Raw genomic sequence first — 56617 nt, forward strand, 5'->3', positions numbered from 1 at the left:
ATCGCTGATCGCCAATGAGCGGGGCAGCAACGCCGGGGGAGACCACGCGGCGTGCGCCTGATCCCGGTGGCATTGGCCCTGTTCTGGGGCCTGAACTGGCCGGCGGTGAAGATCATTCTGTCGATCTTCCCGCCGTTCACCTTGCGTGTGCTGGGACTGGGCAGCGGCGCGCTGCTGCTGTTGCTGCTGGCGGGCGCCAAGCGGCTGCCGCTCTTGCCGCCGCGCAGCGCGTGGCCCGGCATTGCGGTGGGCGGCGTCTTGGCGGTGGCCGTATTCAATCTGGCCGTGGCCTGGGCGCAGCTCAGCACCAGCACGTCGCGCGCGGCAGTGCTGACTTTCACCATGCCGATGATGTCCGCGCTGTTGGCGTGGCTGGTGCTGGGCGAACGCCTGGACCGCCGCCGCGGCCTGGCGCTGCTGCTGGGCGCGTGCGGCGTCGCGGTGCTGGCTTGGCCGGTGCTGCAGGCGGTGTTCGGCGGCAATGACGTGGCCGCCGCCAAGGGGCTGGTCTTTCCGCTCGTGGCGGCGTTCGGGTGGGCAGCCGGCACGGTGTATCTGAAGCGCTGGCCCGTCGCGGGCGACCGCATCGTGATCACCGCGTGGCAGCTCGTCGTCGGCGCCGGTTGCGCCCTGGCCGGCGCGTTGATCGCCGGCGAATCCTTTCCCACGCACGGCTGGACCGCCAGTGTCGCGGGGGCGCTCTCGTTTCACATCATCCTGGGCACTGCGGTCGCGTACTGGCTGTGGTTCGTGCTGAGCGAGCGTGTCAGCGCCACCGTCGCCGCGCTGACCACGCTGATGGTGCCGGTCGTGGGCGTGCTGGGCGCGATGGCGCTGGTGGGCGACCGGCCGGCCCCGGCGGACTGGTGGGGGTTTGCGTTCGTGATGGCCGGGGCGGGGCTGATCGTGTTGAACCTGGGTCAGCGGCGCGCCTGACCTGGATCAGCGGCGCATCTGACCCAAGTCAGCGACGCGCCCGAGGCTAAGCGGCTGCGGGCGAGGGCATCCAGCATCCGTGCAGCCCGGCGGGCACGCGGCGCGGCAGGCGCACCTGCGCGACCGGCCCGGCAGCCAGGTCGCGCGCGTCCAGCACGATGAACCGGCCGCCCGCGTCGTCTTCAGCGTGCACGAAGCTCAGGATGTAGCCGTCCGCTTCACCCGCGCCGGCCGGATCGGCGGCAAACACCGGTTCGCACGCGGTCTGCCCGGCGGGCAGGCGGTACACGGTCTTCGCACCCGTCTCGACGTCATAGCGTGCAAATGCCTCGAAGGCGCCCGGCTGCGGCGTTTCGCCCGGACGCGGATCCCGCAGGCCGGCATAACAGAACCGTGTGCGCCGCCCCAGCCACGCGTCGTTGACCCGGCCGAACTCGCAGGGCTGGTCGTCCAGCGTCTGGTCGTCCACGCGTCCGCTGGCCATGTCGATGCGCAGCCGGTGCATTTCCAGCCGCTTGCGCGACGTGGGCCCGTAGCCATCGTGCCAGGGCAGCACCGCCTCGATCACGTTGCCGTCCACGTAGGCATTGGCGACGTGCCAATTGAAGAAGGGGGCGGCCTCGATCCACCGGATCTGCGCCGCGTCGGTGCAGTCGCGCGGCACCAGCAGCACCTGCGTGCCGCGCTGCGGCTCCCACCCGGGCGCCGCCGGTCCGCGGCTGAAGTCGAACACCAGCGGGCAGACAAACGCCACCACGTGGGTGGCGGTCAGGCCGATGTCGTGAACCAGCGCCGGCCAGGGCGATGCAAATGCGACCTGGCGGTCCACCCGCCCCGTGCTGTCCAGCCGCACGTATTCAAGCGTGCCCGCCATGAGGTCGTAATTGATCGCCAGCATTTCCCCGGTCAGCGGGTCGACCTTGGGATGCGCGGAGAAGGCGCCGGCGAGCTTGCCCTGGAAAGTGTTGGCGCCGACCGTGCCCAGTGCGTCGTCCAGTTCGTACGGGCAGCCGCCTTCGTACAGCGCGTGGATGCGGCCGGCGTGCCGCAATACGTTGGTGTTGGCCAGGTTCGCGTAGGGTGGCGGACCGAACGTCGGGTTGTAGATGCGATGGCCGGCGTCCCGTTCTTCCTGCAGTTCGGCAGTCAGCACCCAGCGGTTGCGGTAGCGCGCGCGGCCGCCGTCCAGGTAGAGCGCGTGGATCATGCCCGTGCCGTCGAAGGGATAAGAATAGCCCGGGCCGGGCTCGAATTGCGGATTGGGGCCGTTGCGCATGAAGACGCCGGACAGGCCGGGGGGCAGGGCGCCTTCAATGGGCAGGTCCGCGTCGTCGCGTTCGTCGAAGACCGGCGCGAACGCGCGGGTCAGGGCGGGGTTGTCGCTGTGCCAGGGTTGCATGTGACCTCCAGGCAGAGGCCGCGCACCGGGCTGGATGACACCGCGAAGCCGGTGGCGGCAAAAGTCCGTTATATCCGCCCGGGCCGCCGGGAAAAAGCCGAGTTAACCATGATGCGAATTGCGCCGCGCCTGACGCTTGCGCAGCCGTTCCCGCACCATTTCGGCCCCGCTGACCAGCGTGATTCCCGCCAGCACCATCACCGCGCCGATCACGAAGCCCGCATCCAGCGGTTCATCCAGGATCAGCACGCCGAAGCTCACGCCGAACAGCGGCGTCATGAACGACAGGATCGACAGTCGGGACGCCAGATACCGGCGCAGCAGCCAGAACCAGGCCAGATAGCTGGTCAGCGCGACGACGACCGACTGGAACACGACGCTGAGCACGGCGGCCTGGGTATAGCGGATGCCATGATGGCCGGTGGCGACTGCAAAGGCCAAGAGGCCTATCGAGGCCACGGCCATCTGATAGAAAAGCGTCTTGGCCGGGGCGGCTTCGGACAACGACGTCTTGCGGATCGCCACCGTCGTCGCGCCCCACAGCAGCCCGGCCAGCAATCCCATCGCGTCGCCCAGCAGCATGTTGCGCGCGCCGTCGTGCGCCAACGGCTGGCCGCCCTTGACCAGGAACGCCACCGCGATACCGCAGAAGGCCAGCGCGACGCCCGCCCATTGCAGCGGCTTCAGACGCTCTTCGGGTAGCAGCCAGTGCAGGCCCAGCGCCGCGAAGATCGGCGCGGTGTATAGAAACACCGACATGTGCGAGGCCGTGGTGTAGACCAGCCCTTGCGCGACGAACAGGAATTCGCCCGCAAACAGCAGCCCCACGATCAATCCAGGCAGGAACGTGCCGTCGGTGAACGCGCGCAGCCCTTCGGCGCGCCACACCACGACGGCCAGCACCAGGGCCGCAAAGGTGGAGCGCAGCCCGATCTGCATGATGGGCGCGATGTCGTCCGCGACCAGCTTGATGGCGATCTGCTGGAAGCCCCAGCACACGCACAGCGCCAGCATGGCGCCGGTGGCCAGCGTGTCCAGCGGCAGGCGCAGCGGCTTGGCGGCGGTGATGCTCACGGCAGTTCGGCGGGATAGCTGTCCAGCGCCAGGCCGATTTGCTGGCGCAGGTCCCATTCGGCCAGCGAGGCTTGCACCGGGCCATAAAAGGCGCCGTCGCGGGCGACGAACATGGCGGGCAGGTGGAAGACCTCGTAGCGCTCGACCAGGCCGCGGTTGTCGCCGGCGTCGATCCAGCAGATGCGCTCGACCGGCAGTTCCACGCCCGGAAGCTGCTCGCGCGCCACGCGACAGGTGCCGCAGGTGCGGCTGTGAAAGACGATGAGGGACAGGCCGCGCGCGTCCAGCAGAAAGCGGTCGGCGGTGCTGTCGTTGAGTTCTATCTGTTCCATCGTGTGTCTCAAGCGCCGCGCAGCACGCGGTCCAGTTCCAGCACCGACTGGTACAGCACGCGCGTGCCGTCCAGCAGTTGCGCGGGTTGGATCCATTCTTCGGGGCAGTGGCTTCGGCCGTTCAGGCAGGGGATGAAGATCATGCCGATAGGGCCGGTGGGGGCCATGTACACGGCGTCGTGGCCGGCGCCGCTGGGCAGCCGCATCGATGCGTAGCCAAGCTGGTCGGCGGCCGCCTTGACCGCGTCCATGACCAGCGGCGAACAGTCCGTGGGCTGCGCGCGGCTGAGCTGCGTGAAGCCGGCAGTCAGGCGCAGCGCCTTCAGGTCGTCGGCCACGCCCGCCATCAGGGTTTCGGGAAAGGCGTCCAGCACGGCGTTGCTGTCGCTGCGCATTTCCAGCGTCATCTCGACCCGGCCCGGCACCGCGTTGGCCGCATTGGGCGTCATGGTCAGCCGGCCGACGGTGGCGACGACGTAATGCGGATTGCCGCTGGCCGCGCTGGCCTGCCGGTTGGCGGCGTCGATGATGCGGGCCGCGCCCACCAGCGCGTCGCGCCGGATGTCCATGGGCGTGGTGCCCGCGTGGTCAGGTTGGCCCTCGACCACGATCTGCACGCGGCGGATGCCGACGATGTTGGTGACGACGCCGATCGGCAACTGGCGGCTTTCCAGCACGGGGCCTTGTTCGATGTGCAGTTCGACGAAGGCGGCGGTTTCGCCCGCGCGGCGCAGCGGGGCGTTGAGTGCGGACGGGTCGCCGCCGATGCGGGCAATACCCTGCGCCAGCGTCTCGCCCTGCGGATTGCGCGCGTCCAGCATGTCGGCGCTGAGCTGGCCGCACAGCGCGCGGCTGCCGACACAGGAAATGCCGTAGTCGCTGGGTTCTTCGGACAGGAAGTCGATGACTTCGAAAGGATGGTCGAGCGTGATGCCGTGTTCCTGCATCGTGTGCGCGACTTCGATGCCGGCCAGTACGCCGATGATGCCGTCGAAGCGGCCGCCGGCCATGACGGTGTCGCAGTGCGAGCCGGTGGAAATCGGTTTGCGCGAGGCATCGCGCCCCTTTCGCGTGCCGACCAGATTGCCGCCCGCGTCCAGGCGCGTGGTCAGGCCCGCGGCTTCGAACTCGCTACGCAGCCAGGCGCGCGCGTCATCGAACAGCGGCGAAAAAGCGCGGCGCGTCCAGGGGACGTCGGGCAGGGTGAATTTGGACAGAGTGTTGACGCGCGACCAAAGGCGTTCGGCGTTCAGCGGGGGAAAAGCGGGCGGTGTGGCTTGCGGCATGAGACTTCCAGAAGATCCGCCCTGGATTATGGCATCAATGGCGCGGCGTCCTTGTCCGCCGCTTACGTCGTGCCGCGCCAGGACGGTTCACGTTTTTCCAGAAAGGCCGTCACGCCCTCGCGCGCTTCCTCGGTGCTACGGATAGCCGCAATGCGTTCGACCGAGTCGGCGATCAGGGTGGCGTCCAGCGGCCGGCCGGCAAAGTCGCGCACCAGCCGCTTGCTGGCCTGCACGGCGCCCGGCCCGTTCGCGCACAGTGTGCGGCAGAGCGCTTCGGCGGCCTCAAGCGCCTGGGCCGCCGGGACCACCTCATGCACCAGCCCCAGCCGCAGCGCGGTGGCGGCGTCGAAGCGTTCGGCGGTCAGGAAATAGCGGTTGGACGCGCGCTCGCCCAGGGCGCGGATCACGTAGGGGCTGATGGTGGCGGGCAGCAGGCCCAGGCGGGTTTCGGACAGGCAGAAGTGTGCGCTGTCCGCCGCAACCGCGATGTCGCACGCGGACACCAGTCCCATGCCGCCCGCGTAGGCGTCGCCGTTCACGCAGGCGACGATGGGTTTCGGGCAGGTCCAGACCGCGTGCAGCATGTCCGCCAGCCGCGTGGCGTCCTTGCGGTTGTCCGCATCGGTCAGCGTGCCCATTTTGCGCATCCAGTTCAGGTCGCCGCCGGCGCAAAATGCCTTGCCCGCGCCCGTCAGCAGCAGGACCCGCACCTGGGGATCATCGACCGCAGCCTGGATCGCGGCCGTCAGCGCGGCGATCAGCGTCTCGTCGAACGCGTTGCGCATGTCCGGCCGGTTCAGCGTCAGGCGGGCGAGGGGGCCTTCTATGGTCAGGTCCAGCGGTTCGGTCAGCGTCATGCGCGGTCTCCGGTGTTGTTGATGATGGCTCAACAGGTGTTCCGATCAATTCGGTTGATTCTATGGGCAAAAGCGTGGCGTTGCGATGCTTGTTTTCAGTAGATTGAGTTATCCTCAACAAAAAATTTTCGGAGACAGACATGAATCAGCCTGCGGGGAGTGGCGCCGCCGATCAGCGTTACGCATCGGTATTCCGGCCGGGATTGTTTGACGGCAAGACGATCATGGTCACCGGCGGCGGCAGCGGCTTGGGCCGTTGCACCGCGCATGAGCTGGCGGCACTCGGCGCGCGCCTGGCGCTGGTCGGACGCAACCCGGACAAACTGCGCACGGCGGCCGAGGAAATCGTCCGCGTCTATCCCGAGGCCGCCGATCGAATCAGTCAGCACCCCTGCGACATCCGGGACGAAGCCGGCGTACGCGGCGCCGTCACCGACGCGCTGACCGCGCACGGCAGTATCGACGGCGTCTTCAATTGCGCGGGCGGCCAGTTTCCCGCGCCGTTGGACCGCATCAGCCTCAATGGCTGGAACGCCGTCGTGCAGAACAATCTGCACGGCACCTTTCTTGTGTCGCGCGAGGTCTATACGCAGCACATGCGCCAGCACGGCGGCGCCATCGTCAACATGCTGGCCGACATCTGGGGCGGCATGCCGGGGATGGGACACTCGGGCGCGGCGCGCGCGGGGGTGTGGAACCTGACGGAGACCGCCGCCTGCGAATGGGCGTATGCCGGCGTGCGCGTGAACGCCGTGGCGCCGGGCTGGATTGCATCCAGCGGCATGGACAGCTACGACGAGCACTACCGTGGCGTGCTGCGCGAGCTGAAAACCAAGGTGCCGCTACAGCGCTTCGGCACCGAAGCCGAATTGGCCGCCGCCGTCGTCTTTCTGCTGTCGCCCGCGGCCGCGTTCATCAATGGCACCGTGATCCGGGTGGACGGCGGCGTGCCGAACGCGCGCCATTCATGGAACCTGCAGCCGGCCGAGCGCGGCGAGACCTACAACGGCTTTCCTCAGTACGTGCCACCGTCGCTGTTTTCGGAAGACTGAAGACGATGCAGCGCGTTCTGGACTTCGCCCCGGAACTGCGCCAGCGCCAGCGCGTCCTGGCGCGGCGGCTGCAGCGCCTGCCACAGAAAACCGACCAGCTGGTCGGCCGTGGCGGCCACATCGACATTGACCTCCGCACCGCGCCGCATCGCGTCCCACAGCACGTGCTCCATCGGCCCGTACACCGCCGAACGCAGCAGCCGCAGCGGCATGTCCTGGCGGATGTCGCCGTCGGCCTGGCCTTGCGCCAGGATGCGCATCAGCGGCGCGGTGTAGCGGCGCTGCAGGTCGGCGTAGATGTCGCCGAAGTCGTCGTTGCGCGCGCGGCCTTCGGAAAGTATGAAGGCGCACAGGCCCGGACCTTCGGCCAGCAGATGGCGCAGATGCGTGTGGACCAGGTAATGCAGTCGGGCGCGCGCCCCGTGGATATGCGGCAGGTGGTCCTCCACCCGCGCGATGATTTCGTCGTACCAGTCGCTGATGACGCGCACGCAGAGTTCGCGCTTGCCGCCGAAGTAGGTGAAGACGGTGGCTTCCGAGACGCCCAGCCGCTGCGCGATCTCGGTGGTGGTGGCCGCGTGAAAGCCCGCTTCGGAGAACACCTGGCGCGCGACCCGCAGGATGTCGCGGATGCGTTGTTCGGACTTGGCGCTGGCCGGCGGGCGGCGCATCGGGACGGCTGGGCTTTTTTCCATGCAGGCTACAGGCGAAAAAGGGGCGGGCGGCCTGTCTGGCCGTCCGCGCGAGGGCCTATTATTGAGCGACGGTCAACTTCGTGGCAAGGCGGGGGGCAACCCGCCGCCGCAGCGGGCCTTTCATGGCAACAACCATAACGATCAAGAGACAACCATGCTGCACAGAGCAGATTCCTACGCGCAAGTCGTGTCCGCCTTCCAGTGGCAGGTGCCCGCGGCCTACAACATCGGCGTCGACGTGTGCGACAAATGGGCCGACGGCAGCGGCCGGCTGGCCCTGATCTATGAAAAGAGCGACGGGGCGCAAACGCGCTATACGTTCGATCAGATCAAGGCGCAGTCCAACCAGTTCGCCAACAGCCTGGCGCGCTACGGCATCCGGCGCGGCGACCGCGTCGCCATCTACCTGCCGCAGGCGCCGGAGACCGCAGTCGCCCACGTCGCCGCCTACAAGATGGGCGCGGTGGCGGTGCCGCTGTTCACGCTGTTTGGCGTGGACGCCATCCAGTTCCGGCTGGCCAACAGCGGGGCGTCGGCCCTCGTCACGGACGCGGAAGGCTGCCGCAAGCTGCTGGAAATCCGCGACAGCCTGCCTGATCTGAAAGTGATCTATTGCATCGATGGCGACGCCGGGGCTGCGAGGGGCACGGTAGGCGCGCTGCCGTTCCACCAAAGCCTGGCGCTCGAATCCGACGCCTTCGACCCGGTCGCGACCGCCGCCGACGACCCGGCCGTCATCATTTACACGTCCGGCACCACCGGCAAGCCCAAGGGCGCGCTGCATGCGCACCGCGTGCTGCTCGGCCACCTGCCGGGCGTGGAGATGTCGCACGAGTTCTTTCCCGAGAACGCCGTGCTGATGTGGACGCCCGCTGACTGGGCCTGGATCGGCGGGCTGCTGGACGTGCTGCTGCCGTCGTGGCACCACGGTGTGCCGGTGCTGGCGCGGCGGTTCGAAAAATTCGATGGCGCCTCGGCGCTGGAACTGATGGCGCGCCACGGCGTGACGCACACCTTCCTGCCGCCGACCGCGCTGAAGATGATGCGCGGCTGCGACTGGCCGGACCACGCCGGGCCGCGCGCGCTGCGCTCGGTGGCCAGCGGCGGCGAATCGCTGGGCGCCGAACTCATCGACTGGGGCCGCCGCGTGCTGGGCGTGACCATCAACGAGTTCTACGGCCAGACCGAATGCAACATGATCGTGTCCTCGTGCTCGTCGCTGTTCGACCCCTGCATCGTCGCAATCGGCCGCGCCGCGCCCGGGCATCGGGTCGCTATTGTGGATGACAGGGGGGCCGAAGTGGCCGATGGACAGGAGGGCAACATCGGCGTACTGCGCCCGGATCCCGTCATGTTCCTGGGGTACTGGAAAAACCCGGAGGCCACGGCGGAAAAATTTGCCGGCGATTACCTCCTGACCGGCGACATCGGCGTGCGCGATGCGGAAGGTTTCATCCGCTTCGTGGGCCGCAACGACGACGTCATCACCAGCGCCGGCTACCGGATCGGCCCGGGACCCATCGAAGACTGCCTTATCGGTCACCCGGCGGTGCGCATGGCGGCGGTGGTGGGCATGCCGGATGCTGAGCGTACGGAAATCGTGGTGGCGTTCGTGGTGCTGAACGAGGGTGTGGTGGGCGACGAAGCGCTGGTCAAGGCGCTGCAGGCGCATGTCCGCACCCGGCTGGCCGCCCACGAATATCCGCGCGCGATCCGCTTTGTAACCAGTTTGCCCACGACCGCGACCGGCAAGATCATCCGCAGGGAGTTGCGTGCCGGATACCCCGCATAAGCGGACTCACCCGGTGACAATCTCGCCCATGTGGATGGGTTGACTGGCTGCCCGGCGCTGCAAGTATGATTGCGCAAACTGGATACGGCCCCTCTCAATTGGGGCCGTATCACCTTTAGCCAAAGTATGGAGATAGCCCCAATGAATAAGCCTTTGGACGGGGGATTGGCAGCCTTGAACGTGCCCGCGTACGTCAAGCATCGCGGACTGATCGACTGGGTCGCCAGTTTCGTCGCGCTGGCCAAGCCCGATCGCGTGGTGTGGTGCGATGGCTCGCAGGAAGAGTACGACCGCCTGTGCGAGCAGATGGTCCAGGCCGGCACCATGCGCCGGCTCAACCCCGCCAAGCGCCCCAATTCCTATCTCGCGTGGTCCGATCCGTCCGACGTGGCCCGGGTTGAAGACCGCACCTTCATCTGTTCCGACCGCGCCGAAGACGCCGGCCCCACCAACAACTGGGCCGATCCCGCTGAAATGCGCGACACGCTCAACGGTCTGTTCGACGGCGCTATGCACGGCCGCACGCTGTACGTCGTGCCGTTCTCTATGGGCCCGCTGGGCTCGGACATCGCCCACATCGGCGTCGAACTGTCCGACAGCCCGTACGTGGCCGTGAACATGCGCATCATGACGCGCATGGGCAAGCAGGTCTATGACGTGCTGGGCACCGACGGCGATTTCGTGCCGTGCCTGCACTCGGTCGGCAAGCCGCTGGCCGAAGGCGAAGCCGACGTGGCCTGGCCGTGCAACCCCACCAAGTACATCGTCCACTTCCCCAAGACCCGCGAAATCTGGAGCTACGGCTCGGGCTACGGCGGCAATGCGCTGCTGGGTAAGAAGTGCTTCGCGCTGCGCATCGCGTCCACCATGGGCCGCGATCAGGGCTGGCTGGCCGAACACATGCTGATCCTCGGCGTCACCTCGCCCAAGGGCCGCAAGTACCACGTCGCCGCCGCCTTCCCGTCGGCCTGCGGCAAGACCAACTTCGCCATGCTGATCCCGCCGCAAGGCATGGACGGCTGGAAGGTCACCACCATCGGCGACGACATCGCCTGGATCAAACCCGGCCCCGACGGCCGCCTGCACGCCATCAACCCCGAAGCCGGCTATTTCGGCGTGGCCCCGGGCACCAGCGAGCAGACCAACTTCAACGCCATGGCCACGCTCAAGGCCAACGTCATCTTCACCAACGTCGCGCTGACCGACGACGGCGACGTCTGGTGGGAAGGCATGACCAGCACGCCGCCGGCACATCTGGTGGACTGGCAGGGCAAGGACTGGACGCCTGAAATCGCGCGCGAAACCGGCCGCAAGGCCGCGCATCCGAACGCGCGCTTCACCGCGCCGGCCGCGCAGTGCCCGTCCATCGACCCCGAATGGGAAAACCCCAAGGGCGTGGTCATCGACGCCTTCATCTTCGGCGGCCGCCGCTCCACCACCGTGCCGCTCGTCACCGAAGCGCGCAACTGGGTCGAAGGCGTCTACATGGCCGCCACGATGGGCTCGGAAACCACCGCCGCGGCCGCTGGCCAGCAAGGCGTGGTGCGCCGCGACCCGTTCGCCATGCTGCCGTTCTGCGGCTACAACATGAGCGACTACTTCGGCCACTGGTTGAAGCTGGGCAAGCAGCTCGAAGCCGCCGGCGCGACCCTGCCGCGCATCTATTGCGTGAACTGGTTCCGCAAGGGTCCGGACGGCAAGTTCGTCTGGCCCGGCTTTGGCGACAACATGCGCGTGCTGCGCTGGATGCTGGGCCGCATCGACGGTCAATCCAAGGGCGTGGATCAGGTGTTTGGCGTGTCCCCCAGCTACCAGGACATCGACTGGACCGGCCTGGAATTCAGCCCGGACAAGTTCGAGCAGGTCATGTCGGTCGACGAGAACGCCTGGCGCGAGGAACTGGCGCTGCACCATGAGCTCTTCGGTCAGCTGTCGCAAGGCCTGCCCGACGAACTGCGCACCACCAAGACCGAGATCGAGGGCCGTCTGGCGGCTTGATGCTGCTGGGGTCTACCGGTTGATCGAACCCGCCTGCATTGACGCAGGCGGGTTTTTTATTGCCGCCTGCTTGAGTGCGCAGGCGCGTCCGGCGTTCAGGTTGTTCAGGCCGGGGCTTACACCGTCTTGCTCGCCGCGATGCCGTCCAGCGCCTTGGCCACGTCGTCCGGCAACTGCAGCGACGCCGCGGCCAGGTTTTCCTTCAGATGTTTCTGCGAAGACGTGCCGGGAATCAACAGGATGTTCGGCGAGCGGCGCAGCAGCCAAGCCAGCGCGGTCTGCATCGGCGTCGCGCCGATCCGCGCAGCCACGTCGTTCAGGATGGACGACTGCAACGGGCTGAACCCGCCCAGCGGAAAGAAGGGCACGTAGGCGATCCCTTCGCGGGCCAGGTCGTCGATCAGGGCATCGTCGGCCCGGTGGGCGACGTTGTACTGGTTCTGCACGCAGACGATGTCGCAGATGCCGCGGCCCTCCTTCACCTGCGTGGCCGTCACGTTGCTCAACCCGATGTGGCGGATCAGCCCTTGCTGCTGCAGGCCGGCCAGCACGGACAGCGGCGCTTCGATGGACCCTTCCGCCGGGCCATGGACGTCGAACATGGCGCGCAGGTTGACCACGTCCAGCACGTCGCGGCCCAGGTTGCGCAGGTTGTCGTGCACCGCCCGGGTCAACTGCTCGGCAGAGAACGCGGGATTCCACGAGGCATCGTCGCCGCGCACTGCGCCCACCTTCGTCACGATCACCAGATCGTTGGAGTAGGGGGCCAGCGCTTCCCGGATCAGTTGGTTGGTGATGTGCGGGCCGTAGAAATCGCTGGTGTCGATGTGGTTCACGCCGGCGGCAACCGCGTCGCGCAGCACGGCAAGCGCGGCATCACGGTCCTTGGGCGGACCAAAGACGCCCGGGCCGGCGAGCTGCATGGCGCCATAGCCAAGCCGATAGACCTGGCGTGCGCCGAGGGAGTAGGTGCCGCTGTCTGCGAGTTGGGTCATGTTGGGTTCCTTGTTTCGGTGCAGGAGTGGGGATGGGCAAACGATAGAGCTTTCGCCACATGCTGATAAGCCAATACAATCCGCACGGCTTGTACGGAAAAATGCACAATGGCGACTGACCTCGATCACCTCCATGCCTTCGTCGCCGTCGCGCGCGCGCGAGGGTTCCGCGAAGCGGCCCGGACGGCGGGCACCAGCGCGTCGCGCCTGAGCGACACCGTGCGCCGCCTGGAGGCGCAGCTTGGCGTGCGGCTTTTCAACCGAACGACGCGCTCCGTGGCGCTGACCCAGGCCGGCCAGGAACTGCTGGCCCGGCTGGCGCCCGCGCTGACCGAGGTCGAGGCGGCGCTGGACGCCGTCAACGGGTTCCGCGACAAGCCGGCGGGCACGCTGCGGCTCAACGTGCCGCTAAGCGCGGCCAAGCTGGTGCTGCCGTCCATCGTCCCCGACTTTCTGGCGGCCTATCCCGATATCCGACTGGAGGTCGTTGCCGAGGAAAGCTTTGTCGACGTGCTGGCTGCCGGATGCGACGCAGGCATCCGCTACGACGACCGGCTGGAGCAGGATATGATCGCCGTGCCCATCGGCCCGCGCGTGCAGCGCTTTGCAGCCGGCGCCTCGCCCGACTACCTGAACCGGCGCGGGCGGCCCGCGCATCCCGAAGACCTGATGCAGCACGCCTGCCTGCGCGGCCGCTTTCCCAGCGGGGCGATGCCGGCGTGGGATTTCGAGCGGGGCGGAGAGACCGTGCGTATCGATGCGTCCGGACCGTTGGTCGTGCAGATTGGGGGCGCGGTCGATCTCGCTGTCGACGTCGCCATCGCGGGGGCGGGCGTCATGTATCTGTTCGAAGACTGGCTGCGCCCGCACTTTGAAAGCGGGGCGCTGGAGCCCGTGCTGGAGCCGTGGTGGCCGCAGTTTTCGGGGCCATTTCTGTACTACTCGGGCCGTCGCCTGGTGCCGTCGCCGCTGAAGGCGCTGATCGACTTCATCAAGGCGCGGCCGTTTCCTTGAGCGGCGCGCCGCGTCTCGCCGCCCCGCGCCGTTTGATGCACAATCGCCTGATGCACCTGGATCCCGAAGACCTCGCCAAGATCACGTCCCTGACGCTCGCCCATTACGAAGAGAACGCCGATTCCTTCCAGGCCGGCACGCGGGACCACGACGTCAGCCAGAACATCGCCGCCTTGCTGCGGCACATCGACGGTGAACCGCCGTTCGACATCCTCGATCTGGGTTGCGGGCCGGGGCGCGACCTGAAGACTTTCCTCGCGATGGGACACCGGCCCGTGGGCCTGGACGGCACGCCGCGTTTCGTGGAAATGGCGCGTGCGGCAAGCGAGTGCGAGGTCTGGGAGCAGGACTTCCTGCGGCTCCAACTGCCCGCGGCGCGCTTTGACGGCATCTTCGCCAACGCCGTGCTGTTTCACGTGCCGGGGCAGGAACTGCCGCGCGTGCTCAAGGAACTGCGGGCAACGCTGCGGCCGCGCGGCGTGCTGTTCAGTTCCAATCCCCGTGGCGGGAACCAGGAAGGCTGGAATCGCGGGCGCTATGGGGCGTACCACGATCTCGACGGCTGGCGCGCACTGATGGAGGCCGCCGGATTCGACGAGCTTGAGCACTACTACCGGCCCGACGGACTGCCGCGCGAGCAGCAGCCGTGGCTGGCCAGTGTGTGGCGCCGGCGGGATTAGCGGGGCGGAACTGAAAGGCGTCGATGAGCGGCGATCCCGTGGCCAGGCAATCGGGGGCAGACGGCAGAGCGGCCGCCTCCCTCGCGTCGCGTCATTCAGGTGGCCGGTTCAAAACTCGCTCGTAGTGTCTCAGGTCAGCGTCCGAAAAGCAGCAGAAGATGACCTCTTGAATTGACGAATCCCTCGACAGGCTTTTGCGAACGGTATCGACCGCGACCTGCGCCGCCAAATCAATGGGATAGCCATAGATGCCGGTACTGATGCTGGGAAACGCGATCGAAACTACGCCTTTTTCCTCCGCCAGCGCAATGCAGCGTTGATAGCAGCTTGCCAGGAGTGCCGGCTCCCCGTTATTCCCCCCGCGCCAAACCGGGCCCACCGTGTGAATGATGAAGCGCGCGGGCAGCCGATATCCGCCGGTCACCTTCGCGTCGCCCGTCTTGCATCCGCCCAGCAGCCGGCACTCATGCACCAGATCCGGTCCCGCGACACGATGAATCGCGCCATCCACGCCACCACCACCCAGCAATGAGGAATTGGCGGCGTTGATGATCGCGTCCACTTGAAGCTTGGTGATGTCTGAGCGGATGGCTCGCAGTGTGGTGGGCATTTGAATTCTCCTCGTGACGGGAATGCAGCGGCATTATCCCCGCGTCATTCAACTGGTCAGCCGCCGGCACTTCTGCCGCATCGACGTGTCGGACGGTCACTTTATCGCCAAGCCGAGCGTGTCTGACGGCTGTTTTATCGCCGATTCCGAGCGTGTTTGATGGCTACTTTATCGCCATTTCCAGGCGCCCTCGGCCGAACTCCTGGGATCAATACCGGCCGACTACAATGAGCGCCGCCCACGCAGGTCGCTGGGTGTCCATCGCTGACCACCGCCCAGTGGCGCCGGCGCAGGAAATCCGCTTTCCCTCTCGACGTCCCTTTCATGGTTGCCTCCACGCTCGTTGGCATGCTGTGCGCACACCTGCTGTGCTTTTCCGGCATGTTCCTGCTTATCAGCCGTCGCCTGCCAGAAAACAGGATGGGGATGGACGTCTTCGCCGTCGGCAATCTGCTGCTCGCGGCGGCCTACATCCTGCAACTGGTCGAAGGCGGTCCCGCCTGGAGCCTGATGAGCGTCGTCAATCACTGCCTGACCCTGGCCGCGCCAATCGCGTACCTGCTTGGCGCCATGCGATTCTTCGGGCAACAGGTGCGCCTGTGGTTGCCGCTGGCGGTGTTTTGCCTGGTGTATGGGTTACTGCAGTGGCTGGTGCAATGGCAATTCGGACCAGAAGCGCGCTACGCCATGCTCGCGGCATCGGCGACACTGCTTTTCTTCGCCATGACCGTCACGGTGCTCTGCGGCACGCGCACGTTCGCCAAAGACTTGCGCGCAGAGATGATCTTCTTCGCGTGCCTGATCGGCGGAATCTGTGTGCTGAACGCGCTGAAGTTTCTGAAGATTACGGAAGGCGGCCTGGACGCGCTGCATATGGACAGCCGGTTTCAGATGATTTTCTACATCTATATGTCGACGCTGGCCACCATCGTGCCGCCTTCCATTGTCTGGCTCGTGCTGCGCCGGCTGACGGACAGTTTGCGCAATATGGCGGCGCGCGATCCGATGACGGATCTGCTCAATCGCAGGGGACTGTCAGACGCACTGACCCAGTATTTCAACGGCCGTAATGCGGTCCCCGCCTATTTGCTGATGGTGGACGTCGACCATTTCAAGCGGATCAATGACAGCTACGGTCACCAGGCGGGCGATGAGGTGATCTGCCATGTGGCGGGGCTGCTTCGTACCGGTGTACGGCGGGGAGATCTGACCGGCCGCACCGGCGGAGAGGAGTTCGTCGCCGTGCTTCTTGAATCGGAAATGGCGGATGTGATGGTTCTTGCGGAGCGGCTGCGCGCCAGCATCGAAAGCCAGCCAATCCACGTCACCGGCGGCGATGAGCCGCTGCGCTGCACGGTCACGATTGGCGTGTCAGCGCGCTTTCATGGAGCGGATGGTTTGGAGGAGGCGCTCCGGGAGGCGGATGGGGCGCTTTATCGGGGGAAGGCTGGGGGGCGGAATCGGGTGGAAGTGGGCGGTGGTGACGGCGAAAGGGCGATTGCCGGAGTCACGCTGCCTCCCACAATGCCGCTGTCAGACCCAGCAACAGCAGTATCGCCGACGAGATAAACCATCGCACGGTTTTCCGGTATTCATCCTCGGCTTCATCTTCCAAACGCAAGGCGCGGCAAAGCGCAATTATCTGCAGCAGGATCGCGACCAATAAGAACACGCCCGGCAGCACGGATAGCACGCTCCAATCGCCCGGCGCGTCGAAGCCCCAGAAACGCAGGAAACCCAGCGAAAAGCCCAGCAATACGGTGATGGCCGTAATCAATCCAGCCCGAAAGCCCTGGGGCAGGTCGCGTGACCTGTGGCTGCGGGGCCGTACCAAATCCTCGTCTGGCGTTTCCGGTGTCATCGAGATACTCCGCATTGAGTACGCTACGGCCCAACCGGTACCGGTTTATGTGGAAGCGAAAGCGGAACTCCTGCCTTCGCGCGGGGCGAGGTTGAACCGATTATGGCTGATAACGCAGTGCACGGGGGCTGTTGACCTCGCCGTGTCGCAGCCCTGTGGCTTGCTTGCAGTTGCCCACGCTCACCAGCCACCCCGGCCACGGCCGTCGCCCGGGCAGCGGCGCCGCGGATGCGGCCGCCTACGTTCGGACTATTTGTGCTGGCGCTGCTGGGACTGCGCGCCTGCGCCTGGCAGGCGGCGATGGCTTGCTGGTTGGTATCCGGTGAATGCCAGCGGCGTCACGGTTGCGCCGCGGCGGACAGGCAGAATCCGGAAAGGAGAAGCACTGCACAGGGGGAGATGGGCTTCTTTATGAAAAGCGCCAAGACGAGCCATTCCGTACCTACGAGTCTATACTCGGCGCCCCACCAGGCTTCTTGAAACGATAGGACCGAATGAAGTCGAAAAAATTTCTCATCGCTGCGCTGGGAGTGTTGGTGGTGACTCAACCAACATCATCCTTCGCACAGAACATCAACGGCAAGAATCTCTATACGCAGAGATGCGCGATGTGCCACGGTGCAGATATCAAAGGCACGGGGCCGTTGGCCAAGAAAAGCACTCCTCCCACGCCTGACCTCACGACTGCTGCATTCAAAAAGCGACTCAATGATTATCCGGGAGTCATCGTCTCTTCGGTAATACTTCGTCCGAACGGAGACCTGATTCCGAGAACTTTGAAGGAGAACGGCGTAAAGCTGGCACCGCACTCCTGGACCGTTCAGGATTTTCGAGATTTGAACAAGTACATGAGCGATGTGATTTCCAAGAGCCGGTGATGATGTGTTGCCCGTTTGACTGCTACGGGTGGAAGCCGCCCGTCACCAGCGGCGGCTCGCGGACATGCGCGATCGTCATCCCGGTCTTTTCCCGCCATCGATGGATTTTTAGGCCGCTTCTTTTCAGACTAGAGTACTGGCAAAACTGAGCGACTTCGGCATTTTTCGCCCAATGCGCTTAGCCAGCCGGTACTAGCCTTCTTGAAGCGCCATAAAGCGTCATTTTCCCAACCTTGCATCCCAGCACCAAGAGCGCCGCATAAACCACGAGCATCACCACCGCCACCACATTGGAATCCGCGGCGCGAATCAGTTGGTCCCATGTCATCGCCCGAATCGCCAGAAAGCCCAGGCCAACCCCCAGCACCTGTGCCAGCCAGAACGCCAGCGTACCGAGGACGACTGCCCGTCCTTGGCGTGCGTCACCGATCGGGTGCGGCAGAATCCTCAGGCAGACGACGGTGCACAGCACCAGAAGCAGAACTGGCAGGATCAGGAAGCCCAGCGCGTATTGCAGCCAACCCACGGTGAGCGACTGCGCGTTCAGGTAGCTGCCCATGGCGATGCACACGCTCAGTTGCCAGCCCAGGATCATCAAACCGGCACTCCAGGCCGCGTGGCGCTGTTCATACGCCGGGCCACCGGCTTGGTCCGCGGGCTGCACGGTCAGCGTGGCGATGCGCACGGCGAGGTACGCGCCCAGGACTTCCAAGGCAACGGCCAGGGCACCGAGGAACAGGCCCCACGTCAGGAATTTGTTGGCCGTGCCAGCGTGTTGCGCGGCGTACAGGACCAGCGCGCTTTGCAGATAGATCATGAGGGCCGACACGGCCAGCGAGAACACCAGCGTCAAGATGATGACGATGCCGAAAAGTTTTCCCGGCGCGTCCACGGCGTGCGTACTTTGCTGCCGCAGCCAGCGATGCGTGGTGCTCCATACGGTCAAACCGACAAAGATGGACGAGGCCGCGATGTTTGCCAGAAATGGCACCAGGTACTGCGGAAGGCTGAACGTCTCGCGCAGTTGCGCGGATTCGGGCAATCCGATCAACGTGTAGCCTTGCAGCAGCGCGGCGTAGGCCACGCGCACGATGACGACTGTCAATGCCAGACGCAAAGCGAGAGAGCAGGAGGAGCGGGCGGGAGCGGTCATCGACGTTGTGCGGAAGTGGCCAGAGACAGCGGCGGAAGAATTAGGGATCGACCATAGCACGGCGCTGCCGCAGAACGTCATACCGCGCCGCCCGCTGCCTTTGCTCGTACGGTGTCTGGCGAGAGGGCGCGGGCGTCCACGCGGAGCCATTTGGATAAGCAGGTTCACGCTGCGCCAGGCAACGTCCGTGATCGTCAGATCTGCAGGGCCCTTAAAACGCGACCGCGCCCGCATGCCGGTGACTGGCATGCGGGCGCGGGGTTACTGGCGGAGCGTTCGCCTCAATGCATCTGCCCGTACTTCCCGGCGTTGAAGTCCTGAATCGCCTCCACGATTTCGGCCTGCGAGTTCATCACGAAGGGTCCGTAGCCAACGACCGGCTCATCGATCGGCTCGCCGCTCAGGATCAGGAACACGGCGTCGTTATTCGCTTCGACCGTGATGTCCTCCCCCTCTTGCGAGAACAGCGCCAACTGCGCATCCCGCGCAACGGCTTCGCCGTTGACCAGAACCGTACCGCGCAGCATGACGAGCATGCTGTTGCGGCCCGCCGGAATCGGGAAGGTTGCCGTCTTACCCGCAGCAAGCTTCACATCCCACACATCCATCGGCGTGAAAGTCCGCGCCGGCCCCGCCTGGCCACCGTAGCTGCCCGCGATCACGCGCAGCGAACCCGCGTCATCCGGCAACGCCACGACCGGAATGTCCGCATTGAGAATCCCCTGATAACCGGCCGGCGCCTTCTTGTCCTTGGCGGGCAGATTGACCCAGAGCTGCACCATCTCCAGTTTTCCGCCCGTGCGGGTGAAGGCGTGGGAATGGAATTCCTCGTGCAGGATGCCGGAAGCCGCCGTCATCCACTGGACGTCGCCGGGGCCGATGACGCCGCCGTTGCCGGTGGAGTCGCGGTGTTCGACTTCGCCGCTGTAGACGATGGTCACGGTCTCAAAGCCGCGATGCGGGTGCTGGCCGACGCCGCGGGGCTGGCTGGCCGGGCCGAAGTCGGCGGGGCCGGCGTAGTCCAGCAGCAGGAACGGGCTGGTGTCGCGGCCCTTGTCGTTGTACGAGAACATGGAGCGCACCGGAAATCCGTCGCCCACCCAGTGGGGACGGGGGCTGGCGTGCACGCCTAGGATCTTCTTCATGGTGAGGTTTCCTGTTGCGCGGCCCCTTCGGGGCCGTTCGTCATAGGCAAGAAGATAAGGGCGGAATGCCGATATCGGTAGTGCCCGTGGCTGATAAGCACTGTTCCATGCGGCGAACGATCATCGCGGGGCGGCAGGGCACGCCCGCGCCGGGCGGGTATCCTTCCGGGCATGGACAAGATCAGGGACAAAATCGCGGCGGCGCGGTGCGAGACGGTGGTGACGGGATTTGCCCCGGTCGTGGGGGAGGGGGCGCGCGTGCTGGTGCTGGGCTCCATGCCCGGCGTGGCCTCGCTGCGGCAGGTGCAGTACTACGCGCATCCGCGCAATGCGTTCTGGCCCCTGGCAGCGCGGATCTTCGGGTTCGATCCCGGCCTGGACTACGACGAGCGTTTGCGCGCGTTGCAGGCTAACGGCGTGGCGCTGTGGGATGTGTTGCAGGCCTGTGAGCGGCCGGGCAGTCTGGATGCCGACATCCGGGGCGATACGTTGGTGCCGAACGATTTCCAGGCATTTTTGAGCCTTCACCCGTCCATCGGGCGCATCTGCTTCAACGGTGCGAAGGCCGCGGCAATGTTCCGGCGGCATGTGCTGCCCGCATTGCCGGCCCCCGGGCTGGAATTCTTCGAACTGCCCTCGACCAGTCCCGCCCATGCGGCTGCCAGTTTCGAGCAGAAGCTGGCGGCGTGGGAGCCGGCATTGAAGTTTCCGACGCGCTGAAGCTGCAACCCCCGGCCAGATCGCATTGCCGTCTATTCCGCACGTCCGAAGCACAAACCGCGATCGCACATGCTGCCGCCGCCTCGACTCCGTCCCCGAATTGACAGATATCAAGGCTCTATATAACTACAGGTGATAAGTTAATTTCCGTAACACTTAAACGTTTCGGAGTTTAACGATGCACACCCCCCACAGCCCCCCGGAAACGCCGCTCCCGGGCAAACGCGGTTTCCTGAAAGGGCTCCTAGGCCTGGGCGCCGCCGCCTCGGTCATTCCCATCCACGCCGAGGCCGCGCCGGGTCTCAATGGCCAACCGCCGCGCCGGCCTGGCATGGCCGGCAAGCGCTACGGCATGGTCGTCGACATGCGCAAGTGCATCGGCTGCCAGTCCTGTACGGTGAGCTGTTCGCTGGAAAACGTACCGCCCATCGGACAGTTCCGCACCACCGTCCTGCAGTACGAAGTCACGCCCGATACCGGCGGCCCCTGTTCGATGGTCATGCTGCCGCGCCTGTGCAACCACTGCGACAAGCCGCCCTGTGTGCCGGTCTGTCCGGTGCAGGCCACGTTTCAGCGCGAGGACGGCATCGTGCTGGTCGATAACGCGCGCTGCGTGGGTTGCGGCTATTGCGTGCAGGCCTGTCCCTATGACGCCCGCTTCATCAATCACGAGACCCAGACTGCGGACAAATGCACGTTCTGCGAGCACCGGCTGGAAGCCGGACTGCTGCCGGCATGCGTGGAAAGCTGTGTGGGCGGCGCGCGCGTGATCGGCGACATGAACGATCCGGACAGCGCGATATCCCGGCTGCTGGCCGAACACAAGGCCGACATCAAGGTGCTCAAGCCCGAGATGGAGACCGATCCCCACGTCTTTTACATCGGCCTGCCCGATGCGTTCGTGCATCAGGTCGACGGCCAGGCCGGCGTGCGCCTGGCGGGCGGTCACTGACACGGAAGGGGAGACTCTCATGCGAATTTCTGAATTGCTCACGCCGGTATACGACGCGGCCTGGTTGCCCTGGGCCGTGCAGTATTTCTTTCTGATCGGCATCAGCGCGACCACCGCGCTGACCGGCGCCTTTGCGACGTTCGGGCGGGCGGATTCCGCCCCGCGCCGCTTGCTGCCGGCCGCGGTGACGGTGCTGCTGGTCAGCGCCATCGCCGCGCCGGTGTCGCTGCTGGCCGACCTGCATCAGCCCGGCCGTTTCTGGCACTTCTATGCGCACATCACGCCGTGGTCGTGGATGTGGCTCGGGGCGTTGCTGCTGCCGGTCTTCGTGACGCTGGCGCTGCTGTTCTGCGCGGCGTGGTGGTGGGGGCGGATCGGGTGGCTGCGGGTGGTGGCGGCGGCCCTGGCGCTGTCGGCGCTGTCCATCCTGGTCTACACCGGGGCCGAGGTAATGGTGCTGCGTTCGCGGCCGTTGTGGCACACCGTGTTCCTGCCGGTGAACTTTGCGCTGACCGCCTGGCTGGGCGCGTTGGGTGCAATGTTCCTGGTGGGCCGCTGGCTGCCCGGCGGATTGCGCGCGTTGCCGGTGGAGATGTTGCGCCGGCTGAGCGTGACCGCCGTCGTGATGATGGCGCTGGGCGCGGGGGCGTGGGTGCTGCTGGGCCTGCTGGGACTGGATCCGTCCTTCGAGGCGGCGCTGCGGCTGTTCGCGGACTTTCCGATCTGGCGCCTGAGCCTGGCGGGCGCCGTGATCACGGCCTTCTGCATCGTCGGGCTGTTGCAACGGCCGGCGCGCACGCTGGCGGCGCCGCTGCCGTCGGCCGCGTTGGCGCTGACGATGCTGGGCGCGGCGTGGATCTTCCGCTGGGTGGTCTTCATGAGCGTGCAGGGCGTGCCCAAGTACGGCGCAGGACTCTACCTGTACGACATGCCGTGGGGCAGCGACGGGCTGCTCGGCATGGTGGGCGTGCTGGGGCTGTGCGTGGCGCTGATCACCGCCGTCACCTGGGCCCTGGACATCTTCCCCGCGCGCGCACGCGCCGTGGCCGCCTGAGCGCGCCGAGTCGATAAGCACATGGATAAGAAAGCAATGGACAAGCAACACGAAACCGATAAGCGCCGCGACGCAGATGATGGCCCGGACCAGCCGCGCGACGAGGCACGGCGCAAGCTGATGATGCGCGGCGGCATGGTGGCCGGCGGCATGGCGGCGTTTGCGGCGGGCTATGGCGACACGGTCGTCAAGGCGGTGAAGGGCCTGGCGCAGGGCACCGCGGGCGTGCCGACGACGCACGCCGTGCGTGGTAATTCGCTGACGCCGGAGTTCCGCATCGATCCGCTGACCGGCGCGCTGAGCGCCCAGCCGGGCCAGATCGTCAGCCCGTCGAGCTGCCTGGGCTGCTGGACGCAATGCGGTGTGCGGCTGCGCGTGGACACGGCCGAGAACCGCATCCTGCGCGTGGTCGGCAACCCGTACCACCCGTTGGCCACGACGCGGCCCGCCGCGATGGACGCGCCCCTGCGCGATGTCTATGCGCAACTGGGCGGCGATAGCGGGCTGGAAGGCCGCGCCACGTCGTGTGCGCGCGGTTCGGCCATGCTGGAGCAGATGGACAGCCCGTACCGGGTATTGCAGCCGATGAAGCGCGCCGGCAAGCGCGGCGACGGCAAATGGCAGACGATCAGCTTCGAGCAACTGGTGCAGGAAGTCTGTGAAGGCGGCGACCTGTTCGGCGAAGGCCACGTGGACGGCCTGCGCGCGATCTTCGACCGCGAGACGCCGCTGGACCCGGACAATCCGGAGTACGGCGCGAAGGTCAACCAGTTCCTCTTTACCGACGCGTCCAACGAAGGGCGCACGCCGCTGATCCAGCGCTTTGCCGGGCAGTCGTTTGGCACGGTCAACTTCAGCAATCACGGCTCGTACTGCGGCCAGAGCTTCCGGGTGGGCGCGGGCGCGGCGCTTGGCGACCTGAAAGGCATGCCGCACGGCAAGCCGGATTGGGACAACGCGCGCTTCGGGCTGTTCATCGGTGCGGCGCCGGCGCAGGCCGGCAATCCGTTTCAGCGCCAGGCCCGCCAATTGGCCGAGGCGCGGGTGCGGCCCGGGGAAGCCGCGTTCACCTACGTGGTGGTGTCGCCCGTGCTGCCGGCCTCGTCCAGCCTGTCGGCGGGATCGGGCAATGAATGGGTGCCGGTCAATCCGGCCAGCGACCTTGCGCTGGCGATGGGCCTGATCCGCTGGATTCTGGACAACGAACGTTTCGACGCGTGCATGCTGTCGCAACCCGGTCCGAACGCCATGAAGGCGGCGGGCGAGGCGGCGTGGACCAACGCGACGCATCTGGTGGTGGCCGAACCGGACCATCCTCGCCTGGGCGCGTTTCTGCGTGGCGCCGACATGGGCTGGGCGCGCCCGGCCGATGCGGACGAGAAATGGGAGGACGTGTATGTCGTGCGTCTGGCCGACGGCACGCAGGCGCCGCACACGACGGCGTCATCGGCCGAACTGTTTGTGGACGACACCATCGCCGCGCCCGGCATGGCAGGTAGCCCGGAGGCGCTGCGGGTGCGGACCTCGCTGACCCTGCTGCGCGAGGAGTCGCGCCGCAAGACCTTGGACGAGTACGCCGCCCTTTGCGGGGTGCCGGCGGCCAAGATCGCGTCGCTGGCCGAACGCTTCACCAGCCACGGCAAGCGCGCCGTGGCCGATGCGCACGGCGGCACGATGAGCGGGTCGGGCTTCTACACTGCCTACGCCATCGCCATGCTGAACACGCTGGTAGGCAACCTGAACGTCGAGGGCGGACTGGTGCTGGATGCCGGGCCATTTCCGCCTTACGGCATGGGGCCGCGCTACAACATCGCCGGCTTTGCCAACAAGGCCTCGCCCAAAGGCGTGTCGCTGTCGCGAAACCGCTTTCCGTACGAGAAGTCCAGCGAGTTCAAGCGCAAGAAGGCCGCGGGCCAGCCGGCGTATCCGGCGGCGGCGCCCTGGTATCCGGCTACCGGCGGACTCAGTTCGGAGATGCTGGCGTCGGCGCTGGCCGGCTATCCGTATCGCGCCAAGGTCTGGTTCAACCACATGAGCAACCCGGTGTACGGCATTGCCGGGTTCCGCCACGTGGCGCTGGAAAAGCTGAAGGACCCGCGCATCCTGCCGCTGGCGGTGTCGATCAACCCGTTCATCAACGAGACCAACGCGCTGGCCGACTACATCGTGCCGGACACCGTCACGTACGAAAGCTGGGGCGTGTCCGCGCCGTGGGCCGACGTGGTGGCCAAGGCCTCGACCGTGCGCTGGCCTGCGGTGCAGCCGCGCGTGTCGCGTACCGCCACGAACGAGCCGGTGTGCCTGGAGACCTTCCTGATCGCGTGCGCCAAGCGCCTGGGCATGCCGGGATTCGGCGAGGGCGCCATCTCGGACAAGGACGGCGGCAAGTACGCGCTGGACACGCCCGAGGATTTCTTCCTGCGCGGCATGGCCAACATCGCGTTTGCGGCGGGACGTCCGGTGCCGGAGGCCAGCGACGACGACATGGCGCTGACCGGCGTCGACCGCTACCGCGACCTGTTGCAGACCAAGCTCAAGCCGGGCGAATGGCGGCAGGTTGCGATGCTGATGAGCCGTGGCGGGCGCTTCGACCGGATGGAAGACGCGTGGACGCAAGCCGGCGAACATCCGCGCCGCACGCGCGTGGCCTACGCCAAGCCGCTGCATGTCTGGAGCGAGGAATTGGCGGGGTTCCGCCACGCGATGACGGGCGAGCGCTATAGCGGCTGTCCCACCTGGTACCCGACGCGCCTGGCAGACGGGCGCGATATGCGGGATGAATACCCGCGTGAGGACTGGCCCTTCCTGCTGAGCTCGTTCAAGTCCAACCTGATGAGCTCGCTGTCGATCGGCGTGAACCGTCTGCGGCAGGTGCATCCGCACAACCCCGTGTCGATCAGCCGGCAGGACGGCGAACGGCTGGGCATCCGCAACGGCGATACGGTCCGCATCGTGACGCCGGGCGGGTCGGTGACGGGGCTGGCCCTGCTGCGCGATGGGGTTCAGCCGGGCGCGGTGGGCATCGAGCACGGTTACGGGCATACCGAGCTGGGCGCGCGCGCGCATGTCGTCGATGGCAAGCCGATGCCGCACGATCCGGCGCTGGCGGCCGGGGTCAATCTGAACGATCTGGGCTTTGGGGACGCGACGCGCGGCCAGCACGCCAACGTCTGGATCGATTGGGTATCGGGCGCGGCGGTGCGGCAGGGCTTGCCGGCGCGGATCGAGCGGGTTTGAACGGGTGTGAGCCGAAAGCGCTGACGGCGGAAGCGGTCAGCGCACGACGGTGTCAGCCACCAGTTCCAGCCCGTCGGCGCGCGGCCCTACGTCCGTCAGCACGCCGCTCAGGTCGCCGGCCTGGGCGGCAGCATTGCCCGAGCGGCTGACGCGGATCTCCACGCGCACCTTGCCGGCTTGGGACAGCGTGGCATCCGGCGACATGGACGTGCTGTCGTCCAGCACGAACGCCCGTGGCAGGTCCGCAACCTGCATCTTCAGGATGGCGACCGGCATGCGGGATCCCTCCATGGGGCGCGCCAGGATGAAGACGGTGTCGTTCGGCGCGACCTGGCCGCGCAGCGTGTCGGCGATGCGGGCCTGACCGGCGATGCGGGCGGGCGCGGAGGGCGTGGCGGCCGGAGCGGCGGGCGTTGCGGAAGCAGCCGGCGTCGACCCTGCCACCGCAGGCGATGCGGACGAATTACCCGACGCAGCCGCCACTGAAGCTCCCCCAGCCCCACCCGTCGCCATGGCGCGCGCCTGCGCGATATTCGTCTGGATCTGCCGTGCCGCCTCCGACTCTGCCGGCAGCAGCCTTTGCAACCGTTCCCAGTGCGTCAGCGCCTCGGCGGCGTCGCCGCGGCGCAGCGCCATCATGCCGGCCAGCGCCAACGCCTTGGGCTGATCCGGCTCGGCCTGCAGCGCCTGCGCGACGGCTGCGATGGAATCCTCGTCGGGCTGGCCCTGCCGCGCCGACAGCAGCGCGTCGGCCAGATCGGCCAACACCACGGGCTGGCCGGGCACCAGCCGCAGCACCTCCCGATACGCGGCGATGGCGTCGTTGTAGCGGCCCAGCGTTTCGTAGGAACGACCCAGCATGTACCAGCCATCGGCATCATCGGGCGAGGCGCGCAGGCGCTGGGCCAACGCGTTGATCGCCAGCGCCATGTCGTTGTCCGCCTCCTGCGCATGGGGTTCAGGCGTTTGCGCCATGGCGATCGTGGCCGCCGCGCGCGGATTGCCCAACTGTCCGTACAACAGCACGGCGGCCACCGGGACGGCCACCGTCAGCACGCACGCCGCGGCAATGCCGGCGCGCTGTCCGCCCAGCCGTGCGCGGGGATCACGGCGCATCGCCAGGTCCTGCAGCAGATCGCGTTGCAGCTCTTCGTCGGCGCGGGCGTGCGCCTGCGGGCTGAGCGCGCCGTTAGCCAGATCGCGCCGCAGTTGCTCCCGCTGCGCCAGATAGAAGGCGCGCACGCTGGCGTCCGACGCGGTCTCCGCGGCCGGCGTGCGGCGCAGCAGCGGCGGCACGAGGCAAAGCAGGGTGGCCAGCAGCAGGGCCAGGACGATGAGCCAGAGCGTGGTCATGAGCCGGAATCCAGGAAGCGGGCGGCGCGGGCGCGTTCGTCCGCGGTCAGCGGTGCGCGCGTGCCGGCGCGCCGTTTCAGCGTGCGCACCAGCACCAGGAAGCCCACGGCCAGCAGCGCGAAGGGGCCCACCCACAGCAGCCAGGTAATCGACTTGAAGGGCGGGTCGTAGCGCACGAAGTCGCCGTAGCGGTCTTCAAAGAAGCGCATGATTTCCGTGTCGGTCTTGCCTTCGGCAAGTTGGCCGCGGATGAGCTTGCGCATGTCCAGGGCGAGGGGCGCGTTGGATTCGGCCAGGGTCTGGTTCTGGCAGACGAGGCAGCGCAGGCCGTGCGCGAGCTTGTCGGCGCGCTGTTCCTGTTCGGGTGACAGCACGGGTGAGGGAGCCGGCGCGGCGCGAAGGGGCGTCGGGGTCAGGAATGTGACCAGCAGGCCGGTCACCAGGACGGCCTGCATGGCGACCTGCATGGCGACCGTCAGCAGCTTGCGGGGCAGCCGATGCCACGGCGTCAACGGACGGCGTTGCACACGCCGGGCCCTCATTGCAGCGCCTCGATGACCGGCTGCAAGCGGGTACGCCATAGCTCCGGCGTGATCAGCCCCAAATGCTTGTACCGGATGCGGCCGTCGCCGTCGATCACGAACGTCTCGGGCACGCCATACACACCGTATTCGATGCCGACGCGCCCGTCGACGTCGCTGGCCGACGCCAGGTAGGGATTGCCGTTGCGCGCCAGCCACTGCCGCGCCTCGTCGGGTTTGTCCTTGTAGTTCAACCCATACAGCGCGATGCCATGGCGCTGCGCGGCCTCGCGCAATACGGGCAGCTCGTCTTTGCACGGCCCGCACCAAGACGCCCACACATTCAGCAGCCAGACCTTGCCCCGCTGCGATTCCACGTCCAGTGTCTTGCGGGGCTCCAGCAGATCCGGCAGACCGATGGCGGGCGCGGGCTTGTCGATCATGGCCGACGGCAGCGCGCGCGGATCGCGCGACAATCCCTTCGCCAGGAACACGGCCATGGCCAGGAATACGGCAAGCGGCAGCAGATAGCGCAGCATCAATAGCCCTCCCGCGCCGCGCCCGCCGTTTCCGGTAGGGCGCCGTGCGCGTCCTTGCGCGCCTGCGCCTCGCGCGCGCGGCGGTAACGTCCGTCGCCCGCGGCCAGCAGCCCGCCCAGCGCCATCAGGATGCAGCCGGTCCAGATCCACGTCATGAAGGGCTTGACCTGGATGCGCACGGTCCAGGCGTTATCGGCCACGGGTTCGCCCAACGCCACAAACAGGTCGCGGGTGAAGCCGCTGTCGATGTCAGCCTGGCTGAGCGCCATGTCCTGCACGGTGTAGTGGCGCTTTTCCGGATACAGCGTGACCACGGGTTTGCCATCGCGCACCACTTGGAAAACGGCGCGCTGCGCGGTGTAGTTGGGGCCGGTGGCCGGGCCGATGCCGGCAAACGTGAACTGGTAGCCGCCGGCTTCCTGCGTGGCGCCCACGTCGACACGAAGCTCGCGTTTGACCTCATAGCCGTTGGCCAGCGTGACGCCCGCGATGAAGATGCCGATACCCGCATGCGCCAGCAGCATGCCGTACCACGAGCGCGGCTGGCGGGTCAGCCGCCGCAGCAACTCGCCATCGCCGTCCGTCAGGCGTTGCCACGCGTGCGCGCCGGCGCTGGCGACCGACCAGGCGGCCAGCCACAGGCCCAGCACGATCATCGGGGAACCAAAGCGCGAAGCGCCGGGCATTGCCAGTGGCACGAGCACCGCCGTCAGCAGGCTGACCGCAAAGGCCACGCGCAGGCGCTTGCCCAGGTCGGGAAGCTCTGCCTGTTTCCAGCGGGCGACCGGCCCCACGCCCATCAGGAAAATCGCAGGCGTCATCAGCGGCACGAACACGGCTTCGAAGTAGGGCGGTCCGATGGAGATCTTGCCCCACTCAAGCACGTCCAACACGACCGGATACAACGTGCCCAGCAGCACGGAGCCCGCCGCGACCGTCAGCACGACGTTGTTGGACAGCAGCAGCGACTCCCGCGACAGCAGCGAAAACCCGCCGCCCAGCCCGACCGTGGGCGCGCGCCACGCGTACAAGGCGAGCGAACCGCCCACGATCACCGTCATGAAGGCAAGGATGTACAAGCCGCGGCCGGGATCCACGGCAAAGGCATGGACCGAGGTCAGCACGCCCGAGCGGACCAGGAACGTGCCCAGGATGCTGAGCGAAAACGTGCAGATGGCCAGCAGCACCGTCCAGCTGCGGAAGGCGCCGCGCCGCTCGGTGACGATCAGCGAATGAATCAGCGCGGTGCCTGCCAGCCACGGCATGAAGGAGGCGTTCTCGACCGGATCCCAGAACCACCAGCCGCCCCAGCCCAGCACGTAGTACGCCCATGCGCTGCCCAGCAGGATGCCGATGGTCAGGAACGTCCACGCGGCCAGCGTCCACGGCCGCACCCAGCGCGCCCACATCGCGTCCAGCTCGCCCGACAGCAGCGCCCCGATGGCAAAGGCGAACGCCACCGAAAAGCCGACGTAACCCATGTACAGCATGGGCGGATGCACGATCATGCCCGGGTCCTGCAACAGCGGGTTCAGGTCGCGGCCGGCCATCGCGGCCGGAATCAGGCGCTCAAAGGGATTGGACAGGAACAGCATGAACAGCAGCAGGCCGACGCTGATCCAGCCCATCACCGCCAGCACGCGGCCCACGAAAGCCAAAGGCAGCCGCTTGCTGCACAGCGCCACGGCCAGCGTCCACGCCGTCAGCAGCAGCTGCCACAGCAGCAGCGACCCTTCATGCCCGCCCCAGACCGCCGCGAAGCGGTAGCCGGCCGGCAGGTCGGCGTGGGAATTCGCGGCCACGTACAGGACCGAAAAGTCGTTGTGCACGAGGGCCCACGCCAGGCAGGCGAAGGCGAGCGTCGTCAGGCCGAACTGCCCGATGGCCGCAGGCCGCGCCACGCGCAGTCCCGCCTGCCAGCCGGTGGCTGCGCCGATGAGCGGCAGGATGCCCTGCGCCAGCGCCACCAGCAGCGCAAGGATCAGGGCGAAAAGGCCGATTTCCGGGATCATTTTGCCTCCGCCTGCAGGGTGGAGGCGGCTCGTTGCTCCGCCTTCTTGATCGCGTCGGCGGCTTCGGGCGGCATGTAGTTCTCGTCGTGCTTGGCCAGCACTTCGGTGGCGCGGAACACGCCGTCCGCGCCCATCTTGCCGGCCACCACCACGCCCTTGCCCTCGCGGAACAGGTCTGGCAGCAAGCCCTGATAGGTGACGGGCACGGCGTGGGCGGTGTCGGTCACGGCAAAGCGCAGCGTCAGGCCGTCGGCCTCCCGTTGCAGCGAGCCTTGTTCGACCAGGCCCCCGACGCGATAGCTGCCGCTGGCGGGCGCCTCGTGCGCGATGACCTGCGTCGGGCTGAAGAAGAACACCAGATTCGATTGCAGGGCGTTGAGCACCAGCGCGGTGGCCAGGCCCAGCAGGGCAAGGCCGCCCACGATGGCGAACGCGCGGCGTTTGCGCGGGCTCATCGGCGCGTCCTTCCTGCGTCACGGGCGGGGCTGCCAACCGCCTCCTGCCGCCGGCCGCTTCGACGCGCGCGCCGCCACAGCGCCAGCACTTCCCACGCCATCACCGCGAACGTGACGCCGTAGGCGCCCAGGATGTACGGCCCATGGCCTTGTAGCGAAAATAGGGTGTCCCAGCTCATGGCGCCTCCGTCCGGGCGCCGCTTGCCGATGCGCCCGGCTGTCCGGCGCCCATCTGTCCGGCGATCTTCTGAATGGCGCCCGGCTCGCGCGCTGCAATGATCCCGCGCACGCGCGCCAGCGCGACCGCTGCGCTGTACAGCCAGAACGCCGCCACCATCAGCAGCATTGCGGTCACCATGATGCGCGCCATGCTCGGGGCGGTTGTCAGGTTGATCGACGCGCCCTGATGCAGCGTGCTCCACCACTGCACCGAGAAGTAGATGATCGGCACGTTGACCACGCCCGCCAGCAGCAGGATCGCGCCGCCCCGGTCCGCGCGCTGCGTATCGTCGGTGGCGGCCTGCAGCGCCATGAAGCCCAGGTACAGGAACAGCAGGATCAGCTCGGACGTGAGCCGCGCGTCCCAGACCCACCACGTGCCCCACGTCGGCTTGCCCCACAGCGCGCCCGTCCACAGCGTCAGGAACGTGAAGATCGCGCCGGTGGGCGCCAGCGCGCGCATCATCATGAACGATAGGCGGGTGTTGAAGATGAGCCCCAGCGCGGCATAGCCCGCCATCACCAGGTACAGGAACATCGACATCCAGGCCGCGGCCACGTGGATGAACAGGATGCGATAGACCTCGCCCTGCTGGCTATCTACAGGCGCGACCACCAGCCCGGTATACAGCCCGGCCGCCGCCAGCAGCGCGGCGCCCACCGCAAAAAATGGAATCATGCGCCCGGCCAGCGGGTAGAACAGCGCCGGCGACGCGTAGCGCATCCAGCTGGATCGCGCGGGGGCGGCGCGAGGGGAGTCGAAGGTGGAGGGATTGTGCATGGATACCTCAGTCCAGCGCCACGCGCAGCGCCGCCGACGCGCTCCAGGGGCAAAGCAGGATCGCCAGGCACAGGCCGGCGCCCAGCAGCGAAAGCTGCGGCCCCGCGCCCAAGCCGGCATGCGTGGCCGACACGGCGCCCGCGCCGAAGATCAGCACCGGCACGTACAGCGGCAGCACCACCAGCGGCAGCAGCGCGCCGCCGCGCAGGCCCAGCGTCAGCGCCGCGCCCAGGCCACCCACCAGCGCCAGCGTCGGCGTGCCCAGCAGCAGGGACAGCACCAGGATGCCGATGGCGTGTGGCGACAGGCCAAACTGCAGCGCCAGCACCGGGCTGGCGAGAATCAGCGGCACGCAGGTGCTGAACCAGTGTGCGCCCAACTTCACGCCCACCAGCAGCGGCAGCGGATGCGGCGACACCAGCAGTTGCTCCAGCGCGCCGTTGTCGTAATCCTGCGCGAAGGGACGATGCAGACTCAGCAAAATGCCAAGCAGGGCGCAGACCCACAAGACCCCCGGCCCGATCGCCAGCAGCAGCACGGGATCGGGACCCACCGCCAGCGGAAACAGCGAACCCGTGACGATGAAGAACAGCGTCGCGCCCAGCGTGTCCGCCGGTCGACGCCAGGCCAGCCGGACTTCACGCAATGCCAACTGAGACAGCGTTGCCAGCATCCGCGTAGTCATCCATGTTCAGGGTTTGGGTGTGATGGGCAGGCGTGCCGGGGGCGCGGTGCGAGGCGACGACGGCGGCGCCGCCGGCGGCCAGGTGCGCGCCAAGCGCCTGCGCCAGTTGTTCCAGGCTGGCCGCGTCCAAGCCCGCGTCGGGCTCGTCCAGCAGCCACAGCGGCTTGGCGCCAAGCACCACGGCGGCCAGCGCCAGGCGGCGGCCCTGGCCCTGCGACAGGCGCGCGGCGGGCGTGTGCAGGCAGGCGCCCAGGCGCCAGTCGTCAAGGCAAGCGGCGATCGCGTCGTCGTGCCGCGGCGTTCCTGCCACGTGCAGGCTGCACCGCAGGTTTTCCAGCGCGGTCAGATCGCCCGACAGGCCGTTGCCGTGCCCCAGATACGCCGTGCGCGCAAAGTGCGCCGACGGATCACGGCGGATGTCGCCGTCCGGGTCGAAGATGCCGCCGTCCAAAGGACGCAGCAGGCCGGCCAGCATGCGCAAGAGGCTGGTCTTGCCGCTGCCGTTGGCGCCTTGCACGTTCAATAGCTGCCCGGCGTGCAGATCAAAATCCAGCGCGCCGGGGCCGCCGCGCCGGCTGACCAGTCCGCGCGCGCTCAGCACCGGCAGCGGCGCGTCAGCGGGCCGCATTGGCCACCTCGTTGGACGCCCTGGCCGGCGGCGTCGCTTCGGAGGTCTGGCCAGGCGGAATGTGCGGCAGCGTGTGGGCGATGCCCTTGTGGCAGTCGATGCAGGTCTTGGACCGGTCTGCGAGATAGGTCGAGTGCATGTTCTGCGCCCGCACGCTCTGGCGGGTGAAGTCCATGTACTCGTAGTTGTGGCAGTTGCGGCATTCCAGCGAGTCGTTCGCCTTGAAGCGCGCCCATTCGTGCTGCGCCAGTTCCAGCCGCTTGTCCACGAACTTCTCGCGCGTGTCGATGGTGCCGAAGATCTTGCCCCAGACTTCCTTGGACGCCTGCATCTTGCGGGCGATCTTGTCGGTCCAGTTGTGCGGAACGTGGCAGTCCGAGCACAGCGCCCGCACGCCGGACCGATTGGTGAAGTGGATCGTGCCCTTCAGCTCCGAGTACACGTTGTCGCGCATTTCATGGCAGCCGGTGCAGAACTTCTCGGTGTTCGTCAGTTCCATGGCGGTGTTGAACGCGCCCCAGAACAGGATGCCGCCGATGAACCCGCCCACCGTCAGAAAGCCCAGGCTGAAGTGCACGCTGGGCCGGCGGATGATGTTCCAGTAACGCTTGATGAGCTTGACCATGACGGGCTCCTGTCCCTTACTTCTTGTCGGGCGCCGGAGCAGAGAGGCGCTTGAGGATCACGTCGATGTCCTGGAAATTGTTCGGGACCAGCGGCTTGGCCTCCGTTTGCGGCACGTGGCATTGCAGACAGAAGTACCGGCGCGGGGACACTTCGGCCAGCACGTTGCTGTCGCGGTCCATGTAGTGCGTCACGCTCAGCGGCACCGCCTGCGTCTGCTCGGTGTTCACGCGGGCGTGACAGGCCAGGCAGCGGTTGAAGTTCTTGTCGATCTGGTAGCCGTCGATCTTGTGCGGAATGGTGGGCGGCTGCATCGAGTACGTGCGCATGCGCCGCACGTCGCGGTTCTCGACCGGGGGCATCAGCGGCGGCGTGGCCGACTCGGTCAGGGGCGTCGGGCCCCGCATGGGATCGATCATCGGATCGGTCGGCGCGGCCCAGGCGTTGGCGCCGATCAGAAAGACCAGGGCGATCGAAGTGGCGCGAATGTTCATGAGCGTCTCCGTCGGGCCGTCAAGCCTTGGTGATCTTGACCGCGCACTTCTTGAAGTCGGTCTGGAACGAGATCGGATCGGTGGCGTCGAGCGTGACCTTGTTGATCAGTTGGCCGGCATCGAACCAGGGCACGAACACCAGGCCGCGCGGCGGCTTGTTGCGTCCGCGCGTTTCCAGCCGGGTCTGCATCTTGCCGCGCCGCGACGCAATCTCCACCAGTACGCCGCGCCGCAGGCCCATGGCCTGCGCGTCGTCCGGGTGCATGAAGCACACCGCATCGGGAAAGGCGCGGTACAGCTCGGGCACGCGCCGCGTCATCGACCCCGAATGCCAATGCTCCAGCACGCGGCCGGTCGACAGCCAGAAGGGGTATTCTTCGTCCGGCACCTCGGGGGGAGGCTCATAGGGCAGGGCATAGATATTGGCCTTGCCGTCGGGGTTGCCATAGAAGTTGAAGCCGGAGCCCACCTTCACGTACGGATCCGCCTTCTCGCGATAGCGCCAGCGCGTCTCGACCCCGTCCACCACGGGCCAGCGCAGGCCGCGCACCTGGTGATAGGTGTCAAACGGCGCCAGGTCGTGGCCATGGCCGCGGCCGAATTCCGCATATTCCTCGAACAGGCCCTTCTGCACGTAGAAGCCGAACGCCTTGGCCTCATCGTTGGCGTATTCCGGATCCAGTTCCGTATTCGGAAACTTGTTGACCTTGCCGTTTTCGTACAACACCTGAAAGAGCGTCTTGCCCCGCAGCTCGGGCTTCTTGGCCAGCAGGTCCGCCGGCCAGACTTCGTCCGTGGTGAAGCGCTTGGAAAACTCCATCAACTGCCACAGATCCGACCGCGCGCCGCTGGGCGCGTTGACCAACTGGTGCCAGAACTGCGTGCGGCGCTCGGCGTTGCCGTAGGCGCCTTCCTTTTCCACCCACATGGCGGTGGGCAGCACCAGGTCGGCCGAGATCGTGGTCACCGTCGGGTAGGCATCAGACACCACGATGAAGTTCGCCGGATTGCGGTAGCCGGGATAGCCCTCGTTCAACATGTTGGCCGCGGCCTGCATGTTGTTGTTGACCATCACCCAGTAAGCGTTGATGGTGCCGTCCTTCAGCATGCGATTCTGCAAGACCGCGTGCGCGCCAACCTTTTCAGGGATGGTGCCGTCGGGCAGCCCCCAGACCTCTTCGGCGCGCGCCCGGTGCTTCGGGTTGGTCACGACCAGGTCCGCGGGCAGGCGATGCGAGAACGTGCCTACTTCGCGCGCGGTGCCGCAGGCGGACGGCTGGCCCGTCAACGAGAACGGGCTGTTGCCCGGCGTGGAAATCTTGCCCGTCAGCAGATGGATGTTGTAGACCAGATTGTTCGCCCACACGCCGCGCGTGTGCTGGTTGAACCCCATGGTCCAGAACGACATGACACGGATCTTCGGATCGGCGTACAGCTCGGCCAGCGCTTCCAGATTCCGCTTGGGCACGCCGGTCAGCTTGGCGGTGTAGTCCAGGTCGTACTTGGAGACGAACTTCGCGTATTCGTCGTAAGTGATCGGGCGCGAGCCGCCGGCGTTGTTGGCGTTCTTGGCGGCCTTTTGCAGCGGGTGCTCGGGACGCAGGCCGTAGCCGATGTCGGTGTTGCCTTCCAGGAACCGGGTGTGTTCGTCGATGAATTCCCGGTTGACGCGCTTGGTCTTGATGATGTGGTTGGCGATGTAGTTCAGGATCGCCAGGTCGGTCTGCGGCGTGAACGTTAAAGAGATGTCGGCCAGTTCATACGACCGGTTCTCAAACGTGGACAGCACCACCACCTTGGTATTGGGCTTGCTCAACCGCCTGTCGGTCACCCGCGTCCACAGGATGGGGTGCATTTCCGCCATGTTCGCGCCCCACAGCACGAAGGCGTCGGCGTTTTCGATGTCGTCATAGCAGCCCATGGGCTCGTCGGCGCCAAAGGTGCGGATGAAGCCCACCGCCGCCGACGCCATGCAGTGGCGCGCGTTCGGATCGAGGTTGTTGGTGCGAAACCCCGCCTTCATCAGCTTGAGCGCCGCGTAGCCTTCCCAGATCGTCCACTGGCCCGAGCCGAACATGCCGACGGCTTCCGGGCCCTTGTCCTTGAGCACGCGCTTGAACTGTTCGGCCATGACGTCGAACGCCTGGTCCCACGACACCGGCGCCAGCTCGCCATCCTTGGCGTACTTGCCGTCCTTCATCCGCAGCAGTGGCGTCGTCAGCCGATCGTTGCCGTACATGATCTTGGACAGGAAATAGCCCTTCACGCAGTTCAGGCCGCGGTTGACCTCGGCGTTGAAGTCGCCGTGCGTCGCCACGACCTGGTTGTCCTTCACCGCGACGTTCACGCCGCAGCCGGTCCCGCAGAACCTACAGGGCGCCTTGGACCACTTCAGCTTGGCGGCTTCCGATTCCGTCACGATGTTCTGCGTGTAGCCCACGATGGGGATGCCGGCTACCGTGGCGGCAGCGGCGGCGGCAGATTGCTTGATGAACTCTCTACGAGCCATGGACATCGTCAATCTCCTCATTCATCGCGGCAAGCGTGTCGGAATGCTGATAGACCAGCGCCGACGCCAGCACGCCGTCCAGCCGCTGGATCTGCGCTATCTGCGCAAGCATGTCTTCGGTAGAGGGGGCTTCCAGGGTGACGACCAGCTTGCCGGTCTCGGAAGCGCCGTGGATTTCCGCGCCGCCGATCGCGAGGATCGCGCCGCGCACGTCCGCCAGCCGGCGTGGGGCGGCATGCACCACCATGCTGGCGATGTGCAGCTCGGGCGCCGCGCTACAGGGCGCAGAGGCGGGCTGATTGGGGGGAATGGGGGGGCGGAGGCTTTGCATCAGCTTCCCGGGGGGCCTGCGAACATCTGGTAGATCCAGACCGCAAAACCGTACCCGGCCACGATGATCACTGCCAACACCGGGGCCATGACTGCCGTCAGGAATAGGAAACTTCGCAGTTCCTGGGCTTTTGTGTAGCCATCGGATTCGTCTTGCACACACCACCTCGCAGCAGAAACTTGTGGGGGTATTGCGTTAAACGTACAGATGCGAAAGTTTGTAGCAGATGCGCTTGCGCGGCGTCAATGTTGCAACACAGCGAAATAATGTCGGAGAGATTACAGAGCGGGGGAAAGGGGGCGCGTGCGATCACCGGCAGGGGGCGATCGAAAGCGGGGTATCCGGCGGCCCCAGTCGACTGTGCGGATAAGCTGACAACGGTTAAATCCGCAGCCAGCTGACCGGCAGCCGGAATAACCGGTTGCGGATTAGCCGGCTGCGATTTGCTTGCACCGCGTCAATCGTTAGCGCATCAACCGATCGCGCCGTAGATACGCCGCGCGTCCGCCGCCGTCGCCAGCGGCCGGCCCAGCGCCCGCGCGCCTTGCGCGGCCTGTGCGACCAGCGCCGCGTTGTCCGGCGCCACCGACCCGTCGCGCAGCTTCAGATTGTTTTCAAACCCGACTCGCATATGGCCGCCAAAGGCCGCCGCGGTCGTAACGCAGGCGTTTTCCTCGGGGCCGAAGGCGCAGATCGCCCAGGGCAACGAATGGTCGTAAGCGGCCAGGAACGGCAGCAGGTCGTAAGCCGACGACGTCTGTCCCGCGCTGTAGCGGCCCAGCACGAACAGCACCGACCATGCGCCCGGCGGCACCAGTCCGCGCGCGCGCAGCGACAGCCAGCGGCGCACGTCGGCGTCGTCGTACAGGATGATCTGCGTCATGACGCGTCGGTCGGCCAGCCACGCCAGGAAGGCGGCCAGCTCCGATTCCGGAATGCCGGGCACGGCGATTTCGCGCAGGCCGATGGAGACGGCTTCGGGCTGCAATTCGCGCACCATCGCAATCTGCTCGGCGGCCTGATAGACGCCCGCCGCCTCGCTCGTCACCTGCACCAGCAGTTCGTCGCCGACGGCGCACTGCACCGCCGCGAGCGCGTCGCGATAGGCCTGCGCATCCAGCAGATGGCTGCCGTCGGGCTTTCGGACGTGCATGTGCATCATCGCGGCGCCGGCGTCCAGGCATGCGCGGGCCTCGGCGGCCAGCGCGTCTGCGGTCAGCGGCACGGCGGGGTGGTCGGCAGCCTTCTTGTACGCGCCGTTGGGCGCGACGGTGATGATGACGGGCGAGTCGGCTAACGCGGCGCGGGGGAGGGCCGGAGCCGTGGCTGACGCAGAGGTGGCCATGGAAGCGGGTGCGCAAGCAGGCACGGAGTGGGTTGCAGGCGAATTCAAGGCTTGATCTCCGGCAGTTCGGGAGCGATCAGGTCCAGGCCGGCGCGCAGCAGCCGGTCGTAACGGGCGCGCTCTGCGGCAATAGTCTCGGGCGTCCAGGCATAAAAACCTTCGCCTGCCTTCATGCCATGCCGGCCGTCCGCGGCGCGTTCGGTCAGACAGCGCGCCGGATGGTCGGCGTTGCAGAACGTGGGATACATGGTTGCGCCGGCCGCCGCGTGCACGTCGATGCCCGCGTGATCGCGCTGCATCACGGGACCCGCCGCCAGGAACCGGAACCCAAATCCAAACCGCACGGCGGCGTCCACGTCCTCGGGCGACGCGATGCCGCGGTCGATAAGGTCGAAGGCTTCTCGCGACAGCGCGTGCTGCAGGCGGTTCGCCAGAAAACCCGGCAGATCCTGCTTCACCTTGACCGGAACGCTGCCGCAGCGCCGCATGAAGTCGATCAGCGAATCCGCGCAGGCCTCGTCGCTGGCTTCGCCCAGCACCACTTCCACGAGCGGCACCAGGTGCGCCGGCATAAAGAAGTGCAGGCCCAGCATGCGGCCGCGCGTGTCCAGCCCCTGGCTGATCGCGCTGATCGGGAAGCTGGAACTGTTGCTGGCCAGGATGGCATCGGGCCGCGTGCGCCGCGCCAGGTCCGCAAAGAGCGCCTGCTTGATGTCCAGGCGCTCGGGAATGCACTCGATCACCAGATCCACCGTGGACCAGTCCACCTCGTCCAGCGACGGCGCGGTGGCCAGCAGCGCGGCGTTTGACTCGCGCCCGATGGTCTTCAGGTTTTCCGCCACGCGCGTCGGCAGACCGGCCGCGCGCTCGGCATTCGATTCGATCACCGTCGTGCGGCACGCCGCGCGCGTCAACACGACGGCGACATCCGCACCCATCGTGCCGCCGCCCACCACCACCGCATGCGCCGCGCCCGGATTGGGCAGCGCGTTCGTGTCTTTCTGCATGCTGTTCTCCTGATTCTGAAATCACGCTTTGGCGCGAGTGTAGAGAAGGGCGGTTGATTGATGAATCAGAATTTTTTAATAGAATGATCGGTCAATCAGATCAATAGGCCGGGGACAAAACATGCAGATCAACCTGTCGATGCGGGACATCGACACCACGCTGGTGCTGGGCCGAACGCTCAACTTCCGCCAGGCCGCGGGGCAGCTGCATCTGTCGCAATCCGCGCTGTCCACCCAGATCCAGCGCATCGAGGACGCGCTCGGCGTGCGCCTGTTCGACCGCACCACGCGCACGGTACGCCTGACGGCGGCGGGCGAGGTCTTCCTGCAACAGGCCGCGACCCTGCAGGCGGCATTCCGCGATGCCATCGCCGCGGTCGGCAGCATCTCCAGCGCGGAACAGGGGCAGGTGTCAGTGGCGGCGTTGCCATCGCTGGCAGCCCGGCTGCTGCCGCGCGTGCTGATGACGTACCGCCAGGCGCACCCAAATGTGGCGCTCAAGGTCCGCGACACGCTCTCCGGTCCGGCCTTCGACTTGGTGCGCGCGGGCGAGGTGGACTTTGCGCTGACCGCCGCCGACCCGCAGCACGCCGACCTGCACTACGTGCCGCTGATGTCCGACAGCTTCATCTTGCTGATTCCGGAGGCACATCCGCTGGCGCGGGCCAAAGGGCCGCTGCGCTGGGTCGATACGGCTGGGGCGGAACATGTGTCCATGGTGCATCCAAGCAGCGTGCGCCAATACACGGAATGGGCCTTTCTGCAGAACCGCATCCGCTTCGCACCCGCATTCGAGGCCGAGCACCTGACCACCATCGTGGCGATGGTCGAATGCGGGTTTGGCGTAGCAGCGCTACCGGAAATCGCCGCCGGCGCGGTGGCGCAGACCGGCATCGTGCAGCGGCGGCTGACGGTGCCGGTGGCCGAGCGCTCGATTGGGTTGGTGACGGCCCGCAACCGGAGTTTGTCGCCCGCTGCGGTGGCGCTGGTGCAGACGTTGAGGGAGTATGTGGCGGCGCAGGCGCGGTAATGGTGGGAAAGGTCTAGCAAATACTGCGCGCGAACTCTGCCCGACTTGCGATGGTTCGCCGGTAGACACGAAGACTAGGTTCGCCGGCAGAAACTAAGACTCTTCTGATATCCAAAGATAGGCCGGTGTGACGTAATGGCGGCGCATTCCATGCGCGTCCATTGCGATCCTCTATTCGCGGCGGGCGATTTCTTCATGGGCGGACCTGACGCGTATCGGCGGAGAAATGGGTCCGTCGTTGCGGGGAGCACGTCATTCCTATTCAATCCGATCTGCGCTTCACATTCGCCATCGGCGCCTGGAAGCGGATGTTTGCTTCATCACCCCGGGCAGGGGCCTATTCATGAGCCTAAGCACAACCTTAGGCCGAACGATCAGCCATGCCGCGCCCAATCCGACCGGCGCCTGCAAGGCCTGCGAGCGTACTGGTCTACCCATTCTTCCTTTGCGCGCGGCGTACGCGCCGTCGCCCGGGCAAACATACCGTCGGCAACCTGCCGCCCGCAACGAACCCGCAACGGTTCAGATGCGGCTGGACCAGCCTCGCATCTTGCGGCAAGGATACCTTTATGTACTGCTCGACGAGATGGAGTGGCAGGCCTATGAGGTGACGCCTGAAGGCGCGCTGCGCCAGTTTCGTCCCTATCAGGTCCCACGAGACGAGCCCAGCCCTCTGAGCAAGGACTGCGTCAACAAGGATCACGACGTCCCCGCATCGTTCATCAATATCGACGCCGGAAAATTCTCGACCGCGTGGATAGCCATCGCCAATGATCCCTGGCCAGAGAGCGTGCTGAACCAATACTTGTGTGGCAAAGCGGCCGACGGAACGGATCCGAGGGAGCGTCTGTACAAGCTCGATTTGAAACGCGCGCGCGACGACCCAGCCAAGGTCGGTATTGCAATGACCGAAGACAACCTTGGGTTGGGCTCTGTACTTGAGTACGCAGAGGGCAACCCCGGCGATTTCGATAGCGTTCACGGGTTCTACTCGCGTAATCATCGGCTTGGGGCAATGGAAGGCCACATCCGCACTATCGTCCAGCGGGAAAAACTTCCGAACGGCGTACTGGCGTTGGTTCTGCCCGATCCCATCGGGGTGGTGCAGGAATGCAATGCGCAGCGCGTTCATTTGTTCAGAGAAATGCAGGAGTGGCGCGCCGAGCCGCAGCGACGATTTGAGTTCTTTACTTCCCAGGCGCTGCTCGGCATCAAGGAGCTGCAGGCCGCCTGGGCCAAGGCGGAAGCAGAAGAAGAGGTGAAGGCAGCGGAAGAGAATCGTCGTAGGCACAACAACAGCATCGCGGGACTAAAGGTGGGCTATCCGCAGGTGCATATCCCAGGAGAAGCTGAGCGCATAGCAAAGAACAAACAGGCCGAGGCAAAGGAACGCCTAGAGGAGCGCTACGACGAGCGGGCTCGAGCCACCTTCGAGGAAGCCTATCTGGCCGCGCAGGACAATTGGCAAAAAGCTGTTGACCGAGTTGGCGAGTTGTACGTCAGAGAATACCTATCTAGACCTTTCCAGCTTGCCGTCCAGTATGACTACAGCGCCACGTCCTGGCGTTCGACGGAGGGCTTTATCCGGATGCTCGCGCTTTGCCTTGCCGGTGGCCCCACCGAAGTCATAAAGGAAGGCGATAAAAAATTAGGCGCGACGCAACGGCTGTGGAAAGCACAGTTGGAGGATCGTGAGAGCCACCTGTATCAGGCTCTGGTGGCGAAGGACATGGCTTTGCTGAACCAGCTGCAAACCGCGCTGACGGGCAATGACGTTGGCAAGGCGTACGACACCATCAAGACCGTCATCGGAACAGCGGAAGGCAAGACTCTGATGGTCGCGCCCGTGCAAGAGGCCATCGGACAGTTGCTCGCGGCCATGGGCAGCGCCAGTAACGCGTTGGGACAGCAACTGGCCTCCCAAACGCACGCGCTGGTCGGACGTCTGCACAGCGCGGCCTTCCTGCGATATTCAGGGCAGCACGTGACCCAGATCATCGTGTCTCTGAAGCTCGGCGAGTATCTTTCGCTACTCCACCAGACGCTGCAGGAAGGCATTGATAAGTTCGTCGCGCATATTGACGAAAATTTCCGCAAGCCGGCAACAAAAAAGATTCGCGCAATGGTGGTGAGCGGCTTCATTGCCATTGCGGTTCCCGGCAACCACGGCAAGGTCGTTGATTTGATGATTTGGTCGCTGGAGAGTGCCGATGAGCTAAAGGAACGTCTCCGGGATCTGCGACGCACCGCCACTGAAGGCGTCGCCGACGCCATTCGCGCCGTGAGCGTTGGCGCTGCCACGCTCCAAACCGGCGCTGTTCAAATGGTGGGAACGCTTGCGATTGGCGCTGAGCAAGCGAGAGATCTCGCAAGGGAAGCGATGCGGAAGATGCGCACTACGGTCGTTTCAGCAGCGCCCACAGGAGCGAATCTGCTGCTTGGACTCGGCAGCCTGTGGTTTCAGCAAGACAGCCTGCGAAAGAACTACGCAACGTTGCTCAACGCACCTGAAAGTGTCAGAGCCGAAGCATTGGCGGCCGTGTGGTCATCTTCGATCGGTGTGATGGGTGCGGGCGTGGAGGTTGTTGGGGTCGGGATTCAAGTGCTACGGCCGGATATGACCATCACCGTGCAAGCGAGAGGAGGGGCGAAGACCGTCATGCTTGGGCTTCGCATTGCGCAATACGGCGGCGCTGTTACAGCGGTTTCTGGGCTAATGGACGGAGTCCAACATATGTTCGCCGCCATTCGTGCAGGAGCTGTCGGAGATTCGAAGGCTCAAATTTATAGCGGTTTGGCAACTATGGCCGCGCTTGGCTCGGCAATCGCAGGAATTGTCGGAGCCCTCGCCCCCCAAGCAACCTTATTAGGACCTATTGGTATCGCTATTGCGTTAGGGGTGCTTGCGTACATTTTGGCAATGCAGGCGAGAAAGGCACGATCCTCGTCACTCGAACTATGGGCTCGGTACAGCCGATGGGGTTCGCCAAGCGAAAATAGGCGGTGGACCTCAGAATCAGATTTCGATACCGCCGTGGGCAGTCTTAATGCTGCAGTGCTTGGAATGACAGCAGAGATGGCGATCGAAATGAAGCTATATAAGAAAGGGGATATCCCATTTCCGATTGATGGCCAAACGGACTGGAAGAGAGGCCGAATATGGATCGGGGAATATATTGTGTTTCAGATATCCCTGCCAGGTTATGAAGAAAGCTCAGCCCGATACCAATGGGAATTGACAGTCTATCGCCCTGGCGATTATCAGGGCCAAATTATTGCTTCCGGCGAGAGCGGGAAGCCAACAACCGATCTGCCCCCACCGACGTCCAGACTAAATTCCGACTATTTTGAGAACACTACGGCCCCAATTATTACTACAGACGAAGCAACTCAAACTTTAACAATTTCGGGCGCCATTGCATTGCATGCGATCAACGGCGTTCACGCAGTAAAGTTGGAAGCCAAATTCTGGCCTGATAGAAATGACATTTCGGGATTCGCCCACCTACTTTGTCAAGAAGATAAAACAGATAGCCGACCAGGAAAAAAACAGCCATGACCGGCCCCAAACTTGTCCCCCCATGCAACGGTTGGATAGCAGATTTACCGGGACCGTTTTGCACACCGACTGCACCCTTGGCACTTGAGGGGAACGCTCCAAACCACCTGGATGACATATATTTGGAGGTATCGAGAGGTTCAGCACGCGCGCGAGGCATTTATTTTTGGATGGGCATCATTATGGCGACAGCCGGGATATCCATATTGATTGTTCCTCCTCATTTCTACCTTTTTTCGGATCCTTTTATTGTTTTCTCGGGTCTTTTATGCTTAGCAGCTTGCATCTGGTTAGCCGCTTTCTGTATCCGCATGGACATCTCGGTTCCTCGAGACTTACCTTTAAGGCTTAATCGTGTCCGCCAGCGGCTTTACGCCTATAACTTTAACGACCGGTGGTGGAATCCTTTCGGACCCTGGCGCGTCGCTCCTGTGGCATACGACTGGTCTCAAGTGCGCGCTGAACGGTGGCACAAACGCGCAGTCACTGCCCAAGGCGGGCTCATCTTGAATTGGGGTGTGGTTCTTTCCATCGTTGAGCCAGGGACCAATAAGGTCATTGACCGCTTCCCCCTGAGCGCCATGGGTGCGGACGAGTTTGCCTGGGCATATATCTGCACATATATGCAGCAGGGTCCTTCGGCGCTACCACCTCCAGATCCGCCCCACGACCATAATGACGTGCCTCGGTACAACTTTGGCCTGCGCTTCGCGCCCAAAGTGAAGTGGCCTGCTGACATGGATCTCGAGTCTAGAACAGCACCGTGACGCGCGAGCACGCAAGCGAACGATTGGCTTACTGGGAGTACATCCCATTTGGGGATGCCTGCGTCGGCTGACCAGCTGATGCCGCCCGCCGTTTTCCCGCAAGCAACAAAAAAAGCCGGCCCCTCCAAAGGGGCCGGCTTACCACCGTGATGGCGACCTAGGCGCCACCTAAAGAACGCCAGTCACCCTCAAAAGTCGATCTGCGCCGACAACAAGAACGTACGCGGCGCCGCAACCGTCGCGTACGAGCCGCTGGCCAGCCAGAAGTCCTTGTTGAACAGATTCTCGATGTTTGCGCGGAACACCACGGAGCGGCCCAGGATCTCGGTGTTGTAACGCGCGCCGACGTCGTAGCGCGTCCACGAGGGCAGGGTCAGCGTGTTGGCCGCGTTGAAGTACATGGACGACGTGTGGATCACGCGGGCGTTCAGGCTCAGGCCGCGGACCCACGGCGTGTCCCAGTCCACCCCCAGGTTGAAGGTGTTCTTCGGCACGCCGTTGGCGTCGTTGCCGTCGTTCACGCCGCCTGCGGTCTGCTTGAGCGTGGCGTCGTAGAACGTGGCGCTGGCCATCATGCGCAGACCCGGCATGGCTTCGCCGAAGGCGGCCAGTTCCAGGCCGCGGTTGCGCTGTTCGCCGTCGAAGCTGTAGATGCGCGTGTCGGGATCGGTCATCGAGTTCGGGCGCGTGATCTGGAACACCGAGGCGCTGGTGATGATCTTGCCCCAGTCGACCTTGACGCCCGCTTCATACTGCTTGGACTTGTACGGTGCGAAGACCTGGCCGGCGTTGGCGGCGGTGGCGGGCGCAATGCCGCCGCGCGTCAGGCCGGACGTGAAGTTGCCGTACAGCGAGACGTTGGAGATCGGCTTGAACACGATGCCCGCGACCGGCGAGATCGCGCTTTCGTCGTACGACCCGGTGCGCGCGCCGGTGGCGGTCGAGTAGTTGTCGAGCACGACGCGCTGGTTGCGCATGCCGCCGGTGATCAGCAGGGTGTCGCCGGCGAAGGACAGCGTGTCGGTCAGCGTGTAGCTGGTCAGCTCGGTCTTGGATGCCTTTTGTGGAGCGCCGCGGTCTGCGGTGACGGGCGGTAGCGGGGCGGGACGGAAGATGCTGGACGGCACGCCAGGACCGGAGGAGGTGACGTAGGCGTTGCCGGACTCCTGGTCCAGGCGCGTGGCCGACAGGTTCACGGTGTGGCCGATGCCCCAGGTGTCGAAGCGGGCGCGCAGGCCGATGTCGCCCGTCCACGTGCGCGAGTACGAATCGTAATAGGCGTTGGACACCGTGAAATTGCCCTGCGCGTCTGCGGGCCCCGACGGGAAGGTCTGCTCGGCGGTGCCGTAGCGGTAGCCGGTGGCGCCGTAGACCATCAGGTGGTCATTGATGTCGTACTCGAGGCGGGTGGCCACGGTCGAATCGTTCAGCGTGAGCTCGGTGCCGGGGTAGAAATTGCGGTGGCCCGAGGGCGGCGAGGGCAGCGACGTCACGTTCGACTGAAAGCCGATCTGCGGACGGAAGTTGTCGATGTTCTCGTGCTGGGTGTAGGCGTCCAGCGACCAGCGCAGCTTGGTGCCGCGGTAGTCCAGCGCCAGCGCGCCCACGCCTTGTTCCTGCCTGCCGTCGTCGATGTTGGTGTCGCCGTTGCTGTAGACGCCGTTGACGCGGATGCCCCATTCGTTGTTGTCGCCAAAGCGCCGGCCCATGTCGAGCTGGCCGCCCAGTTGCGATTTGCTTTGGTAGGTGGTGGTCAGGCGAGTCAGGGGCTCGTCGCCGGCGCGCTTTGTGACGATATTGATGCCGCCGCCGATGCTGCCGTTGGGGCCGATGCCGTTCATCAGCGTGCCGGGGCCTTTCAGGACTTCGACGCGCTCCATCATGGCGGCGGGCATGCGGCTGGCGGATGCCAGGCCGTACAGGCCGTTCAGGCCGACGTCGCCGGCAGCCACGGAGTAGCCGCGGATCTGGAACTCGTCGGAAAAGCCGCCGCTGGAGGTGGTGGTGCGCACCGAGGATTCGCTGATGACGATGTCGGCCAGCGTGCGCGCCTGCTGGTTCTCGATCATCTGCGCCGTGTAGTTGGTGGTGCTGAACGGCACGTCCATGACGTCGCCCGTGCCCAGCACGCCCAGGCCGCCGCCGCGCGCCACCTGACCGCCCGCGAAGGGCGCGGGCAGGTGGGGGTCGGCGGCGGAAGCGGTGACCGTCACGGCGGGCAGGTTGGTGGTGGCGATGCCCGCGTTGGCGGGGCGGTCCAGGACGTAGCTGCCGTTGGACTGCGGCAGCACGCGGATGCCGGTGCCGGCGAGCAGGGCGTCCAGACCGCCCCGCACGCCGTAGGTGCCGCGCAGCCCGTTGCTTTGCAGGCCGGCCGTCACTTCGGGCCGGAACGACAGCACGATGCCGGCTTCGCGTCCGTAGCGGCCCAGCGCGTCCTCAAGCGTTCCCGCGGGGATGTCAAAGCTGCGGGTGGCGGCGGCCTGTGCGTGGGCGGCGGTGGGGATGGCCAGCGCGGGCGCCGCGAGCAGCGTGGCGGTGGCGATACGGCCCGCCAGGCGCGCCGTGGCCGCGCGTCGCAGGAAACGGGAGGACTGGCGCTTGGGCGCCCGGACGTGATTCATGAACTGGCCTTTCAGAGAGGTGAGGTTGCTGTGTGCTCACCTGCCTTGACCCGCCAGATCGCAAAACGGATCAACTATTTTGTAACGGCGGTGCGGGACGTGCCGCGCCGGGGCCGGAGATGAGGTGCAGCCGCCGTCCGCGCCAGAGCCGCGACTCGGTTTCGACGCGGATATCCAGCGTGGCGCTGAGCGCGGCCAGCACCTTGTCCACGTTGCTGACAGGAAACGAGCCGGACAGCCGCAGGTCCGAGACGGCGGGGTCGCAGCTGATCGTGTCGCGGCTATAGCGGCCCAGCTCGGCGACGAAGTCGGCCAGGCGCATGCCGCGGGCCACGATGAAGCCGTCCTTCCAGGCGATCTGGTTTTCCTCTGCGGTGGCGGGCTGCGCGATGCCCCGCGCGGAGTAGTTGGCGCGCAATCCCGCCTGCAACGTCAACCCGTGGTCGGCATCGTCGCGCGGCCGGATCTGGACCGCGCCCTGGAAAACGCTGACTTCCGTTGAGCCATCCAGCAGCCGTACGGCGTACTCGGTGCCGAGCGCGCGCGCGGTGCCGTGGGCGGTTTCAACGCAGAACGGCCGGTTCAGCGTGCCCGATTCGTGGGCCGTCGCGATCAGGATCTCGCCCGCGATGAGCATCACGCGCCGGCGGTCGGTGGTGTAGTGCACGTCGATGGCGCTGTCCGTGTTCAATACCAGGCGGGTGCCGTCCGGCAGCGTGACGGTGCGGCGTTCGCCGATGGCGGTGCGATGGTCCGACGTCCAGGTGCGCCACGGCGTGATCTGCCCCACGCCCCACGCCGCGCCGCTGGTGATAGCCAGCGCGCTCATGGTTTTCAAGGCGCGGCGGCGCTGGGCGGAAGCAGGTGCGGCCAGCGCTGCCTTCGCGATGGCCGCGTTGGCGGGTCCGGCCAGCGGCCGCAGCGTGCCCTGCACGGATTCAATGCGCAGCCACGCGCGCTCGTGGTCCGGGTGCGCGGCGCGCCAGGAGGCCCATTCGCGCACCGTTTCCGGCGCGACGGGTTCGTCTTGCAGTTCCACCAGCCATTCCAGCGCGCGCTGCGCGACGGCGGGCGGCAGGGTGGCGGCGTCGCGCGTGTTTCCGTACCAGGACGAGGCGGACATGCGCCGGCTCATCCCGTGAAGGAAAGATCGGCAAAGCAGCAGCGCTGCAAGGCCTTGACGAGGTAGCGCTTGACGGTGGGGATCGAGATTCCCAACGCGTCGGCCACCTGGGCGTGGGTGTGACCTTCAAGCTGCGACAACAGAAAGGCCTGTCGCACGAGGGCGGGCAGGCCGTCCAGCAGGCGGTCCAGCTCCAGCAAGGTTTCCAGCACGATGGCCCGGTCTTCAGGCGACCAGTGCACCGCTTGCGGCGCCTGGGCCAGCGCGTCCAGGTACGCGCGTTCGAGCTTTTCGCGGCGCCAATGGTTGGACACCAGGTGCTGCGCCACGGTGGTCAGAAACGCGCGCGGTTCCGTGAGCGTGGCGGGAATGCGTTCGCTGCTCAGGAGGCGGATGAAGGTGTCGTGCGCCAGATCTTCGGCCTGGTCTGCGTTGCCCAGGCGGCGTCGCAACCAGCCCCTGAGCCAGGAGTGATGATCGCTATAGAGTGTTTCGATGGAGGAGGGGAAGGCGCATCCCGGCGTACTCAAGATCCAACCTTTTGGTCTAGCCGCCGGCGCCTCGCAGTGGGAGGCGGGACAACTGCACATGCGAATTTCTGGAAATAGTAATTGTTATTATTACCGATTCCAGGCACGGCTTGTCAAATTGTTGCTGAGCGCGCACGGCCGGGCGTTGCCCGGAAACGTCAGACGTAAGTGGCGAGGCGGGGCGGTTGAATGTGAGCGTTTGGACGGAGAGCCGCTAAGCGCGAACGGTCAGGCCGGCGCGGAAGGCGCCAGATAGGCGCCCTGCGTCTGCGCATACGCCTGTTGCGACGCCAGATAGGCATCACGCGACGGAATCAGGTGATCACGGCACACTGCCATCAGCGCGTCGCGGTCGCCGTCGCGCAGCGCCTGGATCATCGTCCAGTGTTCCTGGCGCGCGCGTTCGCGGTGCCCGGCCGTCACCAGCGAGCCGAAGCGGATCGGGTGGGTGCGGCGCGCGTATTCCTCGATGGCCTGTCCCAGCACCGCGTTGTCCAAGAGCCCCACGAATTCCCGATGAAAGCGCTGGTTGCTGCGGAACACGCGGCGCGCGTCGCCGGCCGCGACAGCCGCATCGTGTTCGCGCTGCACCGCCACCAGCGCGGCCAGCCGCGCCTCGGACACGGGCAGCGGCATCTGGCGGGCGGCGTGCACTTCCAGCACTTCACGCAAGGCATACAGCTCCATCACCTCGCGCACGGAAAACGCGCGCACCACCGCGCCGATGTTGCGCTTTTTCTCGACCACGCCCAGCAGTTCCAGGTCGACCAGCACCTGGCGCACCGCGTGCCGCTTCATCCCGAATCGCGCCATCAGCTCGTCCTCGGTCAGGCGTTCGCGCGGATGCAGCCGGCCGAAGACGATGTCTTCTTCCAGCGTGGCCACCGCTGCCTGGACGGCGTCGGGGGCGGGTTCCTGCAAGGCGGCGGGCGTGATGGCGTTCATGGCAAAAGGGCGGGATTACTTCTTGGGGACCGTGTCGTTCGTGACACCGGCGCGCAGGAAGTCGAAGTCGACGCCCTGATCGGCCTGCGTCACGGACTGCAGGAACAGCTTGCGGTAGCCGCGGTCGGCGGTGGGGCGCGTGATGGGATTGGCGGCCGTGCGACGCGCCAGCTCGGCGTCATCGACAAGCAGCGCGATCTCGCGCCGGGCCACCGACAGGCGGATGCGGTCGCCGTTCTGCACGTAGGCCAGCGGGCCGCCGATGGCGGATTCGGGCGTGACGTGCAGCACGATGGTGCCGGCCGCGGTGCCGCTCATGCGGCCGTCCGAGATCCGGACCATGTCCTTGACGCCTGCGCGCGCCAGCTTCTTGGGAATGGGCATGTAGCCGGCTTCGGGCATGCCGGGCGCGCCGGTGGGGCCGATGCGCTTGAGCACCAGGATGTCGTCGGCGGTCACGTCCAGCGCGTCGTCGTCGATTCGGCGCGCCATGTCTTCGGCGTCCTCGAACACGACGGCGCGGCCTTCGTGCTCCATCAGCTTGGGGTTGGCGGCCGATTGCTTGATGATGGCGCCGCCGGGCGCGAGGTTGCCGCGCAGCACGGCCAGGCCGCCCACCGGATAGATGGGGGCGGCGGCCGTGCGGATGACGTCCTGCTTGAAGGGCGGCGGGGCGTCGTCCAGTTCTTCGCCGAGCGTGCGGCCGGACACGGTGAGGACGTCCAGATGCAGGAACGGGCGCAGCTCGCGCAGCAGCGCGGGCATGCCGCCCGCGTCGTGGAAGTCTTCCATATAGTGCTGGCCCGACGGCTTCAGATCGACCAGCACGGGCGTCTCGCGGCTGATGCGGTCCAGGCCGGCCAGGTCGATGTCGATGCCCAGGCGGCCGGCGATGGCGGTCAGGTGGACGATGCCGTTGGTCGACCCGCCGATGGCGAGCAGCACGCGCAGCGCGTTTTCGATGGACTTGCCGTTCAGGATGCGGTCCGGGGTCAGGCGCGAGGCCGCCATCGCGACGGCCGTGGCGCCGGTGTGTTCAGCCACGCGGACGCGGTCGGCGGTGACGGCCGGGGCGGACGCGCCGCCCGACACCATCATGCCGAGCGCCTCGGTAATGCAGGCCATGGTGCTGGCCGTGCCCATGACGGAACAGGTGCCGACACTGGCAACCAGCTGGTTGTTCACGTCGGCGATCTCGACGGCGTCGATCTCTTCGGCGCGGTAGCGGCCCCAGTAGCGGCGGCAGTCGGTGCAGGCGCCCACGCGTTCGCCGCGGTGTGAGCCGGTCAGCATCGACCCGGTGACGAGCTGGATGGCGGGCACGCCGGCCGAGGCGGCGCCCATCAGTTGTGCGGGCACGGTCTTGTCGCAGCCGCCGATCAGCACGACGGCGTCCATCGGCTGCGCGCGGATCATTTCCTCGGTGTCCATGGACATGAGGTTGCGCAGGTACATGCTGGTGGGCTGCGAGAAGCTCTCGTGCACCGAGATGGTGGGGAAGTCCATGGGCAGGCCGCCGGCCAGCATGACGCCGCGCTTGACGGCCTCGATGAGTTGCGGCGCGTTGCCGTGGCAGGGGTTGTAGCTGCTGCCGGTGTTGACGATACCGATGATGGGACGCGCCAGCGCATCGTCCGACAGGCCGGCGCCCTTGATGAAGGCCTTGCGCAGGAACAGCGAAAAGCCAATGTCGCCGTAGTTGGTCAGCCCGCGGGCGACACCGCGCGCAGTGGCGCTGTCGCTGTCAAAAGGGCCCTTGCCGGGCTTGCCGCCCTTGGTGTCGTCCGTCATTTTCAGTCCCGATAATATTATTGATAATCCTGCGGCGACATCATATCCAGCCCGTCGCCGGGCCTGCAAGCGGTTTATGGCGGTAGCTTAATTGATCTGTTTTAGAGATCAGTCGATAGAAAAATACCGATTCTTCAATCAAGGGTGGCCCCCTACACTGGCGCCGTTGACGAACCGGGCGTCCGTTCATTCCTATACCCATCCCGGCTGGAGAGACCACATGTCAGACCTGCGTCTGCGGCCGCGCCGCGCCGTGCTGTTTTCCCTGCTGGCGCTGTGCGCCGGCGTTTCCGCCCCGGCATTCTCGGCCGACGCCTATCCCGACAAGCCGATCCGCATGATCGTGCCTTACCCGCCCGGCGGCGCCACCGACGTGATCGGCCGCGTGCTTGCCCAGGAACTGACGGGCGCGCTGGGCCAGACCGTGGTGGTGGAAAACCGCGCGGGCGCCGCCGGCAACATCGGCGCGGACCAGGTAGCCAAGGCGCAACCCGACGGCTACACGCTGCTGATGGGCGCGCTGACCAGCCACTCCATCAACGCCGCGCTCTACCGCGGCCGCGTCACGTACGACGTGGAAAAGAGCTTCGCGCCCGTCGCCATCGTGGGCACGGTGCCCCTGGTGTTCGTTGTGAACCCGTCGGTGCCGGCCAAGACGCTGCCCGAGTTCATCGCGCTGGCCAAGTCCAAGCCCGGCTACGTGACCATGGCATCCGCCGGCAACGGCTCGCCCCAGCATCTGGCCGGCGAAATGTTCAAGCGCACCGCCGGCGCGGACATCCTGCACGTGCCCTACAAGGGCAGCGGCCCGGCCATGACCGACCTGATGGGCGGTCAGGTGCTCAGCATGATCGAAACGGTGCCTGCCGCGCAGGGCAACATCAAGGCGGGCAAGCTGCGCGCGCTGGCGGTGACCTCGCCGCAACGCGTCGATGCGCTGCCCGACGTGCCTACCGCCGCCGAAGCCGGCCTGAAGGACTTCGAGGTCAGCTCGATGTTCGGCATCGTGGCCCCGGCCAATACGCCTGCGCCGGTCATCGACCGCCTGAATGCCGAGCTCAAGAAGATCCTGGCCAAGCCCGAGGTCAAGGCGTCGCTCTTGAACCAGGGCGCGATTGCGACGTGGACGTCGCCTGCTGACGCCAGCGCGCGTGTGTCGGCTGAAGTCGCACGCTGGACCAAGGTGATCGACGAGGCGGGCGTGAAGGGCGAGTAAGTCCCTTCTGACGGCGCGCCGCGCCTCATTGCTCCCTACGCCGGAAATTCGCCACGAATTTCCGGCGTTCTCGTTTTTGCGGCTTCTGAAAGGAACCGAAATAATCGCTTCCGCCGCCTTGTGCGCTGCGCTGGGAAAGACGCTGTATTTCAGAGAATTGCACTGACGCTGCGAACGGCTATGCAATAAACCGCAATAAAGCGGTTTTGGGGCCCGACAAGGTGGTTGACCCCAAATTCAGTAGCCCGTAATGTGTTTCGCGGGCCTTAGGACGGCGGGGGGATACCAATGACTGAGAACCAGGACGAAAAGTCGATCCTGCACACGCATTTCGGTACGCATAGCCCATATTGGCGGTTGTCCGCCGATAGCGATGCGATTGAACTCGCCGCAGTCAAGGGCGCAACCAATATCGCCATGGCCTTGCGCCCGGATCAGGCCGAGGCCGTGCGCGGCCTGACGGGCATCACGTCCAGCGTGCGGATCGACATCATGCTGTATGGCGATCTGCTTCACCTGCACCTGGTCGGCCGCAAGATCAATCCCAACGAATGGGCCGGCACCGCATCGGCCCACACCGATACCGAATCCGTCGCCAAGGACCTCGTCGAAGGTCTGTCGTTCGCCGAAACGGTAGTGTCCGAAGCCAATTCGGTCATCGTGATCGTCGACCAGAACGGCCGCGTGCAGCGCTTCAACAAGCTCAGCGAGGAATACACCGGCAAGCGCGAACAGGACATCGTGGGCCGCAGCGTCTTCGACATGTTCATGACGCGCGAGGAAGCCATTGCCTCGCGCCGCAATATCGCCGAGTTCTACAAACGCGGCCAGTCGTACGAGGTCGAGCGCACGATCAACACCGTCAAGGGGCCGCGCCTTTTCCTGTTCCGCAACAAGTTCGTCACCAGCGGCAGCGGCGAAAAGCGGGTCTACCTGATCTGCTCGGGCACTGACATCACCGAAGAACGCCAGGCGCAGGAGCGCCTGCGGGTGCTGGCCAACACCGACATGCTGACCAACCTGCCCAACCGCCACGCGATCACGTCGCGGCTGAAGGCGGCGCTGGCGGCGGGCCGCGAAGGGCGGGGCGGCGTGTTGTTCCTGGACCTGGACAACTTCAAGCGCATCAACGACCACTACGGCCACGGCTTCGGCGACCGGCTGCTGAAAGCGGTGTCGGTCGCCATCTCGAACTGCCTGTCCGATGGCCAGACGCTCGCCCGCCTGGGCGGCGACGAGTTCATCGTCCTGCAGGAAGAGGCGCAGGCCTGGCAACTGGAGGCCACCGCGCAGCGCATCATCGAGCGGCTGCGCGAACCGTTCCGCCAGGGCCTCATCGAGGTCTACACCAGCTGCTCCATCGGCATCGCAATGTACCCCGATCACGGCGCCGACCTGGACAGCGTGGTGCGCAGCGCGGATATCGCCATGTACGTGGCCAAGGAAGCGGGCCGCCATACGTATCGCGTGTTCCAGCCCGACATGGACCGCCGCAACGCGGACTATGTGTGGCTGGACACGAACCTTCGCAAGGCGCTGGCCGAGAACCACCTGATGCTGTACTACCAGCCCAAGCTGGTGGGCCGCACAGGCGAGGTCGACGGCGTGGAAGCGCTGGTGCGCTGGCGTTCGCCGGAACGCGGCATGGTGGGTCCGGACACCTTCATTCCCTACGCCGAGGAATCGGGGCTCATCTCGCCGCTGGGCGTCTGGGTGATGCGCGAAGCAGCCCGGCAGGCAGCGGCATGGAAGCGCGAGGGCCTGAACCTGCGCATCGCGATCAACATGTCGGCCCGCCAGCTGGACGACAAGGGCGTGGTCAGCGAATTCATGCGCGCCATCAACGACGCGAATCTCAACCCCTGCCTGGTCGACATCGAGCTCACGGAAAGCTGCCTGATCGACGATGAAGACGCCGCCATCGAACTTATCAAGCAGTTCCGGCAACTGGGGGCGCGTGTGCATCTGGACGATTTCGGCACGGGTTATTCGTCGCTGTCGCAGCTGGCGCGGATTCCGCTGGACGCAATCAAGCTTGACGCCAGCTTCGTGCGGGGCGTCAACGAAAATCCGGTCTCGCAGGCGCTCGCGCGCGCCATCGTTGCCGTGGCGCGCACGCTCGAGCTCCAGGTCATTGCCGAAGGCGTGGAAACCCAGGAAGAAACCGTCTTCCTGGACACCCTGGGCGTGGACGCCAAGCAGGGCTACCTGTACGCCAAGCCCATGCCCGCGGCGGAGCTCACCGCCTGGCTGGCGCAGCGCCGCCGGCTGCATCTCATTGCATGACGCAACCGGCGGCGCGCCGCCGGATCAGTGCATGGTGGCCACTTCGGTGGCCTCCGAATTGCTCGCCGTGCGGCGGTTCTGCGCCATCACCAGCCGCTCCATGTAGGCGCGGTCCTTCGGATCGATGGAGAAGGCGGCTTCGACCCAATCCTCGGTAATGTCCATCAGCTCGGCGCGCGGCAGAGCCAGCACGCGCTGGCGCGCGCGCAGCATGGCGCGCATGCCATTGAGCTTGGGCCGCATCACGTCGATGAAGGTGCGCGTGGCCTTGAAGGCCTCGCCCGGCTCGAACAGCACGTCCACCAGGCCGCGGCCGTGGTACCACTCGGCCGTGTGCGATTCGCCGGTGCTGATCAGCTCCTCGGCCAGCTTCATGCCCGAACGGCGCGCGACCAGCGAATAGCCGCCCATGCCGGGGAAAAGGTTGAACGCCATCTCAGGGAAGCCCATGCGCGCATTGTTTTGCGCGAGCACGAAGTGGTGGGCCAGCGCGGCCTCGAAGCCGCCGCCCAGCGCGGTGCCTTCGATCATGGCCAGCGAGATGGCGCCGGTGTCAAAACCGCGCGTGGCGGCGTGCACGCAATCAACGCATGCACGGGCATAGGCCCGCAGCGCCTCGCGCTTGCCGGTGCGGATGGCCTCGGCAAAAAAGTTCAGGTCGCCGCCGACGTTGTAGATCTGCGGCACCAGCGAGCCCGTGACCCAGAAGTCGATGGGCAGGCCGGAGTCCTTGGCGGCACGCGCCAGGGTCATGATCTCGTCGATGAGTTCATGGTTAAAGCACGGGCGCGGTTGCGCGCGCAGCATCATCCACATGACACGGCGACCTTCCTCGTAATACGCGGAGATCTGCTTCAGATTGCCTGCGGCGGTAAAGGGGTGGCAGTCCGGATGAATGAGTTGATTCATTGCTTTCGTCCAATCGATCAAGGTGAGTCGGAGTACTGCCGGGTCAGGCTAAACCACGGCTTACGGACTCCGTCTCATGCAAACCTCGTCCAACTGGCCAGACTTTTCCGTAAATCAAAGTCCGGAGCGCGCAAACTGAAAATTTGAAAACCGCTGAAATTGCCTCGGCCCATCGGGCGAGGCGCGCATGGTTAATTCGGATGAGGACGTCAGCAAATATGCGGCATTCAGCGCCGTGAAAGAAAAGCCCGGCCGAAGGGCCGGGCTCGTGCGTTGGGATGAGTGCGCGCGTTCAAGGGGCGCTGGCGCGCGCGAGAAATTTTCAGGCCACGCCGCCATTCGCACGCACGATCTGCCCGTTCACCCACCCACTGTCGGGTCCCGCCAGGAAGGAGACGATGCCCGCGATGTCTTCCGGTTGGCCCAGGCGTTCCAGCGGCGGCATCTTGGCGTAGTGCTCGATCAATTCGGGGCTCTTGCCCTTGAAGAACAGCTCGGTGGCGACAGGGCCCGGGGCGACGGCGTTCACTCTGATCTGGCGTCCGCGCAGTTCCTTGGCGAAGACCTGCGTCAGGCTTTCGACGGCGGCCTTGCTGGCGATGTAGACCGAGTAG

Annotated in this window: 52 protein-coding genes (2 of these 52 only partly in view); 18 read left to right on the forward strand and 34 right to left on the reverse strand. The window is 65.9% G+C overall.

The features are described 5' to 3' along the window. Both AB3147_RS10215 and AB3147_RS10220 read left to right on the forward strand, forming a co-directional pair. Positions 1 to 61, forward strand: the 3' portion of a protein-coding gene (locus AB3147_RS10215) for a GNAT family N-acetyltransferase (RefSeq protein WP_367351858.1). It extends 692 nt beyond the left edge of the window; only the last 61 of its 753 coding nucleotides appear in the window; its start codon lies beyond the left edge, outside the window; the stop codon is at positions 59 to 61. After that, a complete protein-coding gene (locus AB3147_RS10220) occupies positions 52 to 936 on the forward strand; it encodes a DMT family transporter (protein WP_175138484.1) in 885 nt (294 codons plus the stop codon). The genes AB3147_RS10215 and AB3147_RS10220 overlap by 10 nt, the downstream gene beginning before the upstream one ends. A 46-nt stretch (positions 937 to 982) precedes the next feature. On the opposite strand, the gene AB3147_RS10225 is transcribed toward AB3147_RS10220, so the two are convergent. The 5 genes from AB3147_RS10225 to AB3147_RS10245 form a co-directional block, all read right to left on the reverse strand. After that, entirely contained in the window at positions 983 to 2335 is a 1353-nt protein-coding gene (locus AB3147_RS10225) for a carotenoid oxygenase family protein (protein WP_367351859.1), read from the reverse strand. A gap of 102 nt (positions 2336 to 2437) precedes the next feature. Then, positions 2438 to 3403 carry a DMT family transporter gene (locus AB3147_RS10230; protein ID WP_367353529.1) on the reverse strand — a complete coding sequence of 322 codons (966 nt, stop codon included), beginning with the start codon at positions 3401 to 3403 and terminating at the stop codon, positions 2438 to 2440. Between the two features lie 2 nt (positions 3404 to 3405). Then, the gene (locus AB3147_RS10235) at positions 3406 to 3741 is read right to left on the reverse strand and encodes a thioredoxin family protein (RefSeq protein ID WP_175124098.1); all 336 of its coding nucleotides are present in this window, start codon (positions 3739 to 3741) and stop codon (positions 3406 to 3408) included. 8 nt (positions 3742 to 3749) lie between these two features. Then, complete coding sequence (locus tag AB3147_RS10240) at positions 3750 to 5027, reverse strand: Zn-dependent hydrolase (protein WP_367351860.1); 1278 nt, start codon at positions 5025 to 5027, stop codon at positions 3750 to 3752. A gap of 62 nt (positions 5028 to 5089) precedes the next feature. Next, on the reverse strand, positions 5090 to 5884 hold the full coding sequence (locus AB3147_RS10245; protein WP_367351861.1) for an enoyl-CoA hydratase/isomerase family protein: 795 nt from the start codon (positions 5882 to 5884) through the stop codon (positions 5090 to 5092). Between the two features lie 140 nt (positions 5885 to 6024). Here AB3147_RS10245 and AB3147_RS10250 point away from each other — a divergent pair, with 140 nt between their 5' ends. Beyond that, entirely contained in the window at positions 6025 to 6936 is a 912-nt protein-coding gene (locus tag AB3147_RS10250; RefSeq protein ID WP_367351862.1) for an SDR family oxidoreductase, read from the forward strand. On the opposite strand, the gene AB3147_RS10255 is transcribed toward AB3147_RS10250, so the two are convergent. Further along, complete coding sequence (locus AB3147_RS10255) at positions 6900 to 7631, reverse strand: TetR/AcrR family transcriptional regulator (RefSeq protein ID WP_367351863.1); 732 nt, start codon at positions 7629 to 7631, stop codon at positions 6900 to 6902. The genes AB3147_RS10250 and AB3147_RS10255 overlap by 37 nt on opposite strands. Before the next feature lie 154 nt (positions 7632 to 7785). On the opposite strand from AB3147_RS10255, the gene AB3147_RS10260 reads away from it, so the two are divergent. Both AB3147_RS10260 and AB3147_RS10265 read left to right on the forward strand, forming a co-directional pair. After that, positions 7786 to 9423, forward strand: a complete 1638-nt coding sequence (locus AB3147_RS10260; RefSeq protein ID WP_367351864.1) for an acyl-CoA synthetase — start codon at positions 7786 to 7788, stop codon at positions 9421 to 9423. A gap of 141 nt (positions 9424 to 9564) precedes the next feature. Beyond that, positions 9565 to 11421, forward strand: coding sequence for a phosphoenolpyruvate carboxykinase (GTP) (locus AB3147_RS10265; RefSeq protein ID WP_367351865.1), 1857 nt, complete (start codon positions 9565 to 9567; stop codon positions 11419 to 11421). A gap of 116 nt (positions 11422 to 11537) precedes the next feature. Here AB3147_RS10265 and AB3147_RS10270 read toward each other — a convergent pair whose 3' ends face one another. Beyond that, positions 11538 to 12416, reverse strand: coding sequence for an aldo/keto reductase family oxidoreductase (locus AB3147_RS10270; protein WP_367351866.1), 879 nt, complete (start codon positions 12414 to 12416; stop codon positions 11538 to 11540). Positions 12417 to 12524: 108 nt separating this feature from the next. Here AB3147_RS10270 and AB3147_RS10275 point away from each other — a divergent pair, with 108 nt between their 5' ends. Further along, the gene (locus tag AB3147_RS10275) at positions 12525 to 13430 is read left to right on the forward strand and encodes a LysR family transcriptional regulator (RefSeq protein ID WP_279973324.1); all 906 of its coding nucleotides are present in this window, start codon (positions 12525 to 12527) and stop codon (positions 13428 to 13430) included. Positions 13431 to 13480: 50 nt separating this feature from the next. Then, positions 13481 to 14110, forward strand: a complete 630-nt coding sequence (locus tag AB3147_RS10280; RefSeq protein WP_313065979.1) for a class I SAM-dependent DNA methyltransferase — start codon at positions 13481 to 13483, stop codon at positions 14108 to 14110. A gap of 91 nt (positions 14111 to 14201) precedes the next feature. Here AB3147_RS10280 and AB3147_RS10285 read toward each other — a convergent pair whose 3' ends face one another. Continuing rightward, a complete protein-coding gene (locus AB3147_RS10285) occupies positions 14202 to 14720 on the reverse strand; it encodes an O-acetyl-ADP-ribose deacetylase (protein WP_367351867.1) in 519 nt (172 codons plus the stop codon). 324 nt (positions 14721 to 15044) lie between these two features. Here AB3147_RS10285 and AB3147_RS10290 point away from each other — a divergent pair, with 324 nt between their 5' ends. After that, positions 15045 to 16289, forward strand: coding sequence for a sensor domain-containing diguanylate cyclase (locus tag AB3147_RS10290; protein ID WP_218343426.1), 1245 nt, complete (start codon positions 15045 to 15047; stop codon positions 16287 to 16289). Here the strand turns inward: AB3147_RS10290 and AB3147_RS10295 are convergent. Continuing rightward, positions 16228 to 16581, reverse strand: a complete 354-nt coding sequence (locus tag AB3147_RS10295; protein ID WP_343738122.1) for a hypothetical protein — start codon at positions 16579 to 16581, stop codon at positions 16228 to 16230. The genes AB3147_RS10290 and AB3147_RS10295 overlap by 62 nt on opposite strands. A gap of 494 nt (positions 16582 to 17075) precedes the next feature. On the opposite strand from AB3147_RS10295, the gene AB3147_RS10300 reads away from it, so the two are divergent. Continuing rightward, positions 17076 to 17459: a cytochrome c gene (locus tag AB3147_RS10300; RefSeq protein WP_343738121.1), complete on the forward strand. Its 384-nt coding sequence runs from the start codon at positions 17076 to 17078 to the stop codon at positions 17457 to 17459. Between the two features lie 178 nt (positions 17460 to 17637). Here AB3147_RS10300 and AB3147_RS10305 read toward each other — a convergent pair whose 3' ends face one another. Continuing rightward, positions 17638 to 18612: a hypothetical protein gene (locus AB3147_RS10305; protein WP_367351868.1), complete on the reverse strand. Its 975-nt coding sequence runs from the start codon at positions 18610 to 18612 to the stop codon at positions 17638 to 17640. 281 nt (positions 18613 to 18893) lie between these two features. Next, the gene (locus AB3147_RS10310) at positions 18894 to 19757 is read right to left on the reverse strand and encodes a pirin family protein (protein WP_367351869.1); all 864 of its coding nucleotides are present in this window, start codon (positions 19755 to 19757) and stop codon (positions 18894 to 18896) included. A 171-nt stretch (positions 19758 to 19928) separates the two neighbouring features. Between AB3147_RS10310 and AB3147_RS10315 the strand changes: the two genes are divergently transcribed. The 4 genes from AB3147_RS10315 (at position 19929) to AB3147_RS10330 (ending at position 25720) form a co-directional block, all read left to right on the forward strand. Continuing rightward, complete coding sequence (locus tag AB3147_RS10315) at positions 19929 to 20477, forward strand: DNA-deoxyinosine glycosylase (RefSeq protein WP_367351870.1); 549 nt, start codon at positions 19929 to 19931, stop codon at positions 20475 to 20477. Between the two features lie 178 nt (positions 20478 to 20655). Then, positions 20656 to 21429, forward strand: coding sequence for a sulfate reduction electron transfer complex DsrMKJOP subunit DsrO (gene dsrO, locus AB3147_RS10320; RefSeq protein WP_367351871.1), 774 nt, complete (start codon positions 20656 to 20658; stop codon positions 21427 to 21429). 19 nt (positions 21430 to 21448) lie between these two features. After that, on the forward strand, positions 21449 to 22483 hold the full coding sequence (gene nrfD / locus AB3147_RS10325; protein ID WP_367351872.1) for an NrfD/PsrC family molybdoenzyme membrane anchor subunit: 1035 nt from the start codon (positions 21449 to 21451) through the stop codon (positions 22481 to 22483). 36 nt (positions 22484 to 22519) lie between these two features. After that, on the forward strand, positions 22520 to 25720 hold the full coding sequence (locus AB3147_RS10330) for a tetrathionate reductase subunit A (RefSeq protein ID WP_367353530.1): 3201 nt from the start codon (positions 22520 to 22522) through the stop codon (positions 25718 to 25720). A 36-nt stretch (positions 25721 to 25756) separates the two neighbouring features. Here the strand turns inward: AB3147_RS10330 and ccmI are convergent, their stop codons facing one another. The 16 genes from ccmI to AB3147_RS10410 form a co-directional block, all read right to left on the reverse strand. Further along, positions 25757 to 27073, reverse strand: a complete 1317-nt coding sequence (gene ccmI, locus AB3147_RS10335; protein ID WP_367351873.1) for a c-type cytochrome biogenesis protein CcmI — start codon at positions 27071 to 27073, stop codon at positions 25757 to 25759. After that, positions 27070 to 27528 carry a cytochrome c-type biogenesis protein CcmH gene (locus tag AB3147_RS10340; protein ID WP_438861019.1) on the reverse strand — a complete coding sequence of 153 codons (459 nt, stop codon included), beginning with the start codon at positions 27526 to 27528 and terminating at the stop codon, positions 27070 to 27072. Before AB3147_RS10340 ends, ccmI begins: the two co-directional genes overlap by 4 nt. Positions 27529 to 27611: 83 nt before the next feature. After that, positions 27612 to 28133: a DsbE family thiol:disulfide interchange protein gene (locus tag AB3147_RS10345; RefSeq protein WP_367351875.1), complete on the reverse strand. Its 522-nt coding sequence runs from the start codon at positions 28131 to 28133 to the stop codon at positions 27612 to 27614. Continuing rightward, entirely contained in the window at positions 28133 to 30145 is a 2013-nt protein-coding gene (locus tag AB3147_RS10350; protein WP_367351876.1) for a heme lyase CcmF/NrfE family subunit, read from the reverse strand. The genes AB3147_RS10345 and AB3147_RS10350 overlap by 1 nt, the downstream gene beginning before the upstream one ends. Beyond that, a complete protein-coding gene (gene ccmE, locus AB3147_RS10355) occupies positions 30142 to 30600 on the reverse strand; it encodes a cytochrome c maturation protein CcmE (RefSeq protein WP_218343432.1) in 459 nt (152 codons plus the stop codon). Before ccmE ends, AB3147_RS10350 begins: the two co-directional genes overlap by 4 nt. Beyond that, entirely contained in the window at positions 30597 to 30779 is a 183-nt protein-coding gene (ccmD, locus tag AB3147_RS10360) for a heme exporter protein CcmD (protein WP_367351877.1), read from the reverse strand. The genes ccmE and ccmD overlap by 4 nt, the downstream gene beginning before the upstream one ends. Further along, entirely contained in the window at positions 30776 to 31600 is an 825-nt protein-coding gene (gene ccmC / locus AB3147_RS10365) for a heme ABC transporter permease CcmC (protein ID WP_367351878.1), read from the reverse strand. Before ccmC ends, ccmD begins: the two co-directional genes overlap by 4 nt. 7 nt (positions 31601 to 31607) lie before the next feature. After that, positions 31608 to 32273, reverse strand: a complete 666-nt coding sequence (gene ccmB / locus AB3147_RS10370) for a heme exporter protein CcmB (RefSeq protein WP_105238346.1) — start codon at positions 32271 to 32273, stop codon at positions 31608 to 31610. After that, positions 32239 to 32913, reverse strand: a complete 675-nt coding sequence (gene ccmA / locus AB3147_RS10375; RefSeq protein WP_367351879.1) for a heme ABC exporter ATP-binding protein CcmA — start codon at positions 32911 to 32913, stop codon at positions 32239 to 32241. Before ccmA ends, ccmB begins: the two co-directional genes overlap by 35 nt. After that, positions 32900 to 33538: a cytochrome c3 family protein gene (locus AB3147_RS10380; protein ID WP_056569895.1), complete on the reverse strand. Its 639-nt coding sequence runs from the start codon at positions 33536 to 33538 to the stop codon at positions 32900 to 32902. The genes ccmA and AB3147_RS10380 overlap by 14 nt, the downstream gene beginning before the upstream one ends. A 16-nt stretch (positions 33539 to 33554) precedes the next feature. After that, complete coding sequence (locus tag AB3147_RS10385; RefSeq protein ID WP_056569896.1) at positions 33555 to 34031, reverse strand: nitrate reductase cytochrome c-type subunit; 477 nt, start codon at positions 34029 to 34031, stop codon at positions 33555 to 33557. Positions 34032 to 34050: 19 nt separating this feature from the next. Continuing rightward, positions 34051 to 36546, reverse strand: a complete 2496-nt coding sequence (gene napA, locus AB3147_RS10390) for a periplasmic nitrate reductase subunit alpha (RefSeq protein ID WP_175138464.1) — start codon at positions 36544 to 36546, stop codon at positions 34051 to 34053. After that, positions 36530 to 36871, reverse strand: coding sequence for a chaperone NapD (locus AB3147_RS10395; RefSeq protein WP_175138463.1), 342 nt, complete (start codon positions 36869 to 36871; stop codon positions 36530 to 36532). The genes napA and AB3147_RS10395 overlap by 17 nt, the downstream gene beginning before the upstream one ends. Next, a complete protein-coding gene (napE, locus tag AB3147_RS10400) occupies positions 36871 to 37029 on the reverse strand; it encodes a periplasmic nitrate reductase, NapE protein (RefSeq protein ID WP_056569899.1) in 159 nt (52 codons plus the stop codon). The genes AB3147_RS10395 and napE overlap by 1 nt, the downstream gene beginning before the upstream one ends. A gap of 314 nt (positions 37030 to 37343) precedes the next feature. After that, on the reverse strand, positions 37344 to 38216 hold the full coding sequence (locus AB3147_RS10405; protein ID WP_367351880.1) for a BKACE family enzyme: 873 nt from the start codon (positions 38214 to 38216) through the stop codon (positions 37344 to 37346). 44 nt (positions 38217 to 38260) lie between these two features. Further along, positions 38261 to 39223: a 3-hydroxyacyl-CoA dehydrogenase family protein gene (locus AB3147_RS10410; RefSeq protein WP_367351881.1), complete on the reverse strand. Its 963-nt coding sequence runs from the start codon at positions 39221 to 39223 to the stop codon at positions 38261 to 38263. Between the two features lie 121 nt (positions 39224 to 39344). On the opposite strand from AB3147_RS10410, the gene AB3147_RS10415 reads away from it, so the two are divergent. The 3 genes from AB3147_RS10415 to AB3147_RS10425 all read left to right on the forward strand — a co-directional run bounded on the left by AB3147_RS10415 (position 39345) and on the right by AB3147_RS10425 (position 44579). Then, entirely contained in the window at positions 39345 to 40253 is a 909-nt protein-coding gene (locus AB3147_RS10415; protein WP_367351882.1) for a LysR family transcriptional regulator, read from the forward strand. Positions 40254 to 40596: 343 nt separating this feature from the next. Beyond that, entirely contained in the window at positions 40597 to 43812 is a 3216-nt protein-coding gene (locus AB3147_RS10420) for a T6SS effector BTH_I2691 family protein (protein WP_367351883.1), read from the forward strand. A gap of 170 nt (positions 43813 to 43982) precedes the next feature. Further along, positions 43983 to 44579: a DUF6708 domain-containing protein gene (locus AB3147_RS10425; protein ID WP_255595409.1), complete on the forward strand. Its 597-nt coding sequence runs from the start codon at positions 43983 to 43985 to the stop codon at positions 44577 to 44579. A 188-nt stretch (positions 44580 to 44767) separates the two neighbouring features. Here AB3147_RS10425 and AB3147_RS10430 read toward each other — a convergent pair whose 3' ends face one another. From AB3147_RS10430 to AB3147_RS10450, 5 genes are all read right to left on the reverse strand, one after another. Beyond that, positions 44768 to 47203: a TonB-dependent siderophore receptor gene (locus AB3147_RS10430; protein WP_367351884.1), complete on the reverse strand. Its 2436-nt coding sequence runs from the start codon at positions 47201 to 47203 to the stop codon at positions 44768 to 44770. A gap of 70 nt (positions 47204 to 47273) precedes the next feature. Continuing rightward, complete coding sequence (locus tag AB3147_RS10435) at positions 47274 to 48326, reverse strand: FecR family protein (RefSeq protein ID WP_367351885.1); 1053 nt, start codon at positions 48324 to 48326, stop codon at positions 47274 to 47276. An 8-nt stretch (positions 48327 to 48334) separates the two neighbouring features. Next, positions 48335 to 48856 (reverse strand): sigma-70 family RNA polymerase sigma factor, encoded by a 522-nt coding sequence (locus AB3147_RS10440; protein ID WP_175124130.1) that lies wholly within the window; start codon positions 48854 to 48856, stop codon positions 48335 to 48337. A 228-nt stretch (positions 48857 to 49084) separates the two neighbouring features. After that, the gene (locus AB3147_RS10445) at positions 49085 to 49801 is read right to left on the reverse strand and encodes a GntR family transcriptional regulator (RefSeq protein ID WP_367351886.1); all 717 of its coding nucleotides are present in this window, start codon (positions 49799 to 49801) and stop codon (positions 49085 to 49087) included. Between the two features lie 15 nt (positions 49802 to 49816). After that, positions 49817 to 51592: an IlvD/Edd family dehydratase gene (locus tag AB3147_RS10450; RefSeq protein WP_175124132.1), complete on the reverse strand. Its 1776-nt coding sequence runs from the start codon at positions 51590 to 51592 to the stop codon at positions 49817 to 49819. A 220-nt stretch (positions 51593 to 51812) separates the two neighbouring features. Between AB3147_RS10450 and AB3147_RS10455 the strand changes: the two genes are divergently transcribed. Continuing rightward, the gene (locus AB3147_RS10455) at positions 51813 to 52808 is read left to right on the forward strand and encodes a Bug family tripartite tricarboxylate transporter substrate binding protein (RefSeq protein ID WP_175138452.1); all 996 of its coding nucleotides are present in this window, start codon (positions 51813 to 51815) and stop codon (positions 52806 to 52808) included. Between the two features lie 288 nt (positions 52809 to 53096). Then, on the forward strand, positions 53097 to 55094 hold the full coding sequence (gene pdeR / locus AB3147_RS10460) for a cyclic di-GMP phosphodiesterase (RefSeq protein ID WP_175124134.1): 1998 nt from the start codon (positions 53097 to 53099) through the stop codon (positions 55092 to 55094). A gap of 24 nt (positions 55095 to 55118) precedes the next feature. Here pdeR and AB3147_RS10465 read toward each other — a convergent pair whose 3' ends face one another. After that, positions 55119 to 56003 carry a crotonase/enoyl-CoA hydratase family protein gene (locus tag AB3147_RS10465; protein WP_175124135.1) on the reverse strand — a complete coding sequence of 295 codons (885 nt, stop codon included), beginning with the start codon at positions 56001 to 56003 and terminating at the stop codon, positions 55119 to 55121. Between the two features lie 322 nt (positions 56004 to 56325). Continuing rightward, positions 56326 to 56617: the 3' end of an SDR family oxidoreductase gene (locus AB3147_RS10470; RefSeq protein WP_367351887.1), read on the reverse strand. 452 nt of this gene lie beyond the right edge of the window; 292 of the gene's 744 nt are visible here — the last part of the coding sequence; its start codon lies beyond the right edge, outside the window — the gene reads right to left on this strand; its stop codon occupies positions 56326 to 56328.

Source organism: Achromobacter animicus (genome assembly GCF_040775605.1).
In the GTDB taxonomy this organism is placed as follows: domain Bacteria; phylum Pseudomonadota; class Gammaproteobacteria; order Burkholderiales; family Burkholderiaceae_B; genus Achromobacter; species Achromobacter animicus.

Coding starts and splice junctions, on each gene's coding strand:
- AB3147_RS10225 (WP_367351859.1), bottom strand. CDS start 2,335: ATGCAACCCTGGCACAGCGACAACCCCGCCCTGACCCGCGCGTTCGCG.
- AB3147_RS10235 (WP_175124098.1), bottom strand. CDS start 3,741: ATGGAACAGATAGAACTCAACGACAGCACCGCCGACCGCTTTCTGCTG.
- AB3147_RS10240 (WP_367351860.1), bottom strand. CDS start 5,027: ATGCCGCAAGCCACACCGCCCGCTTTTCCCCCGCTGAACGCCGAACGC.
- AB3147_RS10245 (WP_367351861.1), bottom strand. CDS start 5,884: ATGACGCTGACCGAACCGCTGGACCTGACCATAGAAGGCCCCCTCGCC.
- AB3147_RS10250 (WP_367351862.1), top strand. CDS start 6,025: ATGAATCAGCCTGCGGGGAGTGGCGCCGCCGATCAGCGTTACGCATCG.
- AB3147_RS10255 (WP_367351863.1), bottom strand. CDS start 7,631: ATGGAAAAAAGCCCAGCCGTCCCGATGCGCCGCCCGCCGGCCAGCGCC.
- AB3147_RS10260 (WP_367351864.1), top strand. CDS start 7,786: ATGCTGCACAGAGCAGATTCCTACGCGCAAGTCGTGTCCGCCTTCCAG.
- AB3147_RS10265 (WP_367351865.1), top strand. CDS start 9,565: ATGAATAAGCCTTTGGACGGGGGATTGGCAGCCTTGAACGTGCCCGCG.
- AB3147_RS10270 (WP_367351866.1), bottom strand. CDS start 12,416: ATGACCCAACTCGCAGACAGCGGCACCTACTCCCTCGGCGCACGCCAG.
- AB3147_RS10275 (WP_279973324.1), top strand. CDS start 12,525: ATGGCGACTGACCTCGATCACCTCCATGCCTTCGTCGCCGTCGCGCGC.
- AB3147_RS10280 (WP_313065979.1), top strand. CDS start 13,481: ATGCACCTGGATCCCGAAGACCTCGCCAAGATCACGTCCCTGACGCTC.
- AB3147_RS10285 (WP_367351867.1), bottom strand. CDS start 14,720: ATGCCCACCACACTGCGAGCCATCCGCTCAGACATCACCAAGCTTCAA.
- AB3147_RS10290 (WP_218343426.1), top strand. CDS start 15,045: ATGGTTGCCTCCACGCTCGTTGGCATGCTGTGCGCACACCTGCTGTGC.
- AB3147_RS10295 (WP_343738122.1), bottom strand. CDS start 16,581: ATGACACCGGAAACGCCAGACGAGGATTTGGTACGGCCCCGCAGCCAC.
- AB3147_RS10300 (WP_343738121.1), top strand. CDS start 17,076: ATGAAGTCGAAAAAATTTCTCATCGCTGCGCTGGGAGTGTTGGTGGTG.
- AB3147_RS10305 (WP_367351868.1), bottom strand. CDS start 18,612: ATGACCGCTCCCGCCCGCTCCTCCTGCTCTCTCGCTTTGCGTCTGGCA.
- AB3147_RS10310 (WP_367351869.1), bottom strand. CDS start 19,757: ATGAAGAAGATCCTAGGCGTGCACGCCAGCCCCCGTCCCCACTGGGTG.
- AB3147_RS10315 (WP_367351870.1), top strand. CDS start 19,929: ATGGACAAGATCAGGGACAAAATCGCGGCGGCGCGGTGCGAGACGGTG.
- dsrO (WP_367351871.1), top strand. CDS start 20,656: ATGCACACCCCCCACAGCCCCCCGGAAACGCCGCTCCCGGGCAAACGC.
- nrfD (WP_367351872.1), top strand. CDS start 21,449: ATGCGAATTTCTGAATTGCTCACGCCGGTATACGACGCGGCCTGGTTG.
- AB3147_RS10330 (WP_367353530.1), top strand. CDS start 22,520: ATGGACAAGCAACACGAAACCGATAAGCGCCGCGACGCAGATGATGGC.
- ccmI (WP_367351873.1), bottom strand. CDS start 27,073: ATGACCACGCTCTGGCTCATCGTCCTGGCCCTGCTGCTGGCCACCCTG.
- AB3147_RS10340 (WP_438861019.1), bottom strand. CDS start 27,528: ATGCAGGCCGTCCTGGTGACCGGCCTGCTGGTCACATTCCTGACCCCG.
- AB3147_RS10345 (WP_367351875.1), bottom strand. CDS start 28,133: ATGCTGCGCTATCTGCTGCCGCTTGCCGTATTCCTGGCCATGGCCGTG.
- AB3147_RS10350 (WP_367351876.1), bottom strand. CDS start 30,145: ATGATCCCGGAAATCGGCCTTTTCGCCCTGATCCTTGCGCTGCTGGTG.
- ccmE (WP_218343432.1), bottom strand. CDS start 30,600: ATGAGCCCGCGCAAACGCCGCGCGTTCGCCATCGTGGGCGGCCTTGCC.
- ccmD (WP_367351877.1), bottom strand. CDS start 30,779: ATGAGCTGGGACACCCTATTTTCGCTACAAGGCCATGGGCCGTACATC.
- ccmC (WP_367351878.1), bottom strand. CDS start 31,600: ATGCACAATCCCTCCACCTTCGACTCCCCTCGCGCCGCCCCCGCGCGA.
- ccmB (WP_105238346.1), bottom strand. CDS start 32,273: ATGCTGGCAACGCTGTCTCAGTTGGCATTGCGTGAAGTCCGGCTGGCC.
- ccmA (WP_367351879.1), bottom strand. CDS start 32,913: ATGCGGCCCGCTGACGCGCCGCTGCCGGTGCTGAGCGCGCGCGGACTG.
- AB3147_RS10380 (WP_056569895.1), bottom strand. CDS start 33,538: ATGGTCAAGCTCATCAAGCGTTACTGGAACATCATCCGCCGGCCCAGC.
- AB3147_RS10385 (WP_056569896.1), bottom strand. CDS start 34,031: ATGAACATTCGCGCCACTTCGATCGCCCTGGTCTTTCTGATCGGCGCC.
- napA (WP_175138464.1), bottom strand. CDS start 36,546: ATGTCCATGGCTCGTAGAGAGTTCATCAAGCAATCTGCCGCCGCCGCT.
- AB3147_RS10395 (WP_175138463.1), bottom strand. CDS start 36,871: ATGCAAAGCCTCCGCCCCCCCATTCCCCCCAATCAGCCCGCCTCTGCG.
- AB3147_RS10405 (WP_367351880.1), bottom strand. CDS start 38,216: ATGGCCACCTCTGCGTCAGCCACGGCTCCGGCCCTCCCCCGCGCCGCG.
- AB3147_RS10410 (WP_367351881.1), bottom strand. CDS start 39,223: ATGCAGAAAGACACGAACGCGCTGCCCAATCCGGGCGCGGCGCATGCG.
- AB3147_RS10415 (WP_367351882.1), top strand. CDS start 39,345: ATGCAGATCAACCTGTCGATGCGGGACATCGACACCACGCTGGTGCTG.
- AB3147_RS10420 (WP_367351883.1), top strand. CDS start 40,597: ATGAGCCTAAGCACAACCTTAGGCCGAACGATCAGCCATGCCGCGCCC.
- AB3147_RS10425 (WP_255595409.1), top strand. CDS start 43,983: ATGGGCATCATTATGGCGACAGCCGGGATATCCATATTGATTGTTCCT.
- AB3147_RS10430 (WP_367351884.1), bottom strand. CDS start 47,203: ATGAATCACGTCCGGGCGCCCAAGCGCCAGTCCTCCCGTTTCCTGCGA.
- AB3147_RS10435 (WP_367351885.1), bottom strand. CDS start 48,326: ATGTCCGCCTCGTCCTGGTACGGAAACACGCGCGACGCCGCCACCCTG.
- AB3147_RS10445 (WP_367351886.1), bottom strand. CDS start 49,801: ATGAACGCCATCACGCCCGCCGCCTTGCAGGAACCCGCCCCCGACGCC.
- AB3147_RS10450 (WP_175124132.1), bottom strand. CDS start 51,592: ATGACGGACGACACCAAGGGCGGCAAGCCCGGCAAGGGCCCTTTTGAC.
- AB3147_RS10455 (WP_175138452.1), top strand. CDS start 51,813: ATGTCAGACCTGCGTCTGCGGCCGCGCCGCGCCGTGCTGTTTTCCCTG.
- pdeR (WP_175124134.1), top strand. CDS start 53,097: ATGACTGAGAACCAGGACGAAAAGTCGATCCTGCACACGCATTTCGGT.
- AB3147_RS10465 (WP_175124135.1), bottom strand. CDS start 56,003: ATGAATCAACTCATTCATCCGGACTGCCACCCCTTTACCGCCGCAGGC.